Source organism: Clostridium sp. YIM B02551, from assembly GCF_022324735.1.
GTDB lineage: Bacteria > Bacillota > Clostridia > Clostridiales > Clostridiaceae > Clostridium_T > Clostridium_T paridis.
In genome coordinates, this window is the sequence record NZ_JAKGTF010000021.1 from 1 (window position 1) to 42,717 (window position 42,717).

59 protein-coding genes and 1 tRNA gene are annotated in these 42,717 nt (G+C 30.6%); 8 read left to right on the plus strand and 52 right to left on the minus strand.

The window, feature by feature from the left end:
• Positions 1-319: 319 nt before the first annotated feature.
• From L1S47_RS19075 to L1S47_RS19085, 3 genes are all read right to left on the minus strand, one after another.
• Positions 320-1,033, minus strand: coding sequence for a flagellar motor protein MotB (locus tag L1S47_RS19075; protein ID WP_202768775.1), 714 nt, complete (start codon positions 1,031-1,033; stop codon positions 320-322).
• A complete protein-coding gene (locus tag L1S47_RS19080; RefSeq protein ID WP_306796805.1) occupies positions 1,034-1,849 on the minus strand; it encodes a flagellar motor protein in 816 nt (271 codons plus the stop codon).
• Between the two features lie 632 nt (positions 1,850-2,481).
• Positions 2,482-2,703, minus strand: a complete 222-nt coding sequence (locus L1S47_RS19085) for a hypothetical protein (protein WP_238886352.1) — start codon at positions 2,701-2,703, stop codon at positions 2,482-2,484.
• 128 nt (positions 2,704-2,831) lie between these two features.
• Here L1S47_RS19085 and L1S47_RS19090 point away from each other — a divergent pair, with 128 nt between their 5' ends.
• Together L1S47_RS19090 and L1S47_RS19095 are read left to right on the plus strand one after the other, a co-directional pair.
• Entirely contained in the window at positions 2,832-3,047 is a 216-nt protein-coding gene (locus L1S47_RS19090) for a helix-turn-helix domain-containing protein (RefSeq protein WP_238886354.1), read from the plus strand.
• 107 nt (positions 3,048-3,154) lie between these two features.
• Complete coding sequence (locus L1S47_RS19095) at positions 3,155-3,445, plus strand: helix-turn-helix domain-containing protein (protein WP_238886356.1); 291 nt, start codon at positions 3,155-3,157, stop codon at positions 3,443-3,445.
• A gap of 26 nt (positions 3,446-3,471) precedes the next feature.
• Here L1S47_RS19095 and L1S47_RS19100 read toward each other — a convergent pair whose 3' ends face one another.
• The 7 genes from L1S47_RS19100 to L1S47_RS19130 form a co-directional block, all read right to left on the minus strand.
• A complete protein-coding gene (locus L1S47_RS19100; protein WP_238886359.1) occupies positions 3,472-5,811 on the minus strand; it encodes a hypothetical protein in 2,340 nt (779 codons plus the stop codon).
• The gene (locus L1S47_RS19105; RefSeq protein ID WP_238886361.1) at positions 5,811-6,092 is read right to left on the minus strand and encodes a hypothetical protein; all 282 of its coding nucleotides are present in this window, start codon (positions 6,090-6,092) and stop codon (positions 5,811-5,813) included. Before L1S47_RS19105 ends, L1S47_RS19100 begins: the two co-directional genes overlap by 1 nt.
• Before the next feature lie 11 nt (positions 6,093-6,103).
• Positions 6,104-6,505 carry a hypothetical protein gene (locus L1S47_RS19110; protein WP_238886363.1) on the minus strand — a complete coding sequence of 134 codons (402 nt, stop codon included), beginning with the start codon at positions 6,503-6,505 and terminating at the stop codon, positions 6,104-6,106.
• A gap of 286 nt (positions 6,506-6,791) precedes the next feature.
• Positions 6,792-6,968: a hypothetical protein gene (locus tag L1S47_RS19115; RefSeq protein WP_238886365.1), complete on the minus strand. Its 177-nt coding sequence runs from the start codon at positions 6,966-6,968 to the stop codon at positions 6,792-6,794.
• The gene (locus L1S47_RS19120; RefSeq protein WP_238886367.1) at positions 6,959-7,825 is read right to left on the minus strand and encodes a ParM/StbA family protein; all 867 of its coding nucleotides are present in this window, start codon (positions 7,823-7,825) and stop codon (positions 6,959-6,961) included. Before L1S47_RS19120 ends, L1S47_RS19115 begins: the two co-directional genes overlap by 10 nt.
• A 135-nt stretch (positions 7,826-7,960) precedes the next feature.
• Entirely contained in the window at positions 7,961-8,176 is a 216-nt protein-coding gene (locus L1S47_RS19125; RefSeq protein ID WP_238886369.1) for a helix-turn-helix transcriptional regulator, read from the minus strand.
• A 14-nt stretch (positions 8,177-8,190) separates the two neighbouring features.
• Entirely contained in the window at positions 8,191-8,574 is a 384-nt protein-coding gene (locus L1S47_RS19130; RefSeq protein WP_238886371.1) for a hypothetical protein, read from the minus strand.
• 337 nt (positions 8,575-8,911) lie between these two features.
• Between L1S47_RS19130 and L1S47_RS19135 the strand changes: the two genes are divergently transcribed.
• Both L1S47_RS19135 and L1S47_RS19140 read left to right on the plus strand, forming a co-directional pair.
• Entirely contained in the window at positions 8,912-9,082 is a 171-nt protein-coding gene (locus L1S47_RS19135) for a hypothetical protein (protein WP_238886373.1), read from the plus strand.
• A 2-nt stretch (positions 9,083-9,084) separates the two neighbouring features.
• A complete protein-coding gene (locus L1S47_RS19140; protein WP_238886376.1) occupies positions 9,085-9,264 on the plus strand; it encodes a hypothetical protein in 180 nt (59 codons plus the stop codon).
• Between the two features lie 60 nt (positions 9,265-9,324).
• Here L1S47_RS19140 and L1S47_RS19145 read toward each other — a convergent pair whose 3' ends face one another.
• From L1S47_RS19145 to L1S47_RS19345, 41 genes are all read right to left on the minus strand, one after another.
• Complete coding sequence (locus tag L1S47_RS19145) at positions 9,325-9,903, minus strand: hypothetical protein (protein ID WP_238886378.1); 579 nt, start codon at positions 9,901-9,903, stop codon at positions 9,325-9,327.
• Between the two features lie 54 nt (positions 9,904-9,957).
• On the minus strand, positions 9,958-11,037 hold the full coding sequence (locus tag L1S47_RS19150) for an N-acetylmuramoyl-L-alanine amidase family protein (RefSeq protein WP_238886387.1): 1,080 nt from the start codon (positions 11,035-11,037) through the stop codon (positions 9,958-9,960).
• 15 nt (positions 11,038-11,052) lie between these two features.
• Positions 11,053-11,382 carry a hypothetical protein gene (locus tag L1S47_RS19155; RefSeq protein WP_238886389.1) on the minus strand — a complete coding sequence of 110 codons (330 nt, stop codon included), beginning with the start codon at positions 11,380-11,382 and terminating at the stop codon, positions 11,053-11,055.
• A gap of 164 nt (positions 11,383-11,546) precedes the next feature.
• Complete coding sequence (locus tag L1S47_RS19160; RefSeq protein ID WP_238886391.1) at positions 11,547-11,810, minus strand: hypothetical protein; 264 nt, start codon at positions 11,808-11,810, stop codon at positions 11,547-11,549.
• A gap of 68 nt (positions 11,811-11,878) precedes the next feature.
• Entirely contained in the window at positions 11,879-12,184 is a 306-nt protein-coding gene (locus L1S47_RS19165; protein ID WP_238886393.1) for a hypothetical protein, read from the minus strand.
• A gap of 11 nt (positions 12,185-12,195) precedes the next feature.
• Positions 12,196-17,487 carry a phage tail protein gene (locus L1S47_RS19170; RefSeq protein WP_238886395.1) on the minus strand — a complete coding sequence of 1,764 codons (5,292 nt, stop codon included), beginning with the start codon at positions 17,485-17,487 and terminating at the stop codon, positions 12,196-12,198.
• A gap of 30 nt (positions 17,488-17,517) precedes the next feature.
• Entirely contained in the window at positions 17,518-17,907 is a 390-nt protein-coding gene (locus L1S47_RS19175; RefSeq protein ID WP_238886408.1) for a hypothetical protein, read from the minus strand.
• Positions 17,907-18,143 (minus strand): hypothetical protein, encoded by a 237-nt coding sequence (locus L1S47_RS19180; protein ID WP_238886410.1) that lies wholly within the window; start codon positions 18,141-18,143, stop codon positions 17,907-17,909. Before L1S47_RS19180 ends, L1S47_RS19175 begins: the two co-directional genes overlap by 1 nt.
• 48 nt (positions 18,144-18,191) lie before the next feature.
• The gene (locus tag L1S47_RS19185; protein WP_238886412.1) at positions 18,192-18,881 is read right to left on the minus strand and encodes a phage tail domain-containing protein; all 690 of its coding nucleotides are present in this window, start codon (positions 18,879-18,881) and stop codon (positions 18,192-18,194) included.
• A complete protein-coding gene (locus tag L1S47_RS19190) occupies positions 18,882-22,157 on the minus strand; it encodes a phage tail tape measure protein (protein WP_238886414.1) in 3,276 nt (1,091 codons plus the stop codon).
• A 14-nt stretch (positions 22,158-22,171) separates the two neighbouring features.
• Complete coding sequence (locus L1S47_RS19195) at positions 22,172-22,342, minus strand: hypothetical protein (RefSeq protein WP_238886416.1); 171 nt, start codon at positions 22,340-22,342, stop codon at positions 22,172-22,174.
• A 50-nt stretch (positions 22,343-22,392) separates the two neighbouring features.
• Positions 22,393-22,749, minus strand: a complete 357-nt coding sequence (locus L1S47_RS19200) for a hypothetical protein (RefSeq protein ID WP_238886418.1) — start codon at positions 22,747-22,749, stop codon at positions 22,393-22,395.
• Positions 22,750-22,792: 43 nt separating this feature from the next.
• Positions 22,793-23,380 (minus strand): major tail protein, encoded by a 588-nt coding sequence (locus L1S47_RS19205; RefSeq protein WP_238886421.1) that lies wholly within the window; start codon positions 23,378-23,380, stop codon positions 22,793-22,795.
• A 3-nt stretch (positions 23,381-23,383) separates the two neighbouring features.
• Positions 23,384-23,755: a hypothetical protein gene (locus tag L1S47_RS19210; RefSeq protein WP_238886423.1), complete on the minus strand. Its 372-nt coding sequence runs from the start codon at positions 23,753-23,755 to the stop codon at positions 23,384-23,386.
• Complete coding sequence (locus L1S47_RS19215) at positions 23,755-24,102, minus strand: HK97 gp10 family phage protein (RefSeq protein WP_238886425.1); 348 nt, start codon at positions 24,100-24,102, stop codon at positions 23,755-23,757. Before L1S47_RS19215 ends, L1S47_RS19210 begins: the two co-directional genes overlap by 1 nt.
• Positions 24,092-24,433 carry a phage head closure protein gene (locus tag L1S47_RS19220; RefSeq protein WP_238886427.1) on the minus strand — a complete coding sequence of 114 codons (342 nt, stop codon included), beginning with the start codon at positions 24,431-24,433 and terminating at the stop codon, positions 24,092-24,094. Before L1S47_RS19220 ends, L1S47_RS19215 begins: the two co-directional genes overlap by 11 nt.
• Positions 24,433-24,729: a head-tail connector protein gene (locus L1S47_RS19225; protein ID WP_238886429.1), complete on the minus strand. Its 297-nt coding sequence runs from the start codon at positions 24,727-24,729 to the stop codon at positions 24,433-24,435. Before L1S47_RS19225 ends, L1S47_RS19220 begins: the two co-directional genes overlap by 1 nt.
• A gap of 52 nt (positions 24,730-24,781) precedes the next feature.
• A complete protein-coding gene (locus tag L1S47_RS19230; protein WP_238886431.1) occupies positions 24,782-26,014 on the minus strand; it encodes a phage major capsid protein in 1,233 nt (410 codons plus the stop codon).
• A 41-nt stretch (positions 26,015-26,055) separates the two neighbouring features.
• On the minus strand, positions 26,056-27,069 hold the full coding sequence (locus L1S47_RS19235; RefSeq protein WP_238886433.1) for a head maturation protease, ClpP-related: 1,014 nt from the start codon (positions 27,067-27,069) through the stop codon (positions 26,056-26,058).
• Entirely contained in the window at positions 27,062-28,324 is a 1,263-nt protein-coding gene (locus L1S47_RS19240; RefSeq protein ID WP_238886435.1) for a phage portal protein, read from the minus strand. The genes L1S47_RS19235 and L1S47_RS19240 overlap by 8 nt, the downstream gene beginning before the upstream one ends.
• Before the next feature lie 258 nt (positions 28,325-28,582).
• Positions 28,583-30,319 carry a terminase TerL endonuclease subunit gene (locus tag L1S47_RS19245; protein WP_238886438.1) on the minus strand — a complete coding sequence of 579 codons (1,737 nt, stop codon included), beginning with the start codon at positions 30,317-30,319 and terminating at the stop codon, positions 28,583-28,585.
• Positions 30,312-30,857 carry a P27 family phage terminase small subunit gene (locus tag L1S47_RS19250; protein WP_238886440.1) on the minus strand — a complete coding sequence of 182 codons (546 nt, stop codon included), beginning with the start codon at positions 30,855-30,857 and terminating at the stop codon, positions 30,312-30,314. Before L1S47_RS19250 ends, L1S47_RS19245 begins: the two co-directional genes overlap by 8 nt.
• An 89-nt stretch (positions 30,858-30,946) precedes the next feature.
• A complete protein-coding gene (locus L1S47_RS19255) occupies positions 30,947-31,372 on the minus strand; it encodes an HNH endonuclease (protein ID WP_238886442.1) in 426 nt (141 codons plus the stop codon).
• A gap of 16 nt (positions 31,373-31,388) precedes the next feature.
• Positions 31,389-31,562 (minus strand): hypothetical protein, encoded by a 174-nt coding sequence (locus L1S47_RS19260; RefSeq protein ID WP_238886444.1) that lies wholly within the window; start codon positions 31,560-31,562, stop codon positions 31,389-31,391.
• A 232-nt stretch (positions 31,563-31,794) separates the two neighbouring features.
• Complete coding sequence (locus L1S47_RS19265; RefSeq protein WP_238886446.1) at positions 31,795-32,355, minus strand: hypothetical protein; 561 nt, start codon at positions 32,353-32,355, stop codon at positions 31,795-31,797.
• Positions 32,356-32,473: 118 nt separating this feature from the next.
• Positions 32,474-32,749 (minus strand): hypothetical protein, encoded by a 276-nt coding sequence (locus L1S47_RS19270; RefSeq protein ID WP_238886448.1) that lies wholly within the window; start codon positions 32,747-32,749, stop codon positions 32,474-32,476.
• A 26-nt stretch (positions 32,750-32,775) separates the two neighbouring features.
• Positions 32,776-33,615: an MmcB family DNA repair protein gene (locus L1S47_RS19275; RefSeq protein ID WP_238886455.1), complete on the minus strand. Its 840-nt coding sequence runs from the start codon at positions 33,613-33,615 to the stop codon at positions 32,776-32,778.
• A gap of 171 nt (positions 33,616-33,786) precedes the next feature.
• A complete protein-coding gene (locus L1S47_RS19280) occupies positions 33,787-35,226 on the minus strand; it encodes a DNA cytosine methyltransferase (protein ID WP_238886462.1) in 1,440 nt (479 codons plus the stop codon).
• Between the two features lie 42 nt (positions 35,227-35,268).
• A complete protein-coding gene (locus L1S47_RS19285) occupies positions 35,269-35,487 on the minus strand; it encodes a hypothetical protein (protein WP_238886464.1) in 219 nt (72 codons plus the stop codon).
• A gap of 9 nt (positions 35,488-35,496) precedes the next feature.
• Positions 35,497-36,033: a Holliday junction resolvase RecU gene (locus L1S47_RS19290; RefSeq protein WP_238886471.1), complete on the minus strand. Its 537-nt coding sequence runs from the start codon at positions 36,031-36,033 to the stop codon at positions 35,497-35,499.
• Positions 36,027-36,170: a hypothetical protein gene (locus L1S47_RS19295; protein WP_238886474.1), complete on the minus strand. Its 144-nt coding sequence runs from the start codon at positions 36,168-36,170 to the stop codon at positions 36,027-36,029. The genes L1S47_RS19290 and L1S47_RS19295 overlap by 7 nt, the downstream gene beginning before the upstream one ends.
• 37 nt (positions 36,171-36,207) lie before the next feature.
• Positions 36,208-36,453, minus strand: coding sequence for a DUF3850 domain-containing protein (locus L1S47_RS19300; RefSeq protein ID WP_238886481.1), 246 nt, complete (start codon positions 36,451-36,453; stop codon positions 36,208-36,210).
• 131 nt (positions 36,454-36,584) lie between these two features.
• The gene (locus L1S47_RS19305; protein ID WP_238886483.1) at positions 36,585-36,887 is read right to left on the minus strand and encodes a hypothetical protein; all 303 of its coding nucleotides are present in this window, start codon (positions 36,885-36,887) and stop codon (positions 36,585-36,587) included.
• 14 nt (positions 36,888-36,901) lie between these two features.
• Complete coding sequence (locus L1S47_RS19310) at positions 36,902-37,651, minus strand: hypothetical protein (protein WP_238886485.1); 750 nt, start codon at positions 37,649-37,651, stop codon at positions 36,902-36,904.
• A gap of 327 nt (positions 37,652-37,978) precedes the next feature.
• Positions 37,979-38,182: a hypothetical protein gene (locus tag L1S47_RS19315; RefSeq protein WP_238886497.1), complete on the minus strand. Its 204-nt coding sequence runs from the start codon at positions 38,180-38,182 to the stop codon at positions 37,979-37,981.
• Positions 38,179-38,484, minus strand: a complete 306-nt coding sequence (locus tag L1S47_RS19320; RefSeq protein WP_238886499.1) for a hypothetical protein — start codon at positions 38,482-38,484, stop codon at positions 38,179-38,181. Before L1S47_RS19320 ends, L1S47_RS19315 begins: the two co-directional genes overlap by 4 nt.
• On the minus strand, positions 38,435-38,608 hold the full coding sequence (locus L1S47_RS19325) for a hypothetical protein (protein ID WP_238886504.1): 174 nt from the start codon (positions 38,606-38,608) through the stop codon (positions 38,435-38,437). The genes L1S47_RS19320 and L1S47_RS19325 overlap by 50 nt, the downstream gene beginning before the upstream one ends.
• Positions 38,609-38,620: 12 nt before the next feature.
• Positions 38,621-38,782 carry a hypothetical protein gene (locus tag L1S47_RS19330; RefSeq protein WP_238886506.1) on the minus strand — a complete coding sequence of 54 codons (162 nt, stop codon included), beginning with the start codon at positions 38,780-38,782 and terminating at the stop codon, positions 38,621-38,623.
• Positions 38,779-38,937, minus strand: coding sequence for an aspartyl-phosphate phosphatase Spo0E family protein (locus L1S47_RS19335; protein WP_238886508.1), 159 nt, complete (start codon positions 38,935-38,937; stop codon positions 38,779-38,781). Before L1S47_RS19335 ends, L1S47_RS19330 begins: the two co-directional genes overlap by 4 nt.
• A 193-nt stretch (positions 38,938-39,130) precedes the next feature.
• Positions 39,131-39,385 (minus strand): excisionase, encoded by a 255-nt coding sequence (locus L1S47_RS19340; protein ID WP_238886509.1) that lies wholly within the window; start codon positions 39,383-39,385, stop codon positions 39,131-39,133.
• A 2-nt stretch (positions 39,386-39,387) separates the two neighbouring features.
• Complete coding sequence (locus L1S47_RS19345; RefSeq protein WP_238886511.1) at positions 39,388-39,606, minus strand: helix-turn-helix transcriptional regulator; 219 nt, start codon at positions 39,604-39,606, stop codon at positions 39,388-39,390.
• Positions 39,607-39,848: 242 nt separating this feature from the next.
• Between L1S47_RS19345 and L1S47_RS19350 the strand changes: the two genes are divergently transcribed.
• Genes L1S47_RS19350 through L1S47_RS19365 form a run of 4 tightly spaced genes read left to right on the plus strand, consistent with a single transcriptional unit; the run spans position 39,849 to position 42,357 of the window.
• Positions 39,849-40,472 (plus strand): helix-turn-helix domain-containing protein, encoded by a 624-nt coding sequence (locus L1S47_RS19350; protein ID WP_238886513.1) that lies wholly within the window; start codon positions 39,849-39,851, stop codon positions 40,470-40,472.
• A 19-nt stretch (positions 40,473-40,491) separates the two neighbouring features.
• Positions 40,492-40,929 carry an ImmA/IrrE family metallo-endopeptidase gene (locus tag L1S47_RS19355; RefSeq protein ID WP_238886515.1) on the plus strand — a complete coding sequence of 146 codons (438 nt, stop codon included), beginning with the start codon at positions 40,492-40,494 and terminating at the stop codon, positions 40,927-40,929.
• Between the two features lie 16 nt (positions 40,930-40,945).
• Entirely contained in the window at positions 40,946-41,113 is a 168-nt protein-coding gene (locus L1S47_RS19360) for a hypothetical protein (RefSeq protein WP_238886517.1), read from the plus strand.
• Positions 41,114-41,118: 5 nt separating this feature from the next.
• Positions 41,119-42,357: a tyrosine-type recombinase/integrase gene (locus L1S47_RS19365; RefSeq protein ID WP_238886519.1), complete on the plus strand. Its 1,239-nt coding sequence runs from the start codon at positions 41,119-41,121 to the stop codon at positions 42,355-42,357.
• A gap of 82 nt (positions 42,358-42,439) precedes the next feature.
• On the opposite strand, the gene L1S47_RS19370 is transcribed toward L1S47_RS19365, so the two are convergent.
• Positions 42,440-42,516 (minus strand) — tRNA-Arg (locus tag L1S47_RS19370).
• Between the last annotated feature and the right edge of the window lie 201 nt (positions 42,517-42,717).

Genomic DNA, 42,717 nt, shown 5'->3' on the forward strand with positions numbered 1-42,717 from the left:
TAACTCAAAAGATTACGTTGACTTAAGTTTATTTCTAAATCTTACTTCATTTCCTCTGTTTAATTTTCAAAGAGCAATTTACTTGCTTATTTATGTTATCACTTCTTATGTTACTTGTCAACACATTTTATGTTTTGTAACATTTATTATGTTTTGCAACATCTCAGCGACGTGTTTTATCTTAACATCCTATAAAAAATAAATCACAAAAAAAATAGTCGAAATATAGAATTAAATATATATTTCTCTATATTTCAACCATTTTCTTGTTTTTAATCATATTGATACACTTGGATAAGTTTATGCAACTTATTATACATTAACTTCCAATAGAATTATATTTATCATTAACAATTACAATATCAACTCTTCTGTTTTTTTGTCTATTTTCTTCACTATCATTTTTTACTTTAGGTTTATACTCACCATGCCCTACTGCCGTAACTCTTGTAGGTTCTACATTTCCATCCTCTACTAAAAATTCCGTTACATTAGATGCTCTAGTAGATGAAAGCTGCCAATTTGAATTAAATTCTTTAGTATGTATCGGCAAATCATCCGTAAATCCTTCTACACGAATATTATTTTTAATATTCTTAAGCACTTTAGCAACATCTAACAATCTTGCTTTAGATTCTTCTTTTACATCTGCCTTTCCTTTATCAAAAAACAAATTATCATTAAAACTTACAACTAGACCAATAGCTTCTTCTGAAATAGATACCTTGTCCGATAAATTATTTTGGTCAATAATCTTTTGTATTTCTTCCTTTGTATTCTGAAATTCATCTGTTTGAGGATTAATTGTTTCTTTAGGAGTTGAAGTTCCAACACTATTAGTTTCTCCAACAATATTTTTACCTCCTCCAAAAACTTCTCTAAAAGAATTTGACATTTGGGTATATTTTTGAGCATCAACATTACTACTTGCATACATTATAACGAAAAATATCATTAGTAATGTAATTAGGTCAGAGTAGGTTAACAACCATCTCTCATTATTCTCTTTTTCTGGTTCTTGTTGCCTTTTCAACTACTCCACCTCCTTCTTTGATTCGTCCTCCATTCCTTCTTCAACGAATGAACTTAATTTTGCAACTATAGAATTAGGGTTTACACCATTTTGAATCATTAAAATTCCTTGTAACATAACTTCTTTTTCTAGTACATCTTGTTCATTCAAAGCTTTTAATCTTGAACCAATAGGTAACCATAGTAAGTTTGCAAACGCAACACCATATAAAGTTGCTATAAATGCTGTTGCTATCTTCGGCCCCAATGACTCTGGATCTGCTAGGTTACTTAATACATTAACCAACCCCATAACAGTTCCTATGATACCCATAGTAGGAGAAAATCCTCCTGCAGCATCAAATATATGTATTCCTTCTTTATTCTTATCAATCATTCCTTGGATTTTAGTTTCTAATATATCTTTAATTAAATCAGGTTCAAACCCATCAGCTACCATTTGTAACCCATCTTTAATAAATTGATCTACTTCTTCCTTACCTAACTCACCTTCAAGACTTAATAAACCATTTCTTCTAGTCAAAGTAGAAACTTCCTTAAAATAAATTATAAGGTCTGGTATACTGCTTTTCTTTGTGATAAAAACTTTCTTAAAGCTATCTGGAACCTTTTTTAATGTTTTTACCGGAAAAGATAATACAACAGCTCCTATAGTTCCTCCAAATACTATCATTATTGAAGTAACTGATAGTAATGCTCCTGGATTTCCCCCTTCTTCAAAAAATGCTAATAATAGCATACCAAATCCAACGATTATTCCTAATAAACTCCCAATATCCATCTCTAATCTCCCTTCTAGACTTATAAGCTTCTTCATACTAATTGAAATCTTCTAACAAAAAAAATATCCTTACTGCCTTTAATTTGTTATGTCTCTCCCTTAGATAAAACCATTTAGTATAGTTTTCGTCCTCTTTGAAAAATTCTAAATACTTACTTATAGTAGTTTTTTATTTAATTGCAAATAAAAAGAATCGGTTACTTATTCAAGTTAACCGATTCTTTTTATACCATACTTGTAAATTTATTGCTTCAACTCACATTAAAATATCACTAACGAGTTGTTTATTTATTCCCCTATTTGATAAATGTTTTTCTACTATTATAGAATTAAAACACCACTTATTTCCTTATGCTTCTACTTTCCTGTGATAATAAAAAAATTGCAAGGCGATTATGATCCGTTAATTTTTTATTCACAACCTTTAAATACTATAAATTCCTTAAGAGCAAAAAAACTAGGATATAAAACCCTAGTAAAAGCCTTTATTGGTGCACCTAGAGGGATTTGAACCCCCGACACACGGATTAGTTCCTTGCTTAACATAAGCTAACATATGTAGTTATAACTCTCGCTTTCTCAAGGTTACAACTACATATGTTGTTATAATATCATATATATTTGTATAACTTATGTGGGAAAAGTGTGGGAAAATATAAATTCTTTTTTTAAAATTTTCCTACATTATTATATGTATTTTTTATATCTTTACTTTTTATTGCACAATGAAGTATTTTACTCTTTATCTTTGAATTGTAATTTGAACTCATAAAGATACAAATATATCTTTTATATTTAAATATATTCCACCCAAAATTATTGTAATCACAAATGTTTATTATAACCTTTCTTCCTTTATATTTAATACACTTACTCTTTATTTTATCCATAGTATCACCCCTGCAAATATTATAACCTCAAATAGTATTCCTGACAGGAATATTTGCTGACTTTTTTCCACATTTTATGCATTTATTCAAATCGATATTTGTAATATAATGTTGTCTGAGGTGTTATTTTGCTTAGGAACTTAAGAAATAGGAAGAAATTAACTCAAGAAGAATTAGCAAAGAAACTTGGCATAAGTCAAAGCTATCTTTCTAAGCTTGAAAATGAACATGAATATCATGCAAATGTTACTATGGAACTAATAGTAAATATTTCAATTGAACTAAATACTTCTCCAATTATGATCTTTATATATTTCTTAAAGTCTTATAGGAGACGCAAATAAATTCGGCACAATGTAAATATAATGCAAAATAATCTGTAATTCAATAATCTGTAATCCCCTTTATTATAAAATCTTAATAGATATATTTATAATAAAGGGGTAACTTTATGTTTGGTGATAGGTTAAAGGAATTAAGAGAAGATAAGAAAATGACACAAGAGAATTTAGCAAATTACTTAGGAGTGTCAAGACAAACTATTTCAGGATATGAATTAGAAACAAGCGAGCCTAGTATAACTAACTTAATTAAGATATCTGATATGTTTAACGTAAGTCTAGACTATTTATTAGGAAGAACAAAAGAAAAGCATAATATAAATTTGCTTGATAAATATTCTAAAGAACTTCTTTTAGAAGTTATTAAAGTAGTAGAAAAATATAATATAAATAAAAAATAAAGCTGCATTCAGCTTTATTTTTTTCTTCAGATTGGTTTTGGCAACTTACTTATAAATGAGGCATAGCCCTTCGAATAATATAATAAATTCAAACTACTGAATCTTTCCATGTCTCTTAGATCTTCAAATTCGAATCCATCTAATTTATTCTCAAATGTCTTAAAGTCTTTTTCACTAGTACCATTCAAAAGCATAAAGCTTGCTCCAGCACCTACTAGCGTATTCATTAAAATATCTATTTGTTCAGTATATTGACAACTAAAAATAAACTTACATCCAAATTTTCTAGTTTGAGGTAGTATTTCATCATTAGCAAGCATTCTCATTGCAGTTTTGGTTTGAAATGGTTCATCTATAGCTATGTGTGTTTTTTTAGGTTTACTATTTATTTTCCCTCTTAGCTCTGTTGAAATCCATATTTTGCTTAAAAGGAAAGTAACTATTACATTTTTTGAGTGTTTTTTATATGAATCCTGTGGCATTCTTATGAGAATTGTTTTACCTTTTTCTAATTCCTCAGCAAAATTAATATTACCTTTAGAGCCTTTATTGAACATATATTTAAGTTTGAAGTCTTCCCTTAATAGACTTATTCTATCTATTATTCCATCAATTCTATCTAATTTAGTTCCAACTACGTTACTTTCAAGATTTGTTTTTGTAACCTTTGAATACTCATCTAATTCATTTAATGATTTTATCTCCTCTTCTAAATATTCTTTTTCCTTATTACTTAGTTTATTGATATAAATTCTCCTATCTTCGTGATTCTCTAGACACTTAATTACTTCTTTTAATGATGTTTCTTGAGTCGCAAATACAACATTTGCTGCTGCACTTAAATATTTTCTCATTCTTGCCTGGAGTGGTTGATCTTGATTTATGGCATCTACAAAAGTTAGAACTTGTTGTGCTTGTAAATTAGTTAAACTTAATTTTTCAAAGATATTCATCTTATGATCCAGCTTAAACTCATTAAAAGCAAATCCTTGTATATCATTTTCGATTGTGTAATCAAGTATAATTAAATCCTCTTCTGGCAAATAACTTATAATTTCATTACTCATTTCACAATTTTTTATAAAATCAATTACAACTCCACCTTCTTTTCTTATGTTTGCAAATCTATAATAATTGGCCATAAACGTACTTTTCCCTGCTCCTTGTGCTCCTACTAAAACTAATGGCAAACTTCCTTTATCATATGTATCTTCAATATATGCTTCTTGCAGCTCTCCTTTACATTTTACTGTTCCTAATTTTATATACCCTTTTTGCAGTTCCTTCGGTACCTTTACCTCATTAACCTCAATGTGTTGTATTCCCAACATTCTCATTAATAATCTCCCAGGTTGCTGAATAAAATTTTGACATTCATCAACTGAGAATGTATTCTCACCTATATTTTTAAACTTATACTTTTCTATATCAATTGGTATATTGCTCCTTACTTCCTTATATACTAGTTCATTATCGCCATCAATAGTTCTATACGCCTGACTTACTGATAATGCATTATTATATTGTCTTGTTTTGTCTTTACTATTTGAGCATATTAATATTTGGGTATCTAGTACGTTTTTTTCTTTCTTTAATTTTGTCTCATTAGTTAATCTCTTATTTACATCTAAAACATCTGATGTTATTAGTAGCTCACTAAGTAATTCATTTGTTTTCTTTTTCCCACCTGAAAAATCATTTGCGACCTCTACTAGTGATGTGAAAATAAGATTCATGAAACTTAATGCTGATTTAAGCATATATTCCGCACTCGTTTTATCTTTTTCAATAGGCTTTAAATCTTTAATTTTGCTCATTGTATCATTATATCTTTTTACCCAATTATATTGGCTTTTAGGGATAAAATTATATATTATTGTTACCCTATCCTCTTCTTGCATTATCTCCATTACACTTAAAATTCCGTTTAAAGGTTCATTTGACTTCTTATCTACTGTTAATGAAAGTGCATCTTCTTTTTTATAATTAAGTTGATAGTAAATAGTTTCATTACTAAATCTTTTAATAGGATCCGTAATGTTTAACTCTACTTTTGGCCATATTTCTCTAATCTTTTCAATTATTATATTTAAGAATACTTCTGGCACTATGAAATAAAAACTTGAATTACTTTTTTCTATATCTATTACATAGCTTATTTTAAAAGTAGTTTCAACAAATAATTTCTTTTGCTCTATTCTAATGCGTTTATTTATAGATTTATAAGTATATAAAATAGCTTTAGCTATATTTGTACTATTATAATTTCTTGTGCTTTTATGTGGTTTAATTTGCAGATATACATATTTAGGCTTTATAATCTCAAAATAATTAGATAGCTTAATACTCTTTATTTTACTTAACATCAAAATGCACTTCCTATTACTTTTATTAATGAATAAATGGCCATTGATGTTGGAACATATTTAGCGAATTTTTTATATCCTAATCCATATAAAATTATGCACACTAAAGCTACTGCTAAGCATATCCAGAATGAGTATATATCTATAAAATGCCATAAGGCTTGTATAATTAACTTTGGATGCATTAGATAGTTTAGAAATTTAGCTATGGTTTTTAAAGTATTCCATCCATCCGAACCAATTCCTTTTGCTAAATCAACTATTTCTTTAATACTATTCATAACATCACCTTCTACGAAAAGCTTTCTGCTATTACATCAAATAAATACGGTACTAAAAAGAGACTCGCATATAATAACACATACTTCATTATTATTTTTAGTATATTTTTGCTATCCCCATTAACTCCTGCTTTAATGCATTCTAGCACGCACATAATTAAAAGTATCCATTTTGCCCATTTTCTCAATAGAAATAATAATTTATTCCCTAATCTATCAACTCCATCTTCAGCCGCTAATACCTTTTGTGCATATAAGCAACATGCCATTAGTGTTACAGTGAATCTTTCTAGCTGCTTATTCTTTCGAATTTTAGAAGCTAATATTTCAAGTCTTCTTTCATTAGTTTCATCCTGCATATTTAAAAACTCTGAAATAGTCATAGTTTCTTTTTTACATAAACAATTAATCAATTATTTCCCTCCCTGAATATTAATTTTAAAATTGGTTATACTACTGAACGAGGTGATAATAATGTTTCTATTTGCATGTGGTGTTGTTGCTACAACTTTATTTGTAGAATTTGCAGTTAGATTTTTATAATTTACATATTAAATTAATAATTTATGAACTTTGTGATTATTACATATAAAACAGGAAACTTTTAAAGACTTGTGGCATAGACTACTAGCGTAACGCAGTTAGCGTAGTAGTTAAATAGGGATAGTCTAACCTAATAATGGTTAGGCTATTTTTTTATTAAAAATCAAAATTTGTTACCTTTCTTTGAGTTTTTTTACTGTCTTTACAATTCTCCATATCTTTTTCTATAAGCTCTTTAACGTATACTGAAAAACTCATTTTTGATTTAGCATGTGCTAAAATTCTTTGATCTCTTTCGCTACTTGAAAAACTTACTGGTAATTTTACTGCCATAACTCAACACCAACCTTTCCATATGCTTCAGCATTAGCAAATATAGGATTTTCTTTAAGTATTGATTGAGGTATTCTATTTTTTATTGCATTAAATAATAACTCACCACCACCACCAACTACCAAAACCTCTTCAGTTGCTAAACTGTATTCAATTTTCAACTTATTCACAATACTATCAACATAACTTTTAAATATATCTATAATAAAATCCATATTCTTTGTAATTCCATTTATCTTTAATCCGTTTTTAATTATCCTCTCAGAATCTTCTAATTTTGTATCTATACCAAATTTCGAATTTATCTGTTTACTTACTTCACTAAATAAATTGATGGTCCCTTGAGGTATGGATACTGGATTTATTATCTTTCTCTTACCATTTATATTTCTTATTAGACAAATATCAGTTGACCTTCCCCCTGGATCTAAAACTATTCCTTCAAAATCATCATCAGCAACTATAGCACTTTCAGGCATAATCTCAATATCAGTAATATAGATAGTCTTTTTGTCACCATTAACTTTTAATTCTTTATACCAATTTTCTTGAATTCTACACTTAAGCTTATCTTTATATTCCTTATATTGTCCTATTGGTAAACCTGTAACTACTTGATTTTCTTCATCATCTGTAGATAATGCTATTGCTGCATACATGAGTTGTAAAAAGTTTGTTTTTTTAGATTTATTAAATTCAGTTTCAAATTCACCTGTTCCTATAAAAAACTTTTCTCCATCAATTATTAATTCTGTATCTCCACCTAAAATATTTCCTACTTTTGATACTTTTGACTGAAAATTGATACCATTTGATGTTTTTGTAGCATAATTGCCTATATCAATTCCTAAAATCATTATTTTATTCCTCCATTTTTATTCCTTTGTTATATTTATATGCACAAAGAATTAAAAAGTTTCCAATCAACAACAAAAATATTTAATTAGTATATTTTTTATTTCTTTTGGAAATTTAGGTTCAAAAAAAGAGAGCTAATCATTGCTCTCTTTTTCACATTCAATAATATCATCAATTTTTCTATTTAGCTTCTTTGCTATTTTGTAAAATACTTCTATTGACGGTTGTTCTTTATTATTTTCATACTTGTTATATTGACTTCTATTTAACCCTAAGAATTCAGCAAATTCTTTTTGGTTTATCATATATTCCTTCATTCGTATCTCTTTAAGTTTATTTTTTAGTGTCATTGGCTTACCTCGTTTTATATTTTTTTTGAAAATCCAATGATTATATTTGCAATTCCGAATATTATATTAACTAATGCCAATATTGAAAACATCATAAAAGTTGAACTTTTATTTAGTAATTCTTTGTGTTCTTTATAATCTAATAGGTTATATTTTCTAATTATAAAAAATGAAATTACTACAAATATTACTGAGACTATGTTTAATATACTAAAAATGTTTTTATTATTCCTTAACATAAATATCAATTCTGCTATCGCTAGGATTATTATAATCGCACTTATTATTAAGTATAATGTTGGTGTTTTTAGTACAACCTCCATACCCATTGCACTAAAAATAACAACTAGGCTTAATATTAGCTTAAATATAAAACTCATTGTTCCACTTATTCTCATGCTTTTCCCCCCTCGTATACAATTACAAATAAAATATAACATATTTTAACATAAAAAGAAAGTTATAAAAAATTGTATATTTTTTTACAAAACCTATTGACTTCTTATACTATCGATAGTATAATATAAATATAGGAGGTGATAAAAACGATGTTGAAAGATGTATTACAAATAACAGTTTTCATACTAACAATAATCAAGTTAATAAAAGAACTGTTGCCAAAGAAAAAAAAGAAAAAGCGTTTCTCAAAAAAGAAACGCTAACACACAACAGGGTAAGGGAAATTCACTCCCTCCCTTATCCTTGTAATACATTATATCATCATCTAATAAAAATATGAAGAAAAAATTAAGCTTAAGTACAGATATTATTGCTCTAGTATTATCAGGGATATACTTATCTAGTTTAAACTTTAATAACTTAAATACATTACAAATCATTGCATTAGTTTTACTTGTTATAATGGTAATTCTTATGATTATTAAATTATTTAAACGAGGTGAATAATAATGCCTACAAAGCAATCTGAGGCCAATAAGAGATGGCAGGAATCCAATAGGGAAAAGGCTCGATATTTAAGAAATAGATCTACGGCAAGAAATTTTGTGAAAAAAGATGCTACTTTAGAAGATTTAGAAGAACTAAAGATACTTATAAAAGAACGTGAAATGTTATTAAACACAATCTAAAATAAAAAAAACAAGGCCATACTTTAGAGAAATATCTAAAGTATGGCCTTTTATTATAAATTACCGAATATTTCCAACAACATTTTGCATCTGAGTAACTTTATCTTTTAAAAGCCTATTTTCTGATTGAAGTGTTTGATTAATCTGTAATTGTTCATTTATCTTAGTCTGTAATTGCTGGTTAGCTACTTCAAGATTAGCCTGGACTATTTTTGATGCCTCTTCTTTATGTCCTAAAGCTAATACTTCAGCTTCTATGCAATTATCAATAACTTTCTCAATCTCTGGTGTAATTTCAACACCTAATAAATTAAGCACATTGTGTACTGAATCTTTCGCTGCTGCATTTCTTTCATCAGCTGTAAGTTTAGATGAAATGTATAATTGTTCTACTGCATGTACCCCTTGATATGCGTATTCCTGAACTTTATCAATTATATTAACTATTGGACTATTAGGTACTATCATCTTGGCTACATCAACAACCTTATCTATTCCATTTAATATTTTATCAGTATTTTGAAATTCTTCTTCTACGTTAATACCTTTTTTGTTTAAAATAGGCGCTAAAATTAACATTCCTGTAACACTTACAGCACTAGACACTAATATTAATAATACAATTTGTAAATTTGACATTTCTCATTCCTCCTAAAATATAAAAAAAATAAAATCATCTGATTTTTTATACTCTTAAAACTTACTAAAATGGTCATTATAATCAACAAAACCATTCTTGGTATTTATCCCCTTTGAAGTTGAATATACAACACATAGCTTATTTCCTGCCCTATATAGTGGGGTAGCTTGCTCTCTTGGGTCCAAGCTTCCAAACTTATTTTGTAATGAATTTTCTAAATAGACAGCTTCTGAAGTAGAACCGTTAGCATATTGCCCTTGATAGTAATATTTAATTAAGTTTTGAACATTTTTGACATATCCCTTGCGAACTCCTGAAGGAGTAGGATATTCTACCTGTGCAAGTTGTTTGCTATAACTTATATCTAGTACTGTGATATTGTCACCATTACTTACGTATCTCCCTGGAATACTAACTCCATTTTCATCTCTGATATATAAATCATCTCCAACTACTTTTGCATTATTTGCATAAGAAAAACCAGCTAGATTACTACTTTGTGTAGCTACAACTGGTTTACTAGGCTGAACTATTGGATTTTGTATTTGTGTTCTATTACCATCAATAGCTATTTGTATATCATTTAGTAATTGTGGCCATGACTTTCCGTATTGAGTTAAATATGAATATGGATCTTGATGGTCTGTTTCTTTGTAAGTATCTGAAATATATTTATGTGAAAATACATTATCATTTGTATTCCATCCATACTTTTTACATAATTGAGCTGCTAATTCAACTGTATTTTTATATACCAGATCAAATTGCTCTTGGCTTGCATATGGTACACACATCTCAATAGATAAATACCTATGATTAGCTGTATATCCTGCATGCCATCCTACCTCACTTTCAGGAACAAATTGTATAGCTCCATTCCAGTCTACAAAGTAATGAGCATTCGCACCTACATATACTCTATTAAAATAATCATGTTCATTTTGAGCTGTTGCACCTGGATCTGCAGTATCATGTATTACTAATCCAATTGGATTTAGCTTTTGATAACTCCTATTATTCTGAATAAATTGTTCATTAACTGTTACTGCTTGTACATTAGTAGGTAAAATAAAAAAGCTACTAATAAAAGCAGCCACAAGTAAAAATAATAACATCTTTTTAGTTTTAAACATTTCCCCATCTCCTTATTATTTTTTTATTAGTATTGATGCTAGAATTGCTCCTCCAATACCTGAGGTTAAAGTTGAAATTATTGCAGTAATAATAATCATTTTAACTTTTGAATACTCTTCTCCTGGTTTTTTCTCATTCTCACCAATTTTTGAACCAATATCTTTAATACTATCTTTTATTTCTTCTAGAATTTTAAATATCATTTTTATTTGTTCTCCACCAGAAGCTGAAAAACTCTCTACTTCTCTCAGCCTTTCATATATGTCTTTTACGTCATTTCTAAGCCTATCAACATCATTCTTTAAGTTTTCAACTTGCATACAATTTTTGCAATTTTCATTCATGTTACACCTCCATTTTTTTGTAAAACAAAAGAGAGTTGAATAATCAACTCTCTCTATTTTTACTATTTCTTTTAGCCATTTCAACTGGGCAAATAGAAAACTCTTTGTCTGTCCTTTTTAGACATTTCTTATATATGCAATTTTTACAATTCATCCAATTTCACCTACATTCTCCATAATACCCATTTGCAAGTTTCTTTATTATATTTTAGTTCTAAGTACCTCATCGCTTCATTTATTACAGCCTGACAACTATATATTAGATGTTCTACCTTTTCCACTTTTTCTTTTCTCTGTAGAAGTCTCTTGCAAATCTTAATTTCTTTTTGTATTCCTTCTTCATCTTCCACTAAGATTACATGAGGTTTCATATTCCCATCAGTGTCATGGCTAGTTAATACTTCACATTTTTTATCTAATACTCTCATATAACTCACCTCTTTAAGTGATATTATACGAGAACAAATGTTTGCTTTCAATATATTTTTTAGAATTTTTATACATTAATAGCATCTTTAAAATCCTCGTCATGTGTCTTTATATACTCATAACAAGCTTTAATTGGACACATTTCTGCGATACTTAGCTCATCAGTGCCAAAAATTTCAAAGTGGTCTCCATAAATATTAAATATCTTTCTGTGTATATAATTTGATGGAACATTATTCCTAGCCTCCTCATTAGCATATCCATATATGATTATTTGGGCTCTTTTCTCCAAGTAATTCATAGCTATTGATTGAACTGTCCAATATGTTGCTACCGCCCCTGTTGGGGCTACTATCTCTTTCTGTATAGCCATCTTTCTACCTCCTAATATAGAACTAACCAATCTACTTCTGTTGAGTCTATTCTCAATCCAACAATTCTGAAATCAACTACCCCTGTATAGCCTTTTACAGTAAATGATGTCTTGTCCTTTTTGATAACTTGAACAGCTCCATTGCTTGGGAAAACCCCATATTTAAATAGTGCATCTGCAAGCCTGGAGTCCAGTTCGATAACAGTTCCACTTTCTTGGACTTCTTTATCAAGTATAAGATCCTCTATTAATACCTTAGGGCTGTCTACTGGAGATAATCCATAATTAGTTGATCTAATCTCTATCGAACCGCCTGATTTAGTACCGTTGGAATATAGGGCATGTCTTTGTGTATTTCCGAAATAGAAATATGCTCCTCCAGTTGTCTGTAGTATATAGTTACTAGAATCTCTTCTCCATCTAGCATCTCCGCCTCCCATATCAACTCCGCAGTAACCACTACCTATATTAAATACTTCTGCGTTACTTTGCCCTCTAACTCTTTCGACTATCGCTTGTGTCCCCATAAAATAATCATATTCTAATTTAGCTGCCCCCGAAAGAGAAATAAATGAATTTGCACCAATGGTAGTATTAACATGTACTGGCCAATATGCATAATTAGGATTAGTGTTCCCTATCATCATTATGAGTGAACCATTTGGGTTTTTCACTGTTATAGTTCCGTCAGTGCCACCTAAAGTCACAATATTAACACCGGATGAATTGTAGCTGTTTATAGCATTTCCTGACATAACTACCCTAGATCCATCTGATGCAGTTTGAACTGTGAATCCTGTTAGTGTTCCTACTGAAATTTTATCTGCTGATATTGTACCTGTGATTATGTTGTTTCCATTAATAGTTGTTGCACCTGGTGTTATTAAACTTGATATAGTAACATAGCCAGATAGATCTATTTTACTTGCACTTAACTTTACAGTTTCGGGACTTACATTAATAGCTGCTATAACTCCATTACTATCTACTTTAGCGGATATTTGATTAGCTTGTACTGTCAAAGATGCCTCGGCGCTTGTAATTCGATTAACTATATTTCCTATATTTACATTAACCACATGACCGTTTGCAGTTTCTTTATATTCTCCCGATATTGCACTATCAAATAATGGTGTCCATGTAACTCCATCTACGCTTACTTCTGTCTTTGTGCCGTGATATATTCTTCCATCCCAATAGTAATGCCAAACTTGAATATAATCAACATTTTCGTACACCGCTCCTAAATCTAATACGACCGCATTTAGACCTGATGTTACTGTAGAATATTTACCATTATTATTAGCGTTTAATTCCTCATCAGTTGTAAATTGGGGATTAGTAACTACTCCCGTTACAGCCGTAACTGTTTTAGCCTTAGCCAAATTGGTTGTTCCTTGCATTACCTTTAGTTCTGTCCAATGATTCCCTGCTCCTGCGGTAGAATTGTTTAACCAATCTCTAACATATCTAAACTTGATTAGATTATTCTTCATAGATTCTATATCTGACTTACTAACCTTAAGAGCAATAGAATTACTCAATTGTGTGATACTTGATTCAGAAGTGGATACCCTTGTAGTTAATGCGGTTAAATCACCCTGAGATGCTGAATCCAGTCCAAAACTTAAATTTGAATACCAAACTGTTGAGCCTGTAACATCTCTATTATTTAAGAATAATAGCTTTACATAAGCCGTACCATAAGCAAATTTAGTTTGGTCATTATCCCCAGTTGTATCAATTCCTCCGATAGTTCCTGTGTACTTTGTCCAATCGCTAGGTATAGCCACATTTACTGCTGAAATGTACTTATAGGTAGATGCATTTACATAGCCTAGTTGACTAAGTTTTGTTCCTGCTACAACTGTTCCTCCTGCCCATGGGACTCTTAGTGTTATTGTTTTATTTACAAAGTCAATGGCGCCAGTACTAAAAGTATCACCACCCGATAGATGTCTGGAATATGTCAAAGGGGGATATAGATAACCAGATTTATTTTTCCAATCCCAGAATATGAAACCTTTCTTACCCGAAATAGTAGTAACATTATCCCAATTATCAACATTATCTAAATTTACAACAGTGTCGCCATTTTTTAGATCAGTAAGTAGAGTTGACAATGTATTTTTTGTATAACTGTGATTACCCATTGAAATAGGATTTCCGTCACAATCATATTCAGCTATACCAATGTAATAATGAGCTCCAACATTAGGATTAGTCTTAGCCCATACGGACATTCTATAAGTTTTATTTACATCAACAGGGATTAGCTCATCTGAATATCTTACCGAATTATATACTGCATCCTTAAATGCCCCATTTGAGAAATATGAATCCGAGCCATCAAACACGAAACTACTAAAATTAGTGTTATTGCCTAAAGTAGCATTTCCATTACTAATTAAATTTGCCCCTCTTGAGTTTACATAATTCTGTACATCTGTTTGAGAAACCTTAAGAGCAATAGAATTATTTAATTGTGTAATACTTGACTCCGAAGTAGATACCCTAGTAGTCAATGCTCCTAAATTACTATTGGTTGTATTTAAATCACTCTGATTAGCTTTAGCCACCAGATCATTTGTGTATGCACTCGAACTTCTTACTGTTGATACAATAGCACTATCTGTTATTTTTAATTCAGCATTACTTACTCGTGAAGATAGTGAACTTATCACATTATCATTTGAAGTTTTGTAAGTTGTAAAATCTGATGAGTTAACTTTTAGAGAAATGCTACTGTTTAGCTGGGTTATAGAACTTTCTGCACTAGTTATTCTTGTTGTGACACTATCTAACTGTGATTGTACATTACTAGAAACAGATGTAAATGTAATATTAGTATCACACCAACTTTGAGATGGTTCATTTCCTGCTCCAAAAACTTCTGTAAGGTCTATAATCACAATACCATCTATGTTGAAAGTTGCAGTACATACGGTATTTGCTGCACCAATATACATTTTTATAGGTGCGTCCATGTCCATAGTAACAATTGCTGATTTTTTTTGCCATTGATTTATTTTTGTAGTATCAGCATTTACTTGAGCTTTAACAGTAGAACCATTAATCCCTCTTACATCCAATATTCCAATAAAACCACTCGTATAATTTGATATGAAACAATTTACAGCTACATACAATTTATGAGCAGAATAGCATACTACATTTTGAGTTCTATATGGATTAGAAGATGAAGCTATGAATTTTAATGAATTTACTCCGAATAAAGCAACTGTGCTATCAATCACTCCACCCGAACCTATCCAACTGGTTTCACCATTACTAAAGTCCCCATTTAAAATCAAATTTCTTCCATTAACGTTAGCGTTGATACTATTATTTATATCTTGTTGCCATACTTTAGAGCTTATCTGACCTTGAAGTGTAGTTATAGAAGTTCCTTGACTACTCACTGTATTGGCCGTAGTAGTTACTGTACTCTTCAAACTCGTAAATGCTAAATCTAAAGTTTGATTTTCTGTATCAAGTTTAACCTTACTTGCTTTTAATGTGCTAGTTGCTCCATTTATTTGTGTAATTAAACTTTCTTTTTCTATCTTGGAACCGTTAATATTAGCAGTATCTGATACCATATCATCCCTTATTATTTTAGACTTGATACCATTTGCCTTTAGTCCTGTTGCATCAAACATCAAGTTTCCTGAACTATCCCACACATACATGTTATAGTCATTACTTGCGTCCTTACCTATTTGAACCCTAACCCTAGTACTGTCTTTTATTTGTATGGTATTATCTGATAAAAGCATATTACCACTGTCTGAAACTATTCTAAATTTGCTAGTAGATATATCTCCTGCTAGAATTTTGCTAACGCTAAGATTATTTATCATAGCATCATTAATAGCTCCATTAGCTATTAATCCGCTAGTTGCGGTAATTAGCCCTGCTTGCAAATTAGATACTCCAATATTCCCTGCAAGTAGATTATCTATAGATGCTGCTCTAGATTCTAAAGTAGCTATTTTAGCATTTGCTGCATTTAGATCCGTAATAGTTGCACTACCAGCTTCAAGTGTTCCAACTCTAGCTGATACTACGCTTAAATCTGTTATTGTTGCTGTTGTAGCTTCTAAATCTCCTATTCTTGCTATAGTAGCATTTAAAGCATCAATTGAAGCTTTGCTCGCATATAAATCTTGAATATTTGCATTAATTACAGTAAGATTTGTTATCCTAGCGACTTCACTGTCAAGATTTTTAATCTGTGTCACCGCATCTATGCTATCAACCTTACTACCAACAAGTTTTCCATCACTTGTTAAAACTCTATCTGCATTATCTATAACTGCTTCGTTTTCAACTTGAATATCTTCAAAGCTTAGAGACTTGTTTGCAATATCACATGAGTTTCGTTCAGGTTCGTCTAGATACTCAACTATTTTAACTATCCTCTGTTTTTCCTTAACCTTCTTGTCCTTAGATAGTAATGTTACAGTATCTCCAAGATCATAATCTAAGATATCTTTATACTTGTCATTTAAATTTGCTAAATCAAACATATCTGCTTTGTAGGCTCGTATAGGTTTAGATAATTCATCGAGTTTAGCTTCTGCATCTTCCTTGAGACTTAGAGCATCAGTGTATCTATTATCTTCCCAATATACAGTTATGATCTTAGTTGAGTACTGGTAGTTTTCAACATATTCTTTGCCACCATTGATATCCTGTATACTAAGACCATCTTTACCCCTCGGAATTAGCCTGGTGCAATAATCATATGAGCTACTTTGTATGCTAAGCTTTTTCAAATTCAAACTATCACTAAAGTAAACCCCTTTATCATTTCCCATTGATTGATAAATATAAATCTTTCTGTTTATAGCATCAAACTTAAAATCACATCTGTAAACTTTTCTGATTTCTTGCAGAATGTCATATGAGCTACAATTTGCTTTTCTTACTGTTCTCTTCTTAGTTACATCACACGATCCTATTGTCCATCCAGTACCTGTTAAGGCTAAATTAACTGCATTAGTACATAATTGTTCTACTGCTTCAAAGTAAGGAAAGGGTGTACCTTTTAAACTTTCAATATTTATTTTTCCTGAAAATATTGTCCAATCATCCTGGATATTTACTTCTTTAATTACATACTCATTTTTCTTTGTCCTTATATAGCATTCTTCTTTTATAGAGTCATACTTAGAATCTGATTGTTGATAAGAAAAAGAGAGTACCTCATCACCATCTAAAGTCCTCTCTACATTTAAATCCTTATAGTTTTTTAATCCTGCAATCTTATTTTTATTTAAATCATATAATTGAAGCATTCCTTCCTCCTTTCTGAAAAGGAATTAGGTTTATTCCTCTATCATATAGTCAATTGCTATAAGCTCTGCTGGAGAAAGATTATTATATCCATCCAATAAGCTAAAGTTAAATTGATGTATTTCTATCTCATTTTCTATTGCTAAAAGTTCATTAATATCCTTATTCCATAGCTCTATACAATCCTCTTTAAACTTTACATTACCATTCTCATAGGAAAGTATTTTCCCTTCTGTATCTTTCACAGCGTACTTGTCTATAAGCTTTTCTCTTTCTTTATTATATATTTTGAGTTCGCTTTCAATTTTACTTATATTCTTAGCTATAGCATAAGAAACTTTGATTGGTAATTGCTTCTGTGCTATTTCTTTTAACTTTGCTGCATTATTTACTATTCTTTCATTACTTAATCTTACTTTCATTATTGAGCACCTCCTAAAACTTCATCTTCCACTTTATATACCTCTTCTTCAAATGCATCCATATCTGCTCTTACTTCAGCTCTATTTTTAGAGTATAACTCTTGATTAACTATTGATTTATTAACATTTGCATTGCTTGTCCCATCTGTAGAAATAGTTGCATTTAAATATGCCACTTGAACTCCATTTACTTCACTTATTCCACTTAAAGTTATATTCTTATTTACTTTTAACATTATTAATCATCCTTTCATTTTTAGATATTAAAAAAAGAGCTTATAGCTCTATATCCATCTAGGTTTATATTTTATTGATATATCACAACTACTCTTTGAAAAAGTAATTGTATTGGATCCTGGTTGAAGTTTAGGAAAATCCCAACTATCATAATCACCAAATTTATTTACTCCATTTTGAAGTACTGTACAATCTTCACCACTTATAATAACCTTCTGTCCTGTAGTTAAATTTTTAATAGTAAAAGTTTCTCCTAGTCCAGTCACTACTAGATCCACAAGTGAAATGCTAGGAGTTATTTCTACTATCGCTGGCGTATCAAGATTACCAGGTACATTTATAGTTTTTGATGCTATTCTATTTACTGCTTCTATTATTTCTGATTTATAACAATACGAAATGAAATTTAACGTTAGCTTTTTTGTCTCTTTTCTAAGTGTGTTTTCGCAATTGCTACCTATTAGAAATGCTTTATAATAAAAATTATCACCAAAATTTATTATGCAATCTTTGGATTTACTTATTAATGAGCTTACTTTACTTTTAATATCTTCCTCATTAATTCCTTTAAAGTATAGTTGAGTTTCAATTGTAACAAAACTGAATTTTTGATTCAGGAAAGAAGGTAATAAAGATTTTGGTAACCAAGCATATAAACTTTCTATTGTAGCTGGTTGAATTGATTTATTCATCATAATAGCTCCAAAATTTTTTATATCTGTATTGTCTAATAACATCTAATACCTCCTTCTTATTTTGTTTACTGCTAACTTATTACTTACTATTGGGATTATAGCTTCTCCTACGGCTCTATCATTCATCATCAATATAACTTGTTTATCAGTGTTTAAGATTGCTCCTAAACTATCTACAACTGCTTTAGCTGTTTGCATTGCCGTGTCTTTTACTATATTCTCGCTTTGAAGATGATTTGTTATTTTTGTTCCTCGTGGTAAATCAACTAGTTCATACCCTCTTTCGTTTATAGTAGTTAATCCACCTTCAAAGTTATTTGTTCCTAATGCATACATCGATGGTCCACTCATTTTATCCGTTCCTGTTAAATTTCCATGAACAGTATACGAAAATGTCTTTACGCTAGGTGTCCATCTATCCCATGCTCCTGTAAGCTTATTCCACCAAGTTAATATTTCACCAGTAGTTGAATCAACATTATTTGCTAGATCTTTATTCATTCCAAAAATCTTATCTACGGCCTCTGTTCTTGTATCTTCTGCATTTTGTACAATCCCATCTTTTTGCCTTTTAGCCTCTTCAATCATTTGATCTGCTTGGTCCTTAGTTATTACACCTGATTCATCCCTTAACCTTGTAATTATTGCTATCCTTTGGTCATATTCATCATTTGCAGCCTTTATGGCATTATCTCTACTTTCATTTAACTTTTTAATATGCTCTGAAGCTTGTTGTGCTGTTATTGTGCCATCATAGTCTTTCATTCTTTGCAAAATAACCTGAGCCTCAACCTCATTTTGAGAAAGTGCCTTTACTGCATTTTGTCTCATTTGATTTTGAAGATTTGTTATTTGAGTCACTTCTTCCTGCGTTAATGTTCTTTTCTCTTGACTTGCAGTTGATATTATATTATTTATGCTTTGTTCCTGCTGCTGAGTTGCTAATTTTCTTGATTCATAATAACTATTAATACTTGTAAGCATTTGTGTTTGTCCATCTGTTAGAATAGATTGAGAATCCATGAACATATCTTGGAGTTCTTTTATACTATCATTTTTTTGTTTCTCATATCCCTGTACAACTTGAGTGGCCATTTCATTAGTTTTGCTTATTAATTCATTTTTTATTTGCTCTGATATTATTGTTGAATTTATATATAGATCTTCTATTTTTTCCTTTGCTTGATTATCTAAATCAACATATGCACCTACACCTTTTTTAGTTGCTTCAGATATTTTAGTAACAGTAACTTCAGTTGCTGCCCCCATCATGTCATATGAGTTTTGTGTAGTTGCTGCAGTATAATCTAACTTATCAGCAAATAAATCCATACTTGGAATAACTTCTTGGTTTAATCCCTTGTATATTGCATATCCTGCTCCGGCTATTGCTGCACCTGCTACTAAATATGGTGCTGCTGCAACAACAACTCCACCTAATGAAGTTGCAAACCCTGCCATTCCTCCAACTTCTCCAATACCTGCTGCAACCTCTGCTGCTGTACCTACTCCTTTAGTTGCACTTGTTATTTTCCCTATTGCTCCAGTTAGTGAACTACCAACTTTTATAATACTTCCAAATCCCTCAACTATTTTCCCTGTTCCTCCAATAACTGGTCCTGTTGCAGCAGCTAAAGCTGCAAATTTTAATATTTGTTCTTTTTGTTGCGGTGTAAGTTGATTGAATTTTTCTATTAACTGTTTAATCACTTCTAATCCATCTTTTGCTATAGGTAATAAATCTCTTCCTACTTCTCTTGCTAGATCCATAACTTGATTTTTAGTTACTATCATTTTGCTTTCTGTAGTTGCATATCTTTGATTAGCCTCCTTAGTTAATGCATTGTTTTCTTCCCATGCATCACTTGACATTTTCATTGATTTTGTGAAAATGTCACCTGCTCCACTTGCACGAAGTAGTGCATCTCTTACTCTTATTTCACTTAATCCTAATTCATCAAGAATAACAGCTTTATTATCAAGTTTACCTAACCCAATAATAAAATCATTAAGAGCTCCAGCTGCATCAGTTTTAAATTTATTTGCAAATTCTTGCGTACTCATACCTGCAACTTTTGCAAATTCTTTTAACTCTTTTCCATTAGTTTGGACTTGCATTTGTATATCAAGCATTACTTTACTCATAGCTGAACCTGCTGCTTCAGCATCTAATCCTAATGAACTTAATCCGGCAGACATTCCAACTATTTGTGCTTGTGTTAATCCTACTTGGTGGCCTGCTCCAGCTAACCTCATAGCCATTGACATTATGTCAGCTTCAGTTGTGGCCATATTATTACCTAAGTAAACTATAGATGATCCTAATTTTTGAAAATCACCTTGTGACATTTGAGTTATATTCGCAAACTTTGCAAGCTCTGATGCTCCCTCTTCTCCAACTAAATTAGTAGCATTTCCTAAATCTATTATTGTCTTTGTAAAGCTTAAAATATTATCTTTTTGAATACCTAGTTGTCCTGCTGACTCTGCAACATGAGAAATATCTTCTGCGCTTGATGGAATACTCTTGGACATATTCCTTATACCTTCTTCTAGCTGAGCAAATTCTTCATCTGTAGCATTAACAGTTTTCTTTACTCCTGCAAAAGCACTTTCAAAAGAAACATCAGCTTTCACTGCTGCAGCTCCAAATGCTAGAATAGGAATAGTTGCTGTTTTGGTAAGTTTCCCTCCTAAATCAGCCATGTTACTTCCTACACTTGATATCTTTTCACCTGCTGTTTTTAAGGTATTACTTGCAGTAATCCACTTATTATTTTGCTTTTCTAATTCTGAACTTGTATCTTTTAAGGCTCCTTGAACTTTTGTAAGTTGTGTTTCAGCTTCAGTTAGTTTAATTTTATGATTATTAACTGTTGTAATATTTTTATCAACAACCGCCTTTTGCTCATTATATTTTTGTGTCACATCTCCTAGTTGCTCTTTTAATTTTATAGCCTCTTCACTCTCATCCCCCATGGCCTTAATTGTACTTTTATATCTTGCTTCTAAGATTTCTTTAGTACTTTTTAACTCCTGGAGTTTCTTATTGTTCTCTTCAGCCCTTAAGGATGATTTTTCAATGCTATCTTTATATAAATTTATTTTGTCATTAAGAGTACTTGTTTGTTTTACAAGAGCATCTTGCTTTGACCTTAAGTTATCCGTAGATTTTCCAAAAGCATCTAACTTTTCACCAGCTAACTTAATTTCACTTTGTGTTAACTTATACTGCGTATTTATATCTTTGAGTTTTTTATTATGTTCATTATCATCTATTGTAAAAATAGTACTGACTTTTCTTATTACATCACTCAATTTATTATCACCACCTAGAACATATCACTTAAACTCTCTGCATAAACAGTTTCATCTTCATCTTCTTTTTCTCCGAAAACTAGATTAACTACTTCTAATAGATTTCTCTTAAAGTAGCTTTTGTGATGATCTCCTAATATTAGTAGCTGTCTTAAAGTAGATTTTAAAAATTCTTTTTCAGTCATATTTAACTGATATCTTGCTAAATAATAATAGTAATCAAAATTAAAATCCCTTATTCCTCCTGGTCCCGAATTAGATTTTTTTTTACTTCTGTTTTCACTTCAAACTCAGAAATATCAGACAATTCTTCATTTAACAAATCAAGTATTATATTACTTAATACTTCAATAGATTTAATGTTTATTGCCATTTGATTCTTAATTTCTTCTTCAGAGATTTCTTCATCTGCCATGCAACGTATTATTGCAGGAAGTTTTTCTAAATTATTTTTGAATGTAAATTCATGTATAAGTAAAAAAGCATTGCCATAAAATTTGTGCATTTTAATTAATGCATTAAAGTCTAATTTCAACTCTACTTCTTTTTCTTTTATATTAATTTTATAAGTCTTAATTTCATTAACTAGCATAAATTCCTCCTAAAAATAAAGGTAGCCTTTCGGCCACCTATAATTAAGCTGCTTTTGGAGTTGGTATAACAACTTCCTTACCCCATTTAGCATCATGTGCAGTTTTATCAAAATCAGTATCACTTGTTTTAACAAAATGTTTCCAATCTCCATTGTCCAATGGCATAAATATGCCTGAAAGTGATTTTGTCTGATAATCTGTTTTTCCCTCTTTAGTTTTTGCCTTATCTTCAGGAATACTTAATTTACCTTTGAATAATGTTAAATATTCAGTTACTCCACCGCTCAAAGTTTTTTCTACCATTATAGCAATGTAAGGTGCTTCGTCATTTGCATTTTCAATTATTCCTCCATCTGTTGCAATCTTTTTACCTAATAACGCTGCATAATCTTCTGTTTCTATTGAAGTAAAATCAAAAGTTACATCAATCTGCCCGAGAGAACTTTCAGAATCCCATAATTGATTTTCTGCATAAATAGTTCCTTGTTCTTCCTTTGCATTTATGCTTATTTCTCTTAATCCTTGCAGATATTTTACTGCATCATATGTTGGATTTGCCCCAACCGTAGCTGGATCATGATAAATAGCATAATAAGCTTTATTTACACCTGTAGTTATCTTTTTTCCCATTCTTTATTCCTCACTTTCACATTCATAATTGTATCTAAGGATATAATGAAAGAGTTTAGTGGACTCTTCAAAATTACTTCCACCAAACTCTTTGCTAATATCCTCATATTCACTTAAGACTTCTTTAATTGTATCTTTTATTTTTGTATAGGAACCTTTAGTATATATATCTATTTGCAGTCTATATGTTGTTGAAATTTCCTTATTTTCTGCATAAAATGAACCATCTTCATCTAGAAATTCATATTCAATGTAAGGAGCTAAAGTATTATCTGGGGCATGTAATAGATATATCTTTGGATTATTATCAGAATCTAATCCTACTAATTCAGTTATTCTTGGATCTAATAATATTTCTCTAATCATCTTCTCCATTACTCAAGTACACCCCTTTCAATTACTTCAACTACTTCATCAGCAACTCTATCTACTGCTTTGCTAAAGAATCCTATATGTTTCTTGTTCGTGCTTGAACCGAATTCATTTTCAATATCTTGTGGTGTATCGCCTTTAATTTCAAAGCCTAAATTCCCATCAAATCTCTTTATTGTACCTTTCCAACTTTTCTTCATTGCTCCTGTTCTTTCATAAGAATTATCTTGTATAGACTTTTGGACGATTTCACAACCACCTTTTAATGCTACCCTCTTCTTTTTATCAGAAATATTCATATCATCTAGTCCCTCAAATACACTTTCAAAACCAACTATTTCAATTGCCATTTTGAACCTTCTGCAGCTTTGCCTTAATCTTAAGTTCTTTATTTAAATATTTAATATTATCTGGCGGCTCAATAATTTCATATCTCTGACCTTTAAAAAGGATATAGCATTCTTCATCAATATTTCTAAAGTACCTGGTATGAAATACTACAATAGTTTCAGATATATTTTGCTTTACCGCTTCTTTCTCTTTACCATAAAGGTTGTTTACTGCAGCGTATACTTTAAGAAATGTATCATATTTCTGATTATCAGTTGGAAAACCTTCATCATCAAGAACATTTTTAAGTCTTTGAAATTCAATTTTATGTTTTAAGTCTCCAGTTTTCACTAATCATCACCTCGAAATCTTAACTGCATACCTAATGATCTAACGCTGAATCTAACTTTTTCACTAATATTTGATGTATATTCACTATTATCATACCAATCTGATATTAACATCTTAGCAAGAAGTTTAGCTTTCTTTAGACTATTGGGACCCATTTCCTTAATTGGTCTAAAACTATCGTCAATATATATTTCAGCATTATCTATTAATAGTTGCACATCACTGTCAACTTTCTCGTCTACATAATCTGCTTCATAGCCAAGGTGCATTTTTGCTTCTTTTAATGTTAGTAACAAATTATCACCCCTTAAAATAAAAGAAGGGTATTAATTACCCTTCTTTATATTATTACATTTTTGAGTAAATTACTTTTACTGCCTTGTTGTCCCAAATTCTTACGTCTTGTCTTATTATTCCTCTCATTATAAGACTGTTATTTACAAATCCTGCTTCCTTTGATGAAGCAATACTCATTTGCTTTCTATCCCATAAAATTAATCCTTGCTTTAAATCCCCAACAATGAATGGTACTAATGGATTTGCTACATCTGTATTGTCGTTAGGTATTGTTTCATCATCATATACTACTACTTGTTTCCCTTTGAATTTATATGGGAATTCTTCTGTTCCATCTCCAGTTAAATATGGTCTTCCATTTTTATCAACCATACTATCAAGAATATCTAGTCCGCTTTGATTTGTAACTATCTTAGCAACCTTAGATATTGTAATTGGGAAGTCCTTATTTAATACCTTTTTCAATTTATCAAACGATAGTACTTCAGCAAGGACCTCTTTTTCAAAGACTCTGTCTGTTTCTTGCATATCGGCCTTTGATTTGGCTGTACCTATTATTCCTTGACTTCCTTTGCTTCCATTGTCAAATAAAATCATTTGATTATCTGTAGCATATGCCTTTTGAACAAACCATTGTGCTAAATAATCTTCAAGACCACCTGTTTCATCTTCAATCAAGCTGTTTGGTATTGGTAATAATCCTCCTAAATCTCTAATTTTGTAAGAAACTTGATCCCAGTTTGGTGAAGATATATCTGGTAATTGTTTTAGTTCTTGAACATCAATAAATGGATTTCTTGAAGCATTTTTTTCAATTACTCTAGAACCTTCTTTTGTAGTTACAGAAACTACAGTTACTAAACTTCTCAAACTTACATGTTCCCTAGAGAGTAAATTTATCTTTGTTACAATATCCTTTGGTATTAAATACCCACCATCTGCATCTACATTGCTTGATAAAACAGATATCTCTTCAGCATTTAAAACTTTTTTTGCTATAGCTTTTGCAAATGCTTTTACATGAAGTGCATTTTTATCTCTTGGACTTTCTTGATTTTGATTTGTTGGTGGAATTTCTTGATTTGTAATTTCAATACCATTAGCATCAAAAACTTTATCATCATCTATTGCCTTTTGTGCCTCAATTTTTGCTTTTAATGTTTGGATTTCATCTGTAGAAGCCTTAATTTCATCTGCCTTTACATCTGCCTTATTCATTATTTGTTTAGCTCTGTCCTGCGCATTTCTTAGCTGTTCAAAAAGTTCTCTTAATTCCTTACTCATTTCTTTTTCCTCACTTTCACATTTTGAATATAAAAAAAGCTCTAAAGTTCACACTCTAAAGCTAGTTTTGCTTTTAATATTTCCATATTTTTTTTGTTATTCATCTCTGAATCACTATCTTTCATTTTTCCTTTTAAGCAATCTTCATTTCCACATGTGCTGCACATGCAGCTATCTGAACCTACTTGGCAACAATTATTTTCAGCCATTGTACATATGTTGCATCTACACCCATTTGAACCTGGTTTACTACACTTACTTACATTATTACATTCAGAACATACACAACACTTTGCTCCTGAAGATTGACAATTATCACTGTGATTACAGTTATTACAGTTACATTCACTATTCATGTTTTTGATTTTATTTAACTTATTTATATTATCTACTTCAAGTAAGTGTTTCAATGCCTCATTTGCTGAATTTTGAATTGAATTTCTATTAAAGGATATGTTCATTACATTATTAATGTTTTCACCCTCTTGATAAAGAATTCCATCAGCAAAACAATTTTCTACAGCTGTATTAGCATCCATATATGATTCTTTATCCATCATTTCTGACACTTTTTTTCTATCCATCTTTGTCTTACTGCAATATGCATTTAATATTGATTCTTTTACAGTATCAAGTACATCAGCCTGTTTTCTCATATCACTTGCATATCCTTGTACTGATGATAATGGATTATGGATCATCATAATTGCTACAGGTGACATTAGAATTTCATCACCTGCCATTGCAATAACACTTGCTGCTGACATAGCTTTTCCATCAATTTTTACTGTTATTTTTCCATCATGTTCTTTTAATGCATTATATATCCCTGCTGCCGCAAATACATCTCCACCATAACTATCAATCCAAACTGTTATACATTTACCTTTACATTTTCTTAATTCATCTTTAAAAATGTTTGGTGATGTTGCATTAATACCAAGCCATTCATATATCCAAGTGTCGTCATCACTTATAATATCTCCCTCAATTCTTAATTCAATGTTTTCATCTTCTGTCCCTTGATTTTTTACGAACCTCCAAAACTTAGCCATTATTACCACCTCCTTTCTCGTATTGTTTTCCTGCCATCTCAACCGGAATATAATTACCATTCATATACAATCTGTCGCCTCCTTCTTTTGGTGGATCCTCTTCTAAACTTCTAACCTCATTAGGTGTTTTTATTCCATTTTGAATTGCTATTGCATATGATTCATATCTTGTCTTTGTGTCTCCCCTAAGCAATACATCAACATTAAACTTCGTATAAATACCTTTAATAATTTCACTATTAAGAAAGCATTTATATAAAATTTCCTGTTCATACGTTGTTAGAATGGCCATAAGTGTATCAGAATAGAATTCTCTATTTGCTTCGGATGTAGATGCATATGAAGTTTTAATCAACTCATTTATTTGGTGCATTTTAATGCCATAAGCTGCTGCTAATTGCTGAGCTGAAAGCTTCGTATTCTCTAAGAACTGAGCATCAGTTAACTTTAATGCTAATGGTTGGTATTGGTACCCAATTGGCAATAAACTGATTCTATTGGCATTTTTTAATCCTGAACTCATTTGTTCAAACTTTTCTTTAAATGTTTGTTCTGCGGCCGGACTTAAATCACCAACATAGTTAATTATCCCTGCTGTCTGCATACCATTTTTATAACTATTATTTAAAAACTGCCCTGCAGCTGCACTATTTTCTATATTCCTCTTTAGCATAGAAATAGGGCTTAATCCTACTAATCCATTAGTACTAAGCCCTTTGAAATGAAGTACGTCTGTACTTTTCAATTTATATTGATTACCTAGATTATCGGTATAGATATACCACATACTATTTTTTGAACTTAAAAGTCCGACATCATCAATCCATACTTTTACTTGTTCAGGATTCAAAGGATAAAACCCTTGTATTCTCCCTGCATTTTTACCTGTTCGTATAAAATCAATCCATGCATAAGAGTTTCCATGTATATTTCTAAGGACCTCCATACACTTCCAAAAATCACTTGCGCTCATATATGGATTAGGTCTTAACTTAAATAGTTGGTATAAGTAGTGGTCACTAGCCTTTCTTACTCCTTCATTATCTTGATAAATTTTTAAAGGTAACTTTCCTATAGCTTCACTTAGTATCTTTATGCAGGTATAGACAATCACCTCTTTTAATGCATTTTTACCACTCAATAATAAACTATTTTCTGATATTCCTAGAAAATTAATTAATTCATTAAAACTTTGAGACCAATTTGCACTCTCTTCTGAAGCTTCTTGATTTTTTATAGAGTTTCTAAATATCATTTATTTCACCCCCTTTCCGGAGGATTCTTCGCAAAATAAATTCCAAGAAGTACTAAGGTAATTCCTAAACAATATCGCCCTGCTATCTTAGATATAATAAAAGTGGTCCATATTATTATAATTAGACCACTAAATATGAGGATATCCTCAATATATTTAATTATGTTAACTAATTTCTTTGATTTATTAATGACTTTTTTTAATATTGCCTGTAACTTAATTATATTTTGCTCAATGAATCTCATTTTTTATTTCCTCCTACCCCCATAACTTATCAAGGAATTCATCTGTAGCATATTTATTTATGTCTAGTGCTGTGTTTTTATCCATCATCATTACTTTCCAACAATCAATAATCGCATCAACTGGATCTATACGCTTAACATTACTATTTTTATCAATCTTACATTCTCCAAAACTATTATAAGTTAACTTTGCATTTGCAATGCTCCAAGTCATTAATCCATTAAGCCTATCATATATAATGTTTTTAGCCTTAACAGTAAGCTTGAAATCCTCCGTTGCACTGCTTAAACTTCTTGCTGATTGTACAATCTCAATCAGATCACACCCTAATCCTTCTAAATCGCTTAAAAAAGCTGCAGAATTATATGGATCATAAGCTATGAATTTATATTTTAAATTATACTTGTCCCTAATTTGTTCTAAATATCTTATTATATATTTGTAATCTGTCTTTATTCCAGCCATATTTTCTGTCAAAATTATTAAGCCTTGCTTTTCCCATATATCGTATGGTGCCTTATCAGTTGCAATATGCTCATATAATCTATTTTTAGGCATGAAGCTTTGTGTGTGTACAAAATATTTTTCATTAGGTAATTTAAATATTAATGATAATGATGTTAGATCTCCACCACTTGATAAATCAAGTCCTACACCACATTCTTTACCTTCCATATCTTCAAGTGTTGTTTCAGACGAACATTCTTTCCATTCTTCAATATCAATGTAGTCATCATCACCCATTTGTACCCACATGTTCAGTGATTTTGTCATAAAGTTTCTTAATTCTTCACCTTGCATTTCCTTTGCTTTAATTGCATCAGATCTTAAACTTAATAAAGTTTCGGGAGTCCACAAAGGATTTGCCTTTGGCCAATTATTTTCATCCCAAATATCGTCTCCCTTATCTAAATTACATATGAATATAAATTGAGTTTCATCTTTTATTATTCCTCGTATTACATTTATGCAATAATCTTCTAGCTCCTTACAAGGACAATTTATATCAAATCCAGCAGTTGTTATTACACTTATCAGACATTCTTTTAATTTCTTAGTACCATCTACAAGCAATTTATACATTTGATTTGTCTTGTGTTTGTGAAACTCATCAACCGAACCAAAATATGGCCTAAATCCGTCTATGCTTTCAGTATCTCTACCAAGTGCTTTTATTACCCCTTTTGTCAAGTTGCATTCTATTTCTGATTTATAATCCTTAACAGTAAAAAGCCCTTTTTGAGTTTTTGTTCCTGAAAGTTCCGTATCTGCATTTATAAATTTTATACACTCTTTTAATACTATTCTTGCTTGTAATTCCTTTGTTGCTGTGGTGTAAACTTGTGGGTACTGATATCCTGAAAAATTACCATAGTAGAGAGCCGGAACTGCATTTCCTACAGATTTTCCATTTTGTCTCCCAACTTTTACGTAACTAGTTCTAAATCTTCTATATCCAGTATCCTTATGGATCCATCCATTCCATGAGCCAAAAATAAAACATTGAAATGGATATAATATCATTTGACTTGGTTCTTCACCTTCAGCAAGTGTTAATGTTTCAGCAAAATATATTATGTCATTTGCTTTATCTTCATCCCATATATAAGGAAAATCTTCTGTCCCTTGCCTCTCTAAATCATTTAAATGTCTTTTGCAACATAATATTTCATCCTCACCTGCAATTATGGGTGTTGATAAAGTGCTTCCTGCAACTACATCCATTGCAAATTGCGTTGCTCTATCCACTTCTACCACTCCAATTACTCCACTTGCTTTTAGGCTGCTCATCTTTTATTTGTTGCTTTGGAACATTCTTAATTTTGGCTAATGGATTTAAGAATAATCTATCTTCCATTTTTATTAGCATATCCATTTTTTTATTGATTGCATTTTCAAGTTGCAAATCTGTATTTATTGACAATAAAGTTTGTAACGCCTCTTGAAAATCCTCTGGAAATTGTCCCTCATACTTTGACCAGTCGCAATTTACTGAATTTAATTTATTACGTGTATCACATAAATTTAAATATTCACTATGTGTCATGCAATACCTTGCTAATAATCCAACATCTCCACTTGATACAAAATCAATATCCTTATAAATTTTAATAATTTCCTTCCATTTTTTATATGCAAGAACATCATTTTTAACATAACTAGGACAAATTAATTTTTTTTCACCAACTTTAATTTCATTCTTTTTTCTTTCCTCTATTTCGGCTTTGGTCAAGTGTTTCTTGCCATCAGCCACTAATATTTCAATAGGTTTTGCATTTCTACCCAAGACCATCACCTCCAAATAAATTTTATAAAGGGAGTTTTTGCGTGAAAAAAGGCCTTACGCACTTCCCAAGGAAATGCACTAAAACTTTTTTATACCCCCTGGGTATCTTTTATTAATTTTATTAATTTATTTTGCATATTTTCTTTAGTTAATTTATTTATTTTATATTCTCTATGTACCTTCTGGTGGCAACTCTCACACAAACATATAAGATTAAGGAGAACATATGCCTTTGATATGTCCTCCTTTACCTCAACTATGTGATGAACTGTATCTTTATATCTTAATCTTCCTTCGCTTAAACATAATATACATAATCCATTATCACGATTTGATATTATCCTTACGGTTATCTTCCACTTCTTAGAATTATATATAGATTGAATATCCTCATCTTGTCTTGCGTTCTTATATTCCTTATTCTTAATTTTGTTTCTTGCTGTTTGCTTAACTTCGCAATCACTACATAATCTCTGAGTATATTCAATAAGCTTTCCACATTTACAAAACTTCATATTTGCCATTATATTTTTACTCTCTTATCTTTCTTATATCAATGGATCTATCCTCTTTCATTAAATGTACTGAGCAATTATATCTACATCTCCCAATATCTCTCTTGCTATTAACATTTCCTAAAAAGTGTTTGCATACTTTATTTTTCTTTGTAATTGGCTCGTACCAATCACACTCATTTCTATCCACCTTTCTCACTCCTTTTATATCTAATGATGTATAGTCCATTACATAATAAAAAGCACCCACAATCGTGGATGCTTTATTTGACTTACTAAAGATACTTTGTATGGTTGACGGTGTAAGTCCCATAACCAAATAGTCTTGTAGTAACCTCTGCTAAAAAAGTTTAATTCCTACTACCATATTAATTCTTATATAATGTACCGTCAATGACACATTAGTGACAAGCTTGTCAAGTCTATACTAGAAACTTAATCCCATCTATGCCAAAGAATAATACGCTTAATTCTTCAATTGCTTTTGACTTATCTCTCCATATAGTTCTATCATTTACTCCAAGCTCTTCTGCTATGTCTAACACCTTTTTCTTTTCAAAATAATACTTATATATTACATTGTATCTTCTCTCATAGTTACTATCATTCTTTGATTTAAATTTATAGAACTCTAGAGCCTCTTCTATATGTTTTACAATTATTCTTGATCTTGTCCTAGTTCTTTTAATTGCATTAATATATATACCTTCATATTCTGATTCATCCTCTAGAGCTTCATTTTCTATTTCTAAAAACAATGTATCTGGATCTTCCTCTTCAAGTTTTTTCTCATCTTCAATAGCTTGTTCTATATGAGTTATTAAGTTGTTGTAGTTCCTTAGTAGTAAATCAGTATTCCTTAACCTTCTATCCCTCTTCTTTGATGCTATTTCTTTTTGCTGCCTATTTGTTTCAGTTAATACCTTTTTAACAACACTTATTAATTCCTCTTCATCTATTTTAATACTATTTACTTTACTCACTTTAGTTACCTCCTATCTTTTCCTGCTGCTTTACACCACGAGAAAACCATAAATATATAAACTCCTATAGCTATATATTTCAATTTTACTTCACCTTCTTTTGAATTATTTAATTCCTTTACTGCGATTGGTGTCTTATTCTATTAAGTTTGTATTTTAAACTTGATTTTTCTATTTTATCTTTTACTTGTTCTATGTTATTTGCGCATTTATTGCAACAATATGAAGTAAATAATGGATATTCATTACTAGCTCTACAAGCCTTAAAGTCTAAAATTTCAAATCCATCTTCTTTTTTAAATTCTTTGTTACAAAATCTACACTCTTTCCAAAACCACCTTGGATGAATTAACTTTACTATTGGATAAGTTTCTCTCTTTTTTTCTCTTTGCACTAAAATTACACTCCTTCATCAAAATTTCATATTTGTTCCTTTTGATTTATTAGATTTAAAGCTCTTTCCCTATTTTCTTTTCTGCTGCCTAACCATGAATCACATTCTTCTGGGAGTTCAATATTTTCAAGATATTTTCCTATAGCTTTTATTGTTTTAACCTCATTCATTAATCCTGTAGCCCCAAGGAGTGTATTTTTTATTTCATATAAACTTGGTAGATTTAAAGTTCCATGATTATTTGCTACCTCTTCTGGCTTTTCAAATCCACTCTCCATAAATACCTCCCAAACTCTCTCATACCACGCTTCAATTTGTGATTCTGCTGATTTATCAATTCTTCTTGCTATCTCCCAACCTATACTTTTAGCCTGCGCACTTAATTTTATGTTCGAACCAGTTATAATTCTATCTCTTAGATCTCTTTGAATCCTATTTTCTTCGTATCCTCTATAAATCAAACTTAGTATAAAGTCTACGTTCATTTTAGAAGGATTTATATTTAACTTAGGTGATTTTATAACTCTCCATCCGTTATCATTTCTAGTAATTAATCCAATTTCATTTGGTACCTCTTCTTTTTTAATAACACCTTTTGGACATGCTATATACATTCTATTGCAGCACTCTAAATATTTTTGAAACTTATTGTCTGATAACCACACTCCCCTAGTTAATTTAACTTCATAAAGCCTTATATCCTTTGTTGCATATCTATGAGGTGTCATGGCAATTAAATCTGCTCTTGAACTATTCATTCCTGGTATTTGTATTTCCGTAAATGTAAGCATTCCACTATTTCTCATATATTCTGCTAGATCTTCCTGAAGCTCTCTTTCACTTTTAAATTCAGATACTTTTTTCATTTAATCACTTCCTTCGTCTTATCTTTGCATTACGCAGTAATTCTTCCTAAAAACATTCCTACCGCAATTCCAATGATGAATAGTATAGTACCAATCCTAAGAGCTATTTCTTCATCTATAAACTTTTGTTTCATATACCCTCCTTATGACTGAATATTTTCAAATTCCGAACTAACCAACCTCTCTATACTTTCCATTACCTTCGCATAGCTCTGGAAGATTTGCTCCAGTTAATACTTCTGCAAAAACTGGGGGTACTGAGTTTCCACATCGTGCAACTTGTTTAGTTTTGGGATATATCTTTCCTTTATAATCTTTAGATATGATATAGTTCTTAGGAAATCCTTGTGCTGTAAATAGCTCACGTGGTTCAAGCATCCTCATGCCTATATCAATAATTTGATAATCTTGACCATAAATTGTTACTAGCCCAAATCTATCCTTACTTACTATAGTATCTAATGGTTCTTTAATATCTTGTCCCACTCCTTGACCATAGTATTTTATTAAGAATGCTCTTACTTCTCCAATATGACCTGGTCCAGCAACTATTGTATTAACTGGTTCATTCATGTCTGTACCAATCATATTTTTATTCATTTGAATAATAAAAGCACTTACGAGCCCATACCTAGGTGAACTATCTAATGTCATAATTGGTTCATCTATACTTTGACCTCTGACTCCATTTTTAGTCGTTTCAGTATGGTATTGAATTAATGTAGGAGTTATTAAACAATGTTCTTGCTTACTGACTATAGTGGTTAATGGTTCATGTATGGACTTATTTCTGTCCTCTGTAAACCCCGTTTGCCCTATTTGCATTATAAAAGGTTCTGGATTATCTATAACAAACTTCTGTATGCCCTTAGCTATTCGTTTCATAGTATTTTCTGCAAGTGGCTTTTTTCTGCCAAATATACTTTTACAAGGGATATCCCAATCTATTATTTCAGCTGCTGATACATAAGGTTTTAGTAACCCTTCTTTTACTTCATTACTATTTCTATCCCCATGTGTTACCTTCGGCCACACTATAGGTTTTCCATCACATCTGGCCACCATGAAGAATCTTTTTCTTTTAGTTGGTGCTCCATAATCAGCTGCAATTAATTCTCTTGTCTCTATATCATAGCCTAATGCTTCTAACTGGCTTTTCCACTTCCTATAAGTTTGACCTTTCTTGCTTTTTATTGGTCTCCTTCTTCTATTCAACGGCCCCCATGTTTGAAATTCTTCTACATTCTCCAACATGATAACCCTAGGTCTTACAAGAGCAGCCCATTTTAAAACTATCCATGCAAGTCCTCTAATTTTTTTATCACGTGGTTTTCCACCCTTTGCTTTAGAGAAATGTTTACAATCTGGACTAAACCATGCCAATCCAACTTTTCTCCCACGTACGGCTTTAACTGGATCTACTGCCCATACATTCTCGCAATAGTGCTCTGTGTTAGGATGATTGGCTTTGTGCATTGCTATTGCATCTATATCGTGATTTATAGCTATTTCAACTGAATGACCTATAGCTAACTCTATTCCTGTACTGGCACCGCCTCCACCTGCGAAGTTATCAACTATTATTTCATCTAAAACACTTATTTGTTTCACTTTATCACCTGACTTTACCTAGTAATATTTTCATGTTACCAATCATCTTATACATTTAAGTTTTTTCCTATCTGCTTTTGCATAACTATTTGAAATTATAAAATTGTCACATTCAAATTTTATGTTTTTACTTTTGTTCTCCTTAAGATCATAGTAATAACAATCATCGCAATTAAAACAAGCTGTCTTTTGTTCTTCAACAAATGGATTATCAACATTATTAATGCATTTATTACATTTACATTTATTGCAGACTATCATCTTTACCCTCTAAATTTCTATTACTTGTAAATAATCTAGTAAATAATATTCATTAAAAAATATTTCTTCCATTTCCTCTACAGGGATAAAATTAAAACCTACTTTTCCTTTATTCTCTTGCCATAGATTCCAATAATCAATTACTGTTTCACCTGGTATATAATATTTTTTGTCAATTTTCTTTAGATGGCATAATATAAATGTTGTTTCATTTACTAATATTGCATCTTTCATATATTGAATTTGATGTGGTTCAATATTAGCTAGTGGAAGTCCTTTGTGTTCAAGCGTTTCCTTACAATCAAAACTTATTGGTATTCCACCTCTTATCGTTCCTCTAAAATCTAGAGTGCTCTTTCCTTCTGGATATGCATCTATAATCTCTTTTCCTCTTCTTACAATATTCCATTGTGTACTAATCTTTTGAATTAATGCTTGTCCTGAATCTTTGTAAAATAAATTTGCTTTAATAACTTCTTTTTCAAAATCCTTACCCTTGTTGGCCATCTTTTTATTCTTTACTGGTATCAATCCTCTTTTTACCACTTGTAATTCCCCTTCCTTTCACCTTTTAATTTCTTTTTAATCCTGCTATTATTTTCAATACTGAAACTTCTTGCTTGTGCTTTTCCAATTTCAATTTTCTCTTTCTTTTCAGCTATTCTTTTTCTTGCATAGCTCATAAATCTATCTTTGTTTGAACTCCCCTTAATCACCTCTTTAATGCTTTGTCCCCAAAATTACATATCCTTCAGGAACATATTGTTTCTCATCCTCTTCTCTACCCAAAATATAAGTTATATTTACTTTATGAATCTTATTGAGGTATTCTCCATTTTCATATTTTTCTAATATCAATGTATCTCCAACTTTAAAATTCCTATCATCTTTTCTTACCTCAAAAGGCTTTTCCCCTTTTTCAGCAGCATCAAAATACTTTGGTAGTGTTTTTAACATATGGACCATATTCTCACCTTCTCCCTAATCTCTTAAGCTTTATATGGAGCTTTTGTCTATTCCTAACTCGCTTATTAAACTTAATTCTTGCAGCTACCCTTCTATTAACCCTTGTCCAATAATCAAACATAATATCACTCCTAAACTCTTTTAAATTTTTTGGAATCATTCATGCATTGATTGAATATTCCTCTAGAACTTATATGAATGTAATCCATGACCTTCATTTTTCCTCTAATGTATTCTTTTAGATCACTCTTTGTTTTCTTCTCATTTTCTGCTAAAGTTATTTTGTCTATATTCACCCTAATCTCATTTAATCTGTCATACATTGAGAGTGAAATCTTACTTAGTTCAAATGCTCCTGCTCCATCTTCTGAAGCTAAGTTTTTATACTGCTCAATTATTTTATTGCAAAGTTTAATATCCTTTGTTATATCCATCCATTCACCTCTCATTAATTTCTTAATTTTCTAAGTTTTATATATAAGTAACTTCCTGCAGTAATATCATTTATTGTGGCTTTACAATCACTAAGGATGTATCCAGGATATAAGTTTTCAAATGTTGCTCTATCCTCTGGACACCTCGCCATATCTTCAGCTTTTCTTTTTGAAAACTTAAAATCATTTACTTTAATAACTGGCTGTTTTAAATTCTTTGATTGAGTCCACCTTTTAGAACCTTTAGGATCTTTAGTAATATATCTGGCCAATGCTTCATATCCAAATTCATCACTTTTCAATCTATCTGCATTTGCTCTTCCTTTTCCCCAAAGCCCTTCTACTTTATCTCGGTCCATATCATTTATTACAATATGATGATGGAGCCTAATTTTTTTATCCTTATCTTCACTTTCTCTGAATTCAATTACTGCAATATATTTTAAATCCGTTAATCCATTTTTCTTCCTATAGTGTTTTAATCTTCTTAAAAAATTTGATACATCTTTTCTTGCCTCTTCTTCAGATTGTGGAAGTGTATCATCTGTATAAGTAAGATGAACTGCTAAATCTCTATCTGTAAAATTTGTATTTAGTAATCTTATTAAGTGTTTCTTGGCATTTTTATCATTTAAGTTTTTTTGCTTTGGTTTAGATTCTTTTTCTTTCTTTTTCCTTTTCTGTTTTCTCTCTTTAAAACTTATAGGATAAATCTCTACCTCTAACATTTTTCCAGAGTAAATTCTTTTCTCTCTATATGGCACCTTTCTCCCCTCCAAATATTTTTAAGTAATCTTTTTTATGATTTAGTGGAGGATCTCTCCCTCTATTAATTTTTAATTTTATCTCTTACCTATAGATATTTAATACTAAGTTTTAACTACTCTTTTTAAATCTTAATTATTTTATAGTAATTTTTACTTATTACTACTTTTTATCTCTATAGTTGATAAGATAATACCTATTACGAGGCTCTTAAAAGCCTTAAATTTGGCATTTTTATTGACTTAGTGCCACTCCTTATGGTAAAATATGCATAAAGAAGGCTTTAAAAGTCTTAGGGTTTAAACACATTACTAAACGGTCGGATGTTAGAGTAATGTGTTTTTTTCATGCTCTTTTTTATTTTTTAAATTTGTACTATATGAACAATGTATCCAGCTTGTACTATCATCAAAGTTTTTACATTTCATACAATGACTCATGCATATAAATCCCTCTGCTTGCGGACAGCTTACCCATGATTTAACGTCTTTAGGTTCTTTGCAGCACACAATGCACTTCTGAGTACTCATTTTGCTGCCTCTTCTAAGTTGTTTAGTTCACTAGCAGTGGTTAATGTCTTACCATCTAGACCATACTTTTTCTTAGCTATTTTAAGTGCTTCATCAATGTTCTTACCTTCTAACATTTGTTTTTCTGCTTCCTTTGCAGCTGCTAAATATAAATTCATTATTTTACCCATTTCATCACTCCTTTTATCTCCTAATTCTTTATCTAATAGTGAGTTAACCTTATCAAAGCTATTTAGCTCTACCAGTACAGGTTTAAGATTTAGTCTTTTGCATAGTGTCATGTATTGTTTCAACGCATTCATTTTCATCCTTCTCACCTCTCCCTATGATTAATGCAAAATCAATAGCAACAGTAATAGCTATAGCAGCTAATAAAAGAATAAGTATGGTTAAGAAAACAAATGCTTTTAATTCAATTAACTCCATACACTTATCCTCCTAACTTAAAAATCTAACTGGATCATATTCTTGCTTAGTTATTATGTTAAGTGGAGTAAAATACATATGGTCTTTAGTTGTATAAAGAAAATTTTCAGGATCCAAACCCGCTTCACTTAATGCTTCTTTCATCTTTAGTGTTAGCCTCTTCCCTCGCTTCATTTACTCATCCCTCTTTTCATATTTATTGATCTCATATCCTCTACTATCTGCTTGTCCATCTCTTGGCTAATCTTAATCATTTCATCATTCGTTAAGTCATCCATGTCATAATACTTAGCTGCGCATTCATTTAATTCTTCTCTAATATTTCTCATAAAAACTCTCCTTAACTTATTAATTGTTATGTTAAGTTGTACATCATATCTAAGTAATTAGTGCATTTTAATGCTAAGTCTCTTTATACAATGCCTTAAAGTTTAACAAACCTATCCAAGAAGGTTTAATGTTATGCTTTCTACAAAATTCAATATAAACATCTAATGTTTTAGGTGACACTCAACTCACTCCTTATATAACTTTTTTTTCTAAAGAAATTTTTTCTAGCCATGCGCTGAGAAGTTCCTTATTGACCATAAATTTTGAATTGATTTTGAAAACTGGAAAACCACTCATAGGATCATTAGCAAGTTCTCTTAACTTGGTTTGTCCAATTCCAGTTAATTCTGCACACTCTCGTATTGTTAATGTTAGTTTTTCTATAGATTTAACTTCTAGTATTGCTTCCTTAACCAATTCTTTGAGTTCTTTTCTATCTAACTTCATGATTACTCACCTCCAAAAATTTCATCTTCTCTAACTCCAAAAGCATTACATATTGCTTGTCTACTTATTTTCCTTGGTTTAGTTTTCCCAGTTTCCCATGACCAATAGGCCTTTTGATTTGTTAGGCATTCTTCAGCCGCTTCATTCTGAGTCCATCCCTTCATAGTTCTAAGTACTTCAATTTTCTTGTTCCATGAAAGTGATTCAAACATGTCTGACATACTTCTCCCCCCTTTTCGTATTATAACGTAATTTACGTTGTCATGCTTAAATAATATATTTTGCCATGATTTATATCAAATCCCATTTTTACGGAATATACCGTAAAAAAAGTTAAATTATAAAACTATCCCACCAAATCTATTATTTTCGTTTACTTTCGTAATATTATTGACTCTTTTACGTAAAATACGTATAATATAACTTGAATTGATTTTTGGTTTATTTTGAAAGGATGTTAAAAATGCAAATTGATAAGAAATTTATAGGAATGAAAATTAAAGAAGCTAGAAAATATAAGGCTCAAAAGTACAATAAAAAATATACTGGTGATAACTTAGCAACTGATCTAAACATATCCAGAGGTTATTTAGGAGATATTGAAAGTGGTAGGACTTATCCAAATTACAAAATTTTGATTAACATCATTAAAATTTGTGAGGTTGATCTAAGCTTTTTTGTGGATTTTAGAGAAATATTAAATCAAATTATCGAGAAGAACTTCTCTAATCTATCTAAGGAAATGATAAATGAGTTATCTGAGTATATATATAATTCACTTTCTTCTTCAGAAAGTTATGAAAATGATATATATGAACTAGATTTAAATGATTGGTTGAATTTATATTTAAAACATTTGTCTACAGATGATTCTTTAAAAATCAATGAACCTTTTGAAAAATATACAACTGAAAAAATAACAGAATTTAAAACACCTCAACAAGCAATTAAATTTATTTTAGAACAACCTGCATTAATGAACTATGGTGGCTATGATATAACAAAAATGAGTGATGAAGATATAATTGATTTCGCAAATGAATTATTAAGACAGTTAGAAATATTAAGCTATAAATATAAAAAATAATCATCTGAGGGGGACTTATATGGATTGGATAGACGAAATAATATTAGGTCTAATTGATAGATACAAAACTAATAACGTATATGATCTATGTAATTGTTTAGGCATAGAAATAATAAAATTAGATTCACGAAACATACTTTTGGCAAATAGTAAAGCTTTCTATTATAGAAATATTGATGATTTAGAAGTTATTTATTTAAGAAATAACTTAATTCATGAGGAAGAAGAGTTCATTTTGAAACATGAGTTAGGTCACGCAATATTACATCCAGAGCTTTCAACACAAATTTATAAAAATCCTTTTAAAAACTTAGGGAAATATGAATTTCAAGCAAACTACTTTGCCTTTAGACTTAGCAATATAGATTTTAATAGTATTGAATTTGAAAATTTAAGTTTAGAACAAATATCTAGATATATTGGAATTCCTTATGATGTACTTGAAAGAATTATTTAAGAAGGGAGTAAGCTATATGATAACTAAACGTATTTTTGAAAATGGTAAAGAAGATTACAGAGTAACCATCTTTACAGATAAAGATGGTTCAGGAAAGCGCATGCGAAAAGATTTTTATGGGGAAAGCAAAGAAGATGCTGAATTAAAAATGAAAGAATACTTAGATAAAATAGGAAAGGAGTAAGTTATATGGCAGTAAAAACAAACTATAAAAAGAATGGAAGTGAGTATTTTAGAACAACTGCTACTATTGGTAAAGATAGTAACGGTAACCCAATAAGAAAAGAGTTTTATGGGAAAAATAAAACTGAAGCAGAAGCAAGAAAAAGAGAATTTCTCGACAACTTAGGAAAAGGACTTAATATTAATTATGAAAAAGCTGTTTTAGGTGATGCTATGAGAACTTGGTTATTTGAAGTTGTTAAACCTTCAGTGAAGCCTGGCACTTTTGAAAGATATGAAGGTATTTTCAGAAACTATATAAAAGATAATCCACTCATAGAACACTCTAAAGATGACTTATCACATAGTCTTGAAACTAGTGAACTATATAATCTTAGAATATACACTACTCAATCGATTTCAATACAAAGATATTATAATAAACTTTTTAAGAAGGGTAAGAGCAGTAGTTCAATTGAAAATTTAAATAAAATACTAAGATCTTTTTTTAATTATGTAGTTGAGGAAGGTTTTATTTTAAAAAATCCTTGTTCTTCTAAGAGAATAACAATCCCAAGAAATTATGAACTTGAAGAAAATGAAGATATTGATAATGAAGATGAAATTTATGTATTTTCAAATGAAGAAATTAAATTACTTGAAAAATCCCTAGATAAAAATAAACTTAAGGCTTTATATCTTTTAGCGCTATCTACAGGATTACGACAAGGAGAATTACTTGGGCTAAAATGGAATGATATAGATCTTGATAAAAAGGAATTAAAAGTTCAAAGAACTATAAAGAAAGTCACTATAATAAATGATGATGATACAAGAGAAGGGAAAATAGTTGTTCAAGTTCCCAAAACTAAGGGATCTCTTAGAACAGTTCCGATTCCCTCTAAGATTATTCCAACACTTGAAAAACATAAAATAAAACAGAATGAAGATAGGCTAAAATTAGGAGAATCTTATCAAAATAATGGCGAATTTGTGTTTGTAACAGATAGTGGTTCTTTCATAGATCCTAGAAACCTCCGTAGAGCCTATAAGAGAGCTTTAAAACGTGCAGGTGTTATTTATCGTAAATTCCACAATTTGCGCCATACATACGCCACAAAGCTTTTTGAAGCAGGTGTACCCCTCCCTACCGTTCAAAAGTTGTTAGGACACTCTGATATTTCTATAACAGCTAATATTTACACTCATGTTATGAAAGAACAAAAAATTGATGCTGCTGATAAATTAAATATTTTATTCTCATAATATTTTTTTTACTTTCTCAATGTGGGAAAAGTGTGGGAAAATAAAAAAACTAGGGAAAATAATCCCTAGCAATTGGCTCTATTGGTGCACCTAGAGGGATTTGAACCCCCGACACACGGATTCGAAGTCCGGCACTCTATCCAACTGAGCTATAGATGCATTGTTTTAATTATACTATATAATACTATTCAATACTAGATTATTAGTTTGTTCAAGGTTATTATAATCAAATCTTGTAATGTTTAATGAGTAAAATAAAAGCCAAGCAAATAATGCTTGGCTTCTTTTGGAGCGGGTGATGAGAATCGAACTCACGTAACTAGCTTGGAAGGCTAGGGCTCTACCATTGAGCTACACCCG

Excerpts from the sequence above, each read along its gene's own strand:
- L1S47_RS19080 (WP_306796805.1), bottom strand. The coding sequence starts at position 1,849 with ATGAAGAAGCTTATAAGTCTAGAAGGGAGATTAGAGATGGATATTGGG.
- L1S47_RS19085 (WP_238886352.1), bottom strand. The coding sequence starts at position 2,703 with ATGGATAAAATAAAGAGTAAGTGTATTAAATATAAAGGAAGAAAGGTT.
- L1S47_RS19095 (WP_238886356.1), top strand. The coding sequence starts at position 3,155 with ATGTTTGGTGATAGGTTAAAGGAATTAAGAGAAGATAAGAAAATGACA.
- L1S47_RS19100 (WP_238886359.1), bottom strand. The coding sequence starts at position 5,811 with ATGTTAAGTAAAATAAAGAGTATTAAGCTATCTAATTATTTTGAGATT.
- L1S47_RS19105 (WP_238886361.1), bottom strand. The coding sequence starts at position 6,092 with ATGAATAGTATTAAAGAAATAGTTGATTTAGCAAAAGGAATTGGTTCG.
- L1S47_RS19115 (WP_238886365.1), bottom strand. The coding sequence starts at position 6,968 with ATGGCAGTAAAATTACCAGTAAGTTTTTCAAGTAGCGAAAGAGATCAA.
- L1S47_RS19120 (WP_238886367.1), bottom strand. The coding sequence starts at position 7,825 with ATGATTTTAGGAATTGATATAGGCAATTATGCTACAAAAACATCAAAT.
- L1S47_RS19125 (WP_238886369.1), bottom strand. The coding sequence starts at position 8,176 with ATGACACTAAAAAATAAACTTAAAGAGATACGAATGAAGGAATATATG.
- L1S47_RS19130 (WP_238886371.1), bottom strand. The coding sequence starts at position 8,574 with ATGAGAATAAGTGGAACAATGAGTTTTATATTTAAGCTAATATTAAGC.
- L1S47_RS19135 (WP_238886373.1), top strand. The coding sequence starts at position 8,912 with ATGAAGAAAAAATTAAGCTTAAGTACAGATATTATTGCTCTAGTATTA.
- L1S47_RS19140 (WP_238886376.1), top strand. The coding sequence starts at position 9,085 with ATGCCTACAAAGCAATCTGAGGCCAATAAGAGATGGCAGGAATCCAAT.
- L1S47_RS19145 (WP_238886378.1), bottom strand. The coding sequence starts at position 9,903 with ATGTCAAATTTACAAATTGTATTATTAATATTAGTGTCTAGTGCTGTA.
- L1S47_RS19150 (WP_238886387.1), bottom strand. The coding sequence starts at position 11,037 with ATGTTTAAAACTAAAAAGATGTTATTATTTTTACTTGTGGCTGCTTTT.
- L1S47_RS19155 (WP_238886389.1), bottom strand. The coding sequence starts at position 11,382 with ATGAATGAAAATTGCAAAAATTGTATGCAAGTTGAAAACTTAAAGAAT.
- L1S47_RS19160 (WP_238886391.1), bottom strand. The coding sequence starts at position 11,810 with ATGAGAGTATTAGATAAAAAATGTGAAGTATTAACTAGCCATGACACT.
- L1S47_RS19165 (WP_238886393.1), bottom strand. The coding sequence starts at position 12,184 with ATGGCTATACAGAAAGAGATAGTAGCCCCAACAGGGGCGGTAGCAACA.
- L1S47_RS19170 (WP_238886395.1), bottom strand. The coding sequence starts at position 17,487 with ATGCTTCAATTATATGATTTAAATAAAAATAAGATTGCAGGATTAAAA.
- L1S47_RS19175 (WP_238886408.1), bottom strand. The coding sequence starts at position 17,907 with ATGAAAGTAAGATTAAGTAATGAAAGAATAGTAAATAATGCAGCAAAG.
- L1S47_RS19180 (WP_238886410.1), bottom strand. The coding sequence starts at position 18,143 with ATGTTAAAAGTAAATAAGAATATAACTTTAAGTGGAATAAGTGAAGTA.
- L1S47_RS19185 (WP_238886412.1), bottom strand. The coding sequence starts at position 18,881 with ATGTTATTAGACAATACAGATATAAAAAATTTTGGAGCTATTATGATG.
- L1S47_RS19195 (WP_238886416.1), bottom strand. The coding sequence starts at position 22,342 with ATGACTGAAAAAGAATTTTTAAAATCTACTTTAAGACAGCTACTAATA.
- L1S47_RS19200 (WP_238886418.1), bottom strand. The coding sequence starts at position 22,749 with ATGCTAGTTAATGAAATTAAGACTTATAAAATTAATATAAAAGAAAAA.
- L1S47_RS19205 (WP_238886421.1), bottom strand. The coding sequence starts at position 23,380 with ATGGGAAAAAAGATAACTACAGGTGTAAATAAAGCTTATTATGCTATT.
- L1S47_RS19210 (WP_238886423.1), bottom strand. The coding sequence starts at position 23,755 with ATGGAGAAGATGATTAGAGAAATATTATTAGATCCAAGAATAACTGAA.
- L1S47_RS19215 (WP_238886425.1), bottom strand. The coding sequence starts at position 24,102 with ATGGCAATTGAAATAGTTGGTTTTGAAAGTGTATTTGAGGGACTAGAT.
- L1S47_RS19230 (WP_238886431.1), bottom strand. The coding sequence starts at position 26,014 with ATGAGTAAGGAATTAAGAGAACTTTTTGAACAGCTAAGAAATGCGCAG.
- L1S47_RS19235 (WP_238886433.1), bottom strand. The coding sequence starts at position 27,069 with ATGGCTAAGTTTTGGAGGTTCGTAAAAAATCAAGGGACAGAAGATGAA.
- L1S47_RS19240 (WP_238886435.1), bottom strand. The coding sequence starts at position 28,324 with ATGATATTTAGAAACTCTATAAAAAATCAAGAAGCTTCAGAAGAGAGT.
- L1S47_RS19255 (WP_238886442.1), bottom strand. The coding sequence starts at position 31,372 with ATGAAGTTTTGTAAATGTGGAAAGCTTATTGAATATACTCAGAGATTA.
- L1S47_RS19275 (WP_238886455.1), bottom strand. The coding sequence starts at position 33,615 with ATGAAAAAAGTATCTGAATTTAAAAGTGAAAGAGAGCTTCAGGAAGAT.
- L1S47_RS19285 (WP_238886464.1), bottom strand. The coding sequence starts at position 35,487 with ATGATAGTCTGCAATAAATGTAAATGTAATAAATGCATTAATAATGTT.
- L1S47_RS19295 (WP_238886474.1), bottom strand. The coding sequence starts at position 36,170 with ATGAGCTATGCAAGAAAAAGAATAGCTGAAAAGAAAGAGAAAATTGAA.
- L1S47_RS19300 (WP_238886481.1), bottom strand. The coding sequence starts at position 36,453 with ATGGTCCATATGTTAAAAACACTACCAAAGTATTTTGATGCTGCTGAA.
- L1S47_RS19305 (WP_238886483.1), bottom strand. The coding sequence starts at position 36,887 with ATGGATATAACAAAGGATATTAAACTTTGCAATAAAATAATTGAGCAG.
- L1S47_RS19315 (WP_238886497.1), bottom strand. The coding sequence starts at position 38,182 with ATGAGTACTCAGAAGTGCATTGTGTGCTGCAAAGAACCTAAAGACGTT.
- L1S47_RS19320 (WP_238886499.1), bottom strand. The coding sequence starts at position 38,484 with ATGAATGCGTTGAAACAATACATGACACTATGCAAAAGACTAAATCTT.
- L1S47_RS19325 (WP_238886504.1), bottom strand. The coding sequence starts at position 38,608 with ATGGAGTTAATTGAATTAAAAGCATTTGTTTTCTTAACCATACTTATT.
- L1S47_RS19330 (WP_238886506.1), bottom strand. The coding sequence starts at position 38,782 with ATGAAGCGAGGGAAGAGGCTAACACTAAAGATGAAAGAAGCATTAAGT.
- L1S47_RS19335 (WP_238886508.1), bottom strand. The coding sequence starts at position 38,937 with ATGAGAAATATTAGAGAAGAATTAAATGAATGCGCAGCTAAGTATTAT.
- L1S47_RS19340 (WP_238886509.1), bottom strand. The coding sequence starts at position 39,385 with ATGAAGTTAGATAGAAAAGAACTCAAAGAATTGGTTAAGGAAGCAATA.
- L1S47_RS19345 (WP_238886511.1), bottom strand. The coding sequence starts at position 39,606 with ATGTCAGACATGTTTGAATCACTTTCATGGAACAAGAAAATTGAAGTA.
- L1S47_RS19350 (WP_238886513.1), top strand. The coding sequence starts at position 39,849 with ATGCAAATTGATAAGAAATTTATAGGAATGAAAATTAAAGAAGCTAGA.
- L1S47_RS19355 (WP_238886515.1), top strand. The coding sequence starts at position 40,492 with ATGGATTGGATAGACGAAATAATATTAGGTCTAATTGATAGATACAAA.
- L1S47_RS19360 (WP_238886517.1), top strand. The coding sequence starts at position 40,946 with ATGATAACTAAACGTATTTTTGAAAATGGTAAAGAAGATTACAGAGTA.
- L1S47_RS19365 (WP_238886519.1), top strand. The coding sequence starts at position 41,119 with ATGGCAGTAAAAACAAACTATAAAAAGAATGGAAGTGAGTATTTTAGA.